Genomic DNA, 57,671 nt, shown 5'->3' with positions numbered 1-57,671 from the left:
CGACGGCTCGCCGTGGGACGGGCCCGTTCCGCGGACTGCCGTGACGGCGTCGCCGGCCTCCGCCCTCGTCTAGTGCCGGTGGTTCAGCGAGATCGCTTGAGGGGGAAATGAATGTCAGCCGGTGTCCGCGCTACGTCCGAAGGAAGGGCCTGGCCGTAGCGCGGTTCTGGTGTTCTCGACCTGGGACAGCAACCGGGCCGCCGCCCTGGAGTCCATCGCGGACAGGATCGGGGCGGCCTCGTCCAGGCATTCCAGTGACCGTTCCGCGTCACCGTCCATTTCGTACACCTCGGCCAGCAGGGTCAGCGCCTTCGCGTGCCACAGCGGCGAGCCGAGCCCGCTGAACAGCTTGCGCGCGGCGTCCACGTACTCCACGGCGGCCGGGCCGTCGCCCCTGGCCAGCTCGATCTCGGCGATCGCGTGGCAGGTCATCGCCTCGATCAGCCGTTCACCCACCTGCCGTGCCATGGCCAGTGCGTAGCCCAAAGTGGACCGGGCGTCGTCCAGCCTGCCTTCGCGCCGGCGGACCATGCCGAGGCCGTAGAGAGCGTGCGCCTCACCGATGCGGTCGCTGATCTCGCGAGCTATCCGCAGCACGTTGTGCAGCTCCTGGCGGGCCAGCGCGACCTCACCGGTGCCCAGGTGCAGCTCGGCCAAGCGGTTGAGCACCTGCGCCTCCCCGCGCAGATGCTGCGCCTGCCGGCAGATCTCCAGCGCCCGGGTGAGCATCGGCCGCGCCCGGTCCAGCTCGCCCTCGTCGATCAGGTACTTCGCCATGCCACGCAACAGGGCCGCCTCGCTGACCAGGTCACCGACCTCCCGCATCAGCTCGAGCGCCATCTCGCTCTTGGCCAGCATGCCTGCGAAGTTGCCGCGCATGCGGTCCACGGACGTCATATCCCGCAATACCAAGGCGCGCCCGTGGGTGTACCCCTCGGCCTCGAACCGCTCCAGCGCCGAGGTGAAGCACTTCTCGGCGGCGTCGAGGCGTTTCTGCAGCATGTGCAGGTTGCCGAACGAGTACAACATGGCCGCTTCGCCCACCCGGTTGCCCGCCTTCGTGGCCGAGTCGAGGGCCAGCTGTGTGGTCTCGCGCCAGTCGTCGAAGTAGCCCTTGACCTCGAACAGGCTCATCGACGTCAGAACCAGGTCCCAGCTCAGCTCGTGCATCCCCGCGGTGGCCGCCTGCCGCACGGCCGCCACGATGTTGCGGCGCTCGCTCTCCCACCACAAGCCCGGGTTGCCGGACGGGTCGACACCGGACCAGTCGACCGGCCGCCACCGCGGCGCTTTGCCATGTAAGAGCGTGTAGTCCCCGCCGTACTCGGCCCGGTGCGCCTGCTCGGCCAATGCCATCCAGGCGCCGAGCAACCGCTCCAGCGCCTGCCGCCGTTCGGCCTCGGGCTCGGCCTCGCCCAGCAGCTCCAACGCGTAGATCCGGACCAGGTCGTGGAAGCGGTAGCGGACGTGCTCGCCCGGATACTCGACGGTGTCCAGCAGCTGCGCGTCGACCAGCCGGGCCAGCACGTCCTCCGCGCCGAACAGGTCCATGTCCAGCAACGCCGCCGCCGTCCAGCCCGGGAAGTCCGGGGCGTAGTTCAGCGCGAACAGCCGGAACAACCGCTGGGCCTGACTGGGCAGGCTGCGGTAGGTCAGGCCGATGCTGGACCTGAGCTCCAGCCCGCGGTGGGAGAACTCGTCCAGCCGGTTGGCCTCGTCGCCCAGCCGCCGGACCAGGTCGGCGATCCGCCAGTGCGGCCGGGAGGCCAGCCGGGCCCCGGCGATCCGCAGCGCCAGCGGCAGCCCGCCGCACAGGTTGACCAGCTCGATCGCGTCCTCCTGCTCGGTGGCGACCCGGTCGCCGCCGACGATCCGGCCGAGCAGCTCCATCGACTTGTCCGTCTTGAACACGTCGACGTGGATGCGGGCCGCACCGGTCAGCCCGGTGAGCCGCATCCGGCTGGTGGCCAGCACCGCGCAGGTCGGGCTGCCCGGCAGCAGCGGGAACACCTGCTCCTCGTTGCGCACGTCGTCCAGCACCACGAGCAGCCGCCGGTTGGCGAGGATCGAGCGGTACAGCAAGGTGCGCTCGTGCGGGTCGTCCGGCATCGCCGCGCCGGTCACCCCAAGCGAGTGCAGGAACCGGGCCAGCACCTGCGGCGTGCGGTCCTCGTCGCCCATCCCGTGCAGGTCCGCGTAGAGGTGACCGTCGGGGAAGTCGTCGCTCAGCTCGTGCGCGGCCCGCAACGCCAGCGTGGACTTGCCGACCCCGCCGCGGCCGGAGATCGCCACGATGCGCAGGGCGTACGGCATGGCGTCCGGGTCCTCCCCGGACAGCAACCGCTTGATCTCGACGATGTGCCGTTCCCGGCCGATGAAGTCCGCTGTACTGCCCGGTAGCTGGCGAGGTGTCACCCGTTCGGCGACCTCGGCGGGCGCGTCCGCCGCAGCAAGCGACCCGGCGCTGACCCGTTGCGGGTCAAGGGCCGGGTCGCGGTTGAGAATGGCCGCCTCGAGGTCTCGTAACTCCTGCCCCGGCTCAATCCCGACCTCGTCGATGAGCGTGGCGCGGGCGTTGCGGGCGACCTCGAGTGCCTCCACCTGACGCCCGGACCGGTACAACGCCAGCATCAGGAACCGGTACAGCCGCTCGCTGAGCGGGTTCTCCTCGACCAGTGCGCGCAGATCGCCGCAGATCTTCTCGTGCTCACCGAGTTCGAGGTCGAGCCGGACCCGTTCCTCCACGGCGGCGAGCCGGGCCTCCTCCAGCCGGGCCGCACTGCGTTGCAGCACATCACTGCGCAACCCGTCCAGCGCACGGCCACGCCACAAGGCCAGCGCGCTGCGCAGCAGGTCGGCGGCCTCGGCCGTCATTCCCTCGCCCGCCTTGCCCCTGGCCTCCGCGACCAACCGGGTGAACTCCTCGATGTCGAGTTCCCCCGGCGGAAGGGCGAGCAGATACCCGGGCGGCGAGGTCTCTATCGTCCCGGGCTGGCCGACCTCGCGGAACAGTTTGCGCAGGCCGGAAACGCAGGCCTGAATCTGACTGCGGGCGGACGTCGGCGGATCGTCCTGCCAGATCGCGTCCACCAGATAGTCCATTGACACGACCTGATTCACGCGCAGCGCGAGGCTCGCGAGCAGCACGCGTTCTCGCGGCCCGCCCACCTTGTATTCCCTCTCACCGATGATCAACCCCGGTGGCCCCAGCAACTTCAAGCCCATGTCCCCACACCTGCCAGGCTCGATGTTCGACATCACAACCTTAGTAATCGGCGATCGTTCAGGAAACGTTTGGCCCTAAGGAAGTTTGCCATGCGTATTGTCAGCGTCCGCCTACTTTCCGTTCAAATCCGCACTTGCGCGCCGCCGAACCCGGCCATGACATGAGAACCGTTCAGGATCAGTCCGGACGAATGGCCTAATTCAGGCCGTCGGGCAGTGCGCCTTGCACACCGTGCGGCGCCGCACAATCCCATTCAACAAGCTGGCACTGCAGGATGTTGCAAGCCAAAGGTCCGCTTCCAGGCCATCATCCGGCGTGCTCGGCCCACCCTAAGCCCATCGGCGCCGTTGCGGTATCGCGGTACAAACGGGCGAGTCTGAAACCCATTGAGGCAGTCGATAGTTGAGTACTCAAGAACTGTGTCGCTGACCGGAAATCCACACCGCTCCCAGCATCCATAGTGGACAGTCGTCGGCACCGGCCGAATACTCATCGCAGGTAAAGTCACTGTTTGCTGAGCTTCGCCAATCCGGCCGGCTCTTTCCGGACCTTGTCAGCGGGATAGGGGGGCGTCCGCGGGCCATCGGGCCACGACCGGACGCACCAATGCTTCGGCCCGGCGGACCAACGCATAGGCCACCGCAGTTGATAACCGCAGGTCCTGGTGGTCGACTAGGCCGTTCAGCGATTCCGGGTACGCCCAATGCGCGGCGCGGCTCCACAAACGGCCGGACCGCCAACGCCCGGATCGCGATGGGCATCTGGTCGTCGGTGAACACCTCGGCCAGCCGCGTATTCGCCAGCCGGATGGCCAGTTCGTCCGCGTCGGACAAACATTGGTCCATCGCCGCCCCGAAAGTGGCCTGGGGGCGCTCGGCGAGTTCCTTGGCAATGTCGATGTCATCGAAAACGGCGAGCAGCCCGGGCACGTCGGAGGAGTCACCGTGCTCCTGCAGCGCCTCCAGAGCGGCGACCCACGCCTGCGCGCTGCCCCCGCCAGCCACGAACCGACCCGCGCGCAGGTCGGTCGTCCGCGTGGACGAGCCAGGCCTCGAGCGCCCACATCGAGTTCTAGTCGAGCAGATCATCGGCGAAACACGCGCCGAGGACCTCGGTGATCCGGGGCAGGTCGGTGCGGTCATCCTCGGGCGCCAGGACCGCCAGCACGCCGATCGCGCTGTTCCAGCACGCGATCACCTCATGTTGGTCCGGGAGCCGCAGGCCGTCCCGCGACGGCCCACGATCACTGGGCGGCCGCCGCCTTCTTGATGGCCTCGCGGATGCGGAAGTACGAGCCGCACCGGCAGACGTTCTCGATCTTGTCGATGTCCGCGTCCGTCGGGTTGGGGGTTCGCTTCAGCAGCGCGACCGCGGCCATGATCTGCCCTGGCTGGCAGTACCCGCACTGGGCGACGTCCTCATCCAGCCACGCCTGCTGCACCGGATGCAGTTTGTCGCCGTCGGCGAGCCCTTCGATCGTGGTCACGGTCTTGCCCGAGCAGTCGGCCATCCGCACCGTGCAGGGCTGGATCTCCTTGCCGTCCAGGTGCGACGTGCAGGCACGGCACACGCCGACCCCGCAGCCGTACTTGGGCCCGGTGATCCCGAGTTTGTCGCGCAGCACCCACAGCAGCGGCAGGTCCGCGGGCGCCTCGACGGTGACGGCCTTTCCGTTCACCGTGAAGGAGTAACGTGGCATGGCGGGTTTTCTCCTAGCGGGGCAACGGGGTGAAGTCCACGTCGAAATTGATGGGGAAGCTGCGCGTCTTGGTTCCGGTGGCGCGCGCGTAGGCGTTGGCCACCGCCGCGGCCGCGGCCGGCACGCCCAGCTCACCGGCGCCGCCCGGCTCGCCGTTCGCGGGCATGATAGTGATGTCCACTGTGGACGGTGTGTGCCGCTGCCTGGCGTAGTGGAACTGCGCGTAGCTGGCCTCCAGCGGCAGCCCCTTGTCAAGGTGCACGCCTGCCTGCAGGATCGTGGAGATCCCGTCGGTGAGCCCGCCGAGCAGCTGCGCCTGGAGGCCGCGGGGGTTGATCGGCCGCCCGACGTCCGCCGCGATCACCGCCTTGGTCACCCTGGGCTGCTTGGGGTCGCGGGCGTCGATCTCCACCAGGTAGGCCGCGCAGGACTTGTACTCCTCGTGCAGGCCAACGCCTTGCGCGCACCCGGACGGCATCGCACGGCCCCACTTCCCGCGTTTGGCAACGGTGTCCAGCACCGCGCGGGCGCGGGCAGACTTGAGCATCGACCGCCGCAACGACACCGGGTCCTTGCCGAACGCGTGCGCCAGCTCGTCGACCATGATCTCCTCGGCGGTCCGCACGGTCGCCGAGTACACCGAACGCCAGCTGCCGGTGTGCATCTTCAGCGGGATCTCGGTGAGCAGCTCGGTGATCAGCCCGAAGTTGTACGGGACCTTCTCGGTCAGCGCGAACACCGCCTGGCCGAACAGCGCGGGCGCGAGGTTGGCGAACGTGGCGGACAACGCCTCGCCCGCGCCGACCCGGAAGTCGGTCTCCACGCTGGCCACCCGGTGTTCGTAGGAGACCACCGCCCCGGCGAGGTGCGCGACGCGGAGCTTGTGGTGGGTGGCCGCCCGCAGCCGGCCGTGCCGGATGTCGTCCGCTCGTGTCCACATGAGACGAATCGGTTTGCCGGTCGCCTTGGAGATCTGCGCGGCTTCCAATGCGCCGTCGAAGAACAGCCGGCGCCCGAACGAGCCGCCGCCGCGGGTGACGTGCACGGTCACCTTGTCGTGCGGCAGGCGCAGCATGTCCGCGATGGTCTTCCCCGCGATGATCGGGTTCTTCAGTGAGGACCAGATCTCCGCGCGGTCCGGGCGCACGTCGGCGACGGCGGAGTCGGTCTCCATCGCCGCGTGCGGCACGAAGGCGAAGTCGAACTCGGCGTCGATGTGCGGGGTCAGCCCGGTCAGTGGAGTGAGCGGCGGTGTCGCGGCACGCAGCTGGCGTTTGACGTCCTCGTCCGACAGGTCGTCGACGCCGCCCTTGCCCCAGGTGACCTGGAGCGCGCTCGTCGCCGCCATGGCCTGCCCGAACGTCTCGGCCACCACTGCCACACCGCTGGGAATGCGGGCGACGGCGACCACCCCGGGCATCTTGCGGGCCGCGGTGTCGTCGACGTCGACGATCGTCCCGCCGATAGTCGGCGGACGCGCCACCACCGCGGGCAGGGCGCCCGGCACCTTGACGTCCAGTGCGTACTGGGCTTTGCCGGTGACGATGTCCCTGGCGTCCAGCCGGGTCGTCGGCTTGCCGACGATCTTCTGCGCGGACTCCGGTTTCGGCTTGGCGGACACGGCGGGCGCGACAACTTTGGCCGCGGCGGCGGACAGTGAGCCATAGCCGGCGGTGCGGCCGTCCGGCGCGAAGACCTTGCTGTCCTTGGTGGTCAGGGTGTCCGCCTTGACACCCCACTTCTGGGCGGCGGCGGTGACCAGCCGGGCACGGGCCTGCGCGGCGAGCGCCCGCACCGGCCCGTACAGCGAACGGACCGAGTTGGAACCACCGGTGGTCTGGTTGAACAGCAGGTCCGGCCGGGCGTCCGACAACGGAGTGTCCACATCGGACAGACGGGCGTCCAGCTCGTCGGCGACGATCATCGCCATCGCGGTGCTGATCCCCTGCCCGACCTCGGCCCTGGGCACCTCCAGCACCACCCGGCCCGCCGAGGTGACCTGCAGGGCCAGGCGCTCCGAGGTCGGCAACGCCAACGTGGTCAGCAGATCGCCCAGGTCCACATAGTCGGTGAGGTCGGGCAGCCCGGGCAGGGCGACGCCGGCCGGCGTGGCGTCCGAGACCAGGCCGAACCTGGCGACCAGGGTCAGCGTCGGCGCCCCGGCCAGCAGCGCGAGCACCTTGCGACGGGCGAAATTGTTGTCCGCTGCGGTTTTCTGCCCAGCGACGTCCATGTTATCTTGTTTCTCCGGGGACAATTAGCGTGCACAGTTGATTCGCCCGCGCCGAATACCGGCCGCGACGGCGGCCCGCGGTCCGCCGGTGACCATGCGACCCCGGCGGACCGAACAGTCATTCAGGCAGGCGCTCACGCTGTGGCAGGGCACGGGCAGGGGGCCATTGGCGCTGCTGGATCGCCAGCACGCTGGTGGACGCCAGAACGGAATGGCGGTTCAGTCACGGGGACTGTAGCCGCCGCGTGCATGCCCTGCAAGCGACGGGGGGATTGTTGGGGGCGTCCCCTAATCCCCTAACGGATTGCGCGGACATTCCCCGGGCGAGGCCCCTGGAAAAGCGGGGACGAAATGGTTGACGATCCCCTATCGGATCCCTAGCCTCACACCACCGCTTTTGGGTTTCCCCGTTTCCGGGGAACCACGCCGACGTCCACCCCAGGAAGGTCTCGATGCCCGCACAGCAGTCGCGGCGCAAGGTCACCACCATCTGGACCCGGGTTCTGCTCATCGCCCTCGTGCCGAGCGTCGCCGTGCTGGCGGTCGGCGCGGGCGTGGCGGTCTACCTGATGAACCAGGGATCCAAGATCAACGGCTTCGCCGACGACGTGTGGGGCGCGCTCCCGCCGATGTCCGCGTTCGTGGCGGGCATCCAGGAGGAGCGCAGGCTCACCATGGAGCGCGCCACCGGTCAGGGCGACAGCCAGGTCCGGCTGGAAGCCCAGCGCCGCCAGGTGGACGACGCGGTCCCGGATCTGGACCGCACCAGCGAAGCGCTGGCCGCCAACGGTTCCGACGATCTGCGCGCCACGTTGACCGCGCTCACTGAGGAACGGCACGGCCTGCAGAACCTGCGCAGATCGATCGACGGCAACGTGATCGACGCGTGGAAGGCCTACCAGGCCTACAACGACATCCTCGACCTGTGCGGTGCGACCATCCAGGGCATCGCCCGGTCGGCCGCCGACGCGGACGCCGGCTTCGAGCAGATGATCAGCTACGACCTGTTCAAGTCCGCCGAGGCGATGTCCCGCTCGCACGCGATGGCGGTCCGCGCGGTCGCGCAGGGATTGGACGGCACCCAGTTCCACGAGCTGGCGCACCAGCTGGGCATGTACCACGAGCAGGTCAAGTCGATCGTGCCGCGGATGACCCAGCAGGAGCGGGATTCCTATGCGGCGCTGAACAAGACGCCCGAATGGTCCACATTGGTCGCCAACGACAACTCGCTGATGAACCGGGGACCGGTCAAGGAGGCGGTGACGTTCGACGTTCCCACCTGGGAAGCCGCCGCGCGCCAGGTCGGTCAGAGCCTGATGTCGTTGTACCGCACGCATTCCCAGTACGCCGCGGACCTTGCCGCGGACAGCGCCCATACGGCGTTCATGCTCTCGATCCTCGGCGGCGGCGCGATCCTGCTGATCGCGGTGGCCGCGATGGCGGTCGCGTTGCACCTGTCCCGCAAGCTGGTGCGGCGGTTGCGGACCCTTCGCCGGCAGACCCTGGACCTGGCCCAGCACGGGCTGCCGCACGTGGTCGCGGAGATCCGCGAGGGCAAGCCGGTCGACCTGGAGCGTCAGGTCGCCTGGCTGGACCACGGCGGTGACGAGATCGGTCAGGTCGCCGACGCGTTCAACACCGCCTCCCGCGCGGTGATCACCACCGCCGTGCGGGAGGCGGAGACCAGGCAGGGCGTGCGTTCGGTGTTCCTGAACATCGCGCGGCGCAGCCAGACGATCGTGCACCGGCAGCTGAAGGTGCTGGGCTCGGCCGAGCGGTCGGCCGAGGATCCCGACCAGCTCCAGCTGCTGTTCAAGCTCGACCACCTGTCCACCAGGGCCAGGCGCAACGCCGAGAACCTGATCATCCTGGCGGACGGGCAACCGGGCCGGCAATGGCGCAATCCCGTGTCCCTGCGGGATATCGTCCGTGGCGCGATCGCCGAGACCGAGGAGTTCACCCGGGTGGTGACCACCGGCATCCCGGACGTGAGGATCGCCGGCGCGGCCGTGGCCGACCTCGTGCACCTGCTCGCCGAGCTGGTCGACAACAGCACGGAGTTCTCGCCGCCGGACGCCAAAGTGGAGGTTCGCGGCCAGACGGTCGGCCGCGGGGTCGTGCTGGAGATCGAGGACCAGGGCCATGGCCTGACCGACGAGCGGCGGGAGGCGTTGAACGCCATGCTGCACGACGCGCCGGACTTCGACGTGATGGCGGCGTCCACGCAGTCCCGGGTCGGGCTGTTCGTGGTGGCCCGGCTGGCCGCCCGCCGCGGGATCCGGATCACCCTGCGCGAGTCGGTGTACGGCGGCATCGACGCGATCGTGCTGATCCCGGTCGAGCTGGTCGCCGATCCGAACTCCACAATGGACACTCCGGTGCCACGAGGCCTGATCAAGGCGCCGGAAGAACCGCAGACGGCCAGGCACCGGACACCCGCCCCGCGCACCGAGACGAACCCGGGGCACAGAACGGACTCGATGGACGCCCGCCGCGAGCGGTACGGGTGGAGGTGGCCGAAGACATGACCGGCGAGGTGGACCGGACGGTCGTGCCGCGATGAAGTCCGAGGGGGAAACGTGGTACGACGACGATGCCGGTCCACTGGTGCCGTTGTACGCGGTGACCGGCGGCCGCACCCATTCCGGGCCGTACGACCTGGACCTGATCACCTTGGTGGTGGCGGTCGCCCCGGACCTGCACGCGCCACTGGTGAGCCCGGAGTACGCGGACGTGCTGTGGGCGTGCGCGTACCCGACGGCGGTCGCGGAGGTGGCCGCTGCGGCGAACCTGCCGCTGGGCGTGGCGAAGGTGCTGATCAGCGACCTCGCCGAACGGGACTTCGTCCAGGTCCGCTCGACCTGGCAGCCCGACGCGCCCGACCTGGAGATCCTGCGGCGGGTCCTGGCCGGAATCCGCAATCTATGAGCGGGTATTCCAGCGCGTGAGCACCTTCATCGCTCTCCGTATCATGGGCGCCGTGACCGTTGCCGAACCAGGGAAGCAGAGCCGGGTCGACCGCCGCCGGGAGCAGATCCTCGACGGTGCGACCCGCGTGTTCGCCGAGAAGGGCTACCACGAGGCCGGCATCGCCGACATCGCCACGGACCTGGGCATCGGGCACGGCACGTTCTACCGGTACTTCGCAGGTAAGAAGGACATCGTCGACCAGGCCGTCGAGTGGGCCACCCGGCAGATCGCCGACACCCTGCTGCAGGAGGACCCGTCGGCCAGCACGACCATCGCCGAGCACCGGGCCCAGATCGAACGCATCTACCTGCGCCTGTTCATGCTGCAGGACCAGCACCCACACCTCATCCGGTTCCTGTTCCGCCAGGCGACCGACCCGGCCACGCTCACCCAGGCCCACGACGGGTTCCTCGGGTACGCGGCCCGGTTCGTGCGCAGCGGCATGGACAAGGAGTACCTGCGGCCCGACATCGACGTGGACATCGCCAGCCAGGCCATGGTCGCGGTCATGTTCGACGTCATGCGCCGCTCGTCGACGGCGCCGGTCCCGGTCGAGATGCGCCAGCGCTGGATGTCCACCGGCGCCCGCATGATGCTCGAAGGCATGCAACAGCCCCAGGTCTAGGCTCGCCGGGTGCTTCAAGCCAGCGGGTTGAGAACCAGGTAACCGTCCAAACGCGACACACGGTCGGAGTCCGGGTCGGGAGGCAGGGCATGGCCCAGGTTGTCGGCGCGGACCTCCCCGATCCACTGGTCGTGCTGATACTCATGGTTGATCAACGCAACCAACAGATGCGTCGCGACAACATTGAGCTGAGCCGGAGCACCCACCCGCCCCGCGGCGATGTCGTTCATCCGCGCGTGCACCCGTTCGGCGACCGTGGCGCGGAACTGGCTGAGCCGCTTGATGGTGGGCAGCGCGCCCCGGAACCGCTCAGGCTGCGCGGAGTCCATCAACCCGTCCAGTTCCGGGTCGGGACTGGGCTCGGCCGCGGTGAGGTTGCGGATCATGAAGTGGGCGACATGCGCCTGGTGGCCGAGGTGCCAGCCGATCGCGCTGGAGTTCTCGTGCGGCCGCCAGGTCACCTCGTCCGGCGTGAGGTCCCGCCACAGCTCGTCGGTATAGGCGCGAGCATGGTCATACTCACGAAGCAGCTCCTGCACCTCGTACACAGATCACCTCTCGGGAGTCGGGGCGAGCGAGGTCCAGTGTGCAACCCCTGAACACGAGCCGATGTGACTGGAGGGGTGGGTGGTGCGCATGCGGGGCATGTCACGATGTCGGTCATGAATGACCACCACGTCGCCGCGCACTGTGCGCGCCTAGCGGCCGGGTGCCTGCTAAGGATGCGCGCCGGTAGTGGCCTGGCCGGCCGTGAGCTCGGGGATGCCGGTGACGCCGCGGCGCAGCGTGTTCTCGCCGAGGCGCTCACCGAGTGGCGCCCCGGTGACGCCGTGCTGTCCGAGGAGTCCACGGACGACCCGGTCCGGCTCACCGCCGACCGGGTCTGGATCGTGGACCCGCTCGACGGCACCCGGGAGTACACCGAGCTTGGCCGCACGGACTGGGCGGTGCACGTCGCGTTGTGGGAACGCGGTGAGTTGACCGCCGGCGCGGTCGCCCTGCCCGCCAACGGGATCGTATTGTCCACATCGGACATTCCACCCCCTGGACGGCCACTCGATGGCAAGCCCCGGATCGTGGTCAGCCGGACCCGCGCACCCGAGTTCGTCAGCCGCCTCGCCGAGGCACTGGACGCCGTGCTGCTGCCGATGGGGTCGGCCGGGGCGAAGGCCTCGGCGGTCGTACGCGGCGAGGCCGACGTGTATGTGCACGGCGGCGGGCAGTACGAGTGGGACTCCGCCGCGCCGGTCGCGGTGGCCCGCCGCTATGGGCTGCACACCAGCCGCCTCGACGGGACCCCGTTGGCGTACAACCAGCCCAACCCCTACCTGCCGGACCTCCTGGTGTGCCGTCAGGACCTCGCCGCCCTCGTCCTGGCCGCGCTCGCCTCGGGCTGACCTGCCCGTTTTCCGGGCCTGAGCTGGGCGAACCGAAATTGTCAGACCCCCTCGGTAACGTCTCCGCCAGTTGATGTCAGGTCTCGAAGGTTGAGGGGGACGACGTGGCTGCTGCCACTACTTACTTGGAGCTGTCCGAGGCGAGCGCGCACAAGTTCTACGAGGTGTGCGTGCAGGGGACGACCGTCACCATCACCTACGGACGGATCGGCGAGACCGGCGCGATCCGCACCACGACGTATCCCGACGCCGCCAAGGCGGAGCGGGAGGCGGAGAAGAAGATTGGTGAGAAGGCCCGCAAGGGCTACGCGCCCGCCGTGAAGGGCGCGCGTCAGCGGCGGCCCATCACGCGGCGCCAGATCACCAGCACCCGCTCCACCGCGTTGCAGGCGCCGGTGTTGTGGCGGTTCACCTCGGGCGCACCGGCGTTCGGCATCTTCATCGGCGCGGCCGAGGCGTGGGTGGGCAACGAGAACGGCGATGTCTTCACCCTCACCCACGACGGCACCGTCACCGGCCGGTTCGGCTTACCGGACGGGGTGAAGTGCATCGTGGCCGACGACTACTGGATCTACGCCGGTTGTGACGACGGCCGCGTGTACGACCTGGGCGGCAAGATTCCCCGGGTGGCGTACGAGATCGCCAGCGACGTGGACATCTACTGGCTGGACATCCACGACGGGGTGCTCGGTGTGTCCGATCGCGAGGGTGGGATCACGACCGTCGACCACGAGGACGAGTTCAAGTGGTCGCGCCGGAGCAGCGGCGATGGCGCGTGGATGGTGCGCTGCGCCGCGGAAGGCGTGTTCCACGGGCACTCGCGCGGCATCACGCACTACGCGTCGCGCAGCGGGGATCCGTTGTGGCACACCGACACCGTCGGGGGTGTGCTGTTCGGGTGGCAGGAGGCCACCGAGGTGTTCGCGGGCACGACCAAGGGCTGGGTGCACCGGCTGGCCAAGTCCACCGGCGCCGAGGTGGCGCGCTACCGCTGCGACGCCGCGGTGTTCTCGTGCGCCACCTCACCGGACGGCGAGTACGTGTTCGCCGGTGACAACCAGTCGTCCGTCTACTGTTTCGCGGCCAACGGCACCCGGCTGTGGAAGCTTGCCACCGGCTGCGGTTCCGCGTTCTCGATGCAGTACCGCGACGAGCGTCTCTACCTGGTCACCACCGACGGTTCGCTCGCGTGCATCGACGCGAGCCCCGCCGCCATCCACAACGCCGAACAAGGCGCCGTCCCCCAGCCTCGCGACATCAAGGCGGACGGTTGGCGCCGCGTCGAGGCCACCGCCTTCGTCGAGACCGTCTCCGCGCCCGGCACCGGCGTCATCGTCGAGTGTGTCCAGGAAGCCGGCCGGCTTCGCGTGCACGTGGTGTCCGACGGGTACGACCGCACACGCGCAGTGCAGTTCCCCAAGGACATCCGCGTACCCGGCGCCCGGTACGTGGTGGCCGAGGTCCACGATTCGGCCGGCGGCGGCTTCTACCGAGCCCGAGGGGAGATCAAACGCCTCGGCTAACCTATTCGACTCCACCGACAACCGCGAGCACAGTCTCCATAGCACCCACCAGGCGAGCCTCTCGGCTCGCCTGGTGGCCCCACACCGACCTGTTCGGCAGAGAGCCCGGGGTCGACACCCCACCCACACCCAAGCCACAACCGACCTCACCCGCGCCTACCGCCACGCCATGCCCCAGATCAACGAGTTCATGGCCAACTCCCCCACCCCCGCCACCACATCAACACCCACCCCGGCCTCATCACCAAACTCAACACCCTCCACTCCGCCGCCACCCCCGAACTAGGCCTCAACTAACCCACCACGGCGTGGGTCGTGTCTCAGCTGTCCCGGACGATGAGAGGCCGCGTCGACCGGAGACCGAACTCGGGCAACGCCGTGCGGTTCCCGGCGTCGCCGCCGAAACGGCGCGATATTGGTTGTCTTTGGGCTTTCGACGGTGGCCCGGCTATCGCGATCAGGACATCCGAAACACCGCCCACTGGCTCGCAACCTCCGTCCCAACAGCAGGACGTACGTGTGACGGTGCGCGTAGGTGGCGGCCGGGCTGGCCATCCACAATGGACGTTCTGCTTCCCGGCCGGAGGGGAGGCGGCGGCAAGCGTGGGGAAGCCCATTTCGGACGGTAGGTGACCACCGCCGCCTCAGACCTCGAGGGCCCAACGCACGTACCGCATCCGCGGCATGAAGCCGGCCTTCTCGAAGAGCCCGAACCCTCCCGAGGGGTTCGCGGAGTCGACGTTGAGGCTGGCGCGATCGTAGCCCTGGCCGGCGGCGGTGCGCAGGGCGTGGCAGATCAATGCTGTTGCGACACCTCGGTTGCGGTAACCCGGCCGGGTTCCGATCAACATGAAGTGCGCGTCGCGGATGCCTGTCGCTGCTGTGTCGGCGTCCCAGTGCATGGTCACCAGCATGCCCGCTGGGGTCCCGTTCGCCTTGTCGCGCAGCAGGAAGCTGACCGTGGGGCGGAACGTCTGGTTGGTGATCTTGTTCCGCCAGGAGTCCGCGGGCATCTGCGCCGCGCCCCAGTAGTCCTGGTACGCCTCGTTGCGGATCAACCGGAAGTCCTCGTCGTTGCGCTCCGACCACTGCTCGACCCGCAGCCCGTCGGGGATCACCACTTCACCCAGCGCGTCGCCGAGGGTGTGCTCCATGCGCTGGAAGTAGCGGACCGGCGCAAACCCTTGCGAGCGCAGGAGTCCCGCCACCCCGGCGATGTGCTCGGCCTTGTGCACGTCGACCACGAGCTTCCGCGACGGGTGATGCAGTGCGTGCACGACCTTCGCCGCGGCCACCCCCGCCTCCACAAGCGCGGCACCAATACCCCTGCCGCGGTACCCAGGATGCACCCCACCGTCCACAAAGACCCGATGTACCTCTGCCGCGGACGGCTTGTGGCGAACCTTCATGTACCCCACCATCACATCGCCGTCGAAAGCCGCCAGGCTCGCCCGTTCCAGGTCCGTGTAGGGATCGATCAACTCCTGATGGGTGTCCTCCGCCGTGTAGTTCTCGCCGATCTTGTCGACGGTCTCGATGGCGTTGAGGAGGTCCGCCGAGCCCTGCGCATCCCCGGTAGTCAGCGGTCGCCACGTGAGAGAGGTGGACATGCGGGCAACACTACGCACTCCTCAGCCTGGTGGGGCGGGTCAGGCCCACCAGGTCCTAGGGAACAACCGGCCACTGTGGACGTTCAAGCGCGCATGTGCCTAAGCCAGCCTGCGTTGCACGGCGGTGCTGGTACGGGCAACGTCCCCGGTGGCGAGCAGGTCGATCAATGCGCCCCGCAGCAGCGCCAAGATCTCCGTGCACTGCGCCCGACCGTTGTCGGTGTCCCGGACATCCGGCGGTTGGGCGGCGGTGAGCACGCCGAGCCAGTCCTCGACCGTGGCTCGCGCGAAGCCCGCCCACGCACCATCCGGTTCCACCAAGGAACGGGCGTAACCCTCCAGCCACAGGGTCAGCAGCGCACGGTGTTCGGGGGCCGACAGCCACTCCCACAGTCGCAATGCGACTTGCGGCAACCCTTGGTCGGCCTGGAAACCGGCCAGCAGCGTCAGTTCGCTGGTACGGGCACGCGCGAGCAAGGCCCGCACCAGGCCGTCCTTGCTGCCGAACAGGTACAGCAGCACCCGTGGGCTCGACCCGATCGCTTTCGCCAGCGGCCGCAGTGACAGTTCGGCCAGTCCGTGGGTGAGCGCGTACTCGTAGGCGGCCTCTAGGAGTTCGACCTCACGGGCGGATGGGGTTGCGGACGGCTGGTGCATGGGTGCAGTCTACTGAAACAGTCGTTTCAGTAAAGGAGCAGGCCATGTCCATCGCACTGAGCGAACCCCTGGCCAACGACGCGCCGCTGGTCGTCCGCCGCCTGGGGCAGCCGGGCGATCTGGGCTGGGTGGTGCAGGCGCACGGGGAGATCTACGAGGAGGAGTTCGGCTGGGACACGTCGTTCGAGGCCCTGGTGGCCAAGATCGTCGCCGACTACGCCACGGACCATGACGAGACCCGGGAGGCGGCGTGGATCGCGGAGGTCGGCGGTGACCGCGTCGGCTGCGTGTTCCTGGTCGCCGCGGGTGAGGACCTGGCCCAGCTGCGGATCCTGCTGGTGCACCCAAAGGCCCGCGGCCGGGGCGTCGGCGACCGGCTGGTGTCCACCTGCCTGGACTTCGCGCGCGACGCCGGGTATCGCCGCATCACGTTGTGGACCAACGATGTCCTGGCCGCGGCGAGGAAAATCTACCAGCGGCACGGGTTCGAGCTGGTCGACCAGGAGGACCACCACAGCTTCGGCCACGACCTGACCGGCCAGAACTGGTCGCGCGACCTCTAGCGTCACGCCGGTGGCGCGAGCACGACAACCGAGTTGTGGCCGCCCATGCCCAATGAGGACTTGACGGTGATGCCGTCGTCGATGGGCGTGAGTCCGCTGAGCAGGCGTGGATGCGCAGGCGCGACAGCGGGCGGCGCTGGGATCACGCCACGGTCGTAGGCCAGCGCGGTGACCGCGATCTCGATCGCGGAGGCCGCACCCTGGCAGTGCGCGGTCAGCGGTTTGACCGAGTAAACGTTGGTGTCGCCCGGGAACAAGTGGTCCAGCACAGCGGCCTCGGCATGGTCGCACTGCTGGGTCCCCGGTCCGTGGGCGTTGAGGTAGCGCACGGCGGAGGCGGGCACATTCGCGTTGGCCAGGGCGTCGTGGAAGCAGTCCGTGATGTGCGCGAGCTGCGGGTCGATCGAGGTCACGTGGTAGGCGTCGTGCGACATGGCGCCGCCGAGCATGTGCAGGTAGGGCCGGGCGGCTCGCGTGGACAGCACGAACGCCACCGACGCCTCGCCCATGACGAACCCCCTGCTGCCCTGCTGGAACGGTCGGCACGCGTCCAGCGGGTCGGTGTCGGTGACCGCGACGCCGAGCTCGACGAAATGCAGCACGTTCTCGAGGGTGAGCGACAGGTCCGTGGCGACGAAGACCACGTCGTCCACGATTCCCGCGTCCAGCCAGCCCTTGGCGGTGATCAGACCGGCATTGCCGGAGGCGCACATCGCGGAAACGTTCATCGCCGGGCCGTGGAACCCGTACTCCTGCATGAGCGTGGACATCGGCGTCGACGGCATCAACGCTAAGTATTCGTGGACCGACAACCGGCTACCGCGGGTCATGTAGAAATCACGCCACAGGTCGACCTCACCGAGAACGACCGCGTGCAACAAACCGACCCGGCGACCCGGCCGCCACCCACGGTCACCGGCGTCCTGGATGGCCTCCCGCGCGGCGGCGTGCATCGCGCGGGCGAACCGGCTCGGGCCGTCCTGCTGGGCGCCGCCGGGTGGCACCCGCGCCGCCCACACGGTCTCACCAGGCTCTTTCGCCAGACCGGAAGCCGTCGTGGCCGCGGGTTTCCCGCTCACCAGCCCGTCCCACAGCGGTTCGCGGCCCCACCCGTACCCGCTGACGGCGCCGATTCCGCAGATTCCCAAGCCGTGTCCGACCATCTTCCGCTCCCTCTCATCTCGAGGGCTGACACCACCAGTTACCCCGGAATCGCGATCGTCGATCCGCCGAAGACAGCGTTGTGAGCTGGATGAACCCGTACGCCTGCAACACCTATTGTATCCGCGCAAGGTCACCGCACCGCCCCCGTTATGTTCCGGGCCCGGGCAGCGGATATAACGTCACCGGCACACCGGTCTGCAACGGTGGGCTCTGCCCCAGCGATGTAGTAAGACTCCACAATGGTCACCCCGCGGCGGATGGGACGAGACATCGGGTCTATGGGCCAGCACGTGAACGAACTGCTAAGCGACGCCAAGGGCGACCACGAGTTGATCGTCGAGCTGGCGTTGTCGGCGGGCGCCGCTGTCGTGTGGTGGTTCGACTTCGCCACCCGGGACGTCATCTGGATGCCCGGGCTGGCCGAGATGCTCGGCATGACCGGCGAACCCGAGCAGCTGGTCACCGCCCGGCTGGCGGAGCTGGTCGCACCGCTGACCGTCGCCGCCGAGCGGGCTCCTGTGTGGCAGGGGTTCGAACTGGAGCAGCAGTGCGCGGCCCCGGACGGGAGCACCCGCTGGATCCGGTTCCGCGCCTGTGTCTCCAGCCGCCCGGACAGCCACAGCCTGGTCGGCATCGCGACCGACGTGACCGGCCGGCACACCCAGCAGCAGGAGCTGGCCGATCTGGCCGACCGGTACCGGCTGCTGGTCGAGCTGAGCCCGGAGGCGATCGTCGTGCACCAGGACGGCAGGCTGGTGTACGCGAACCCGGCGGCGGTCCGGTTCGTGCGCGCCGGCTCGGAGGCCGAGCTCATCGGGCGTTCGATCACCGAGTTCGTGCACCCCGCTTCGGTTCCGCAGATGCTGGCCCGGATCTCGCGGCTGACCGCGCCGGGCGCGACGACCGATCCGGCCGAGGCCGTTCTGCTCCGGTCCGACGGCGGCACGACCGACATCGAGTCGGTCTCGGTGCACACCACCTGGCACGGCCGGCCGGCGTTCCAGGTGATCATGCGGGACGTGACCGCCCAGAAGGCCGCGGCGGCCGCGCTGAACTACCAGGCCGCGCTGGTGGCCCATGTCAGCGACGCCCTCATCGCGACCACCGCGGACGGCGTGGTCACCAGCTGGAACCCGTCCGCGGAGGCGGTGTACGGCCACCTCGCGGCCGACGCGATCGGGCATCCCATCAGCGGTGTCGTCGGCGCGGCCCTGGATCCCGCCGCCATTCTCGAGGCCGGTGGCGTGGACCAGGCCGTGCACTACCGGTCCGACGGCAACGCGCTGGCCGTGCGCGTGTCGGTCGCGCCGATGGCCGACGGGTACGTGCTGATCTGCGCGGACGAAACCGCGCGCAGGCGCGCCGAGCAGCACTTCACCACGGTGGTCGCGGCTCTCGAGGAAGGCGTGATCGTCGTCGGCTCGACCGGCGAGGTCCAGTCGGTCAACCCCGCGGCCGAGCGCATCCTGCGCATCCGCACCGAAAACGTCGTCGGCCGGGCGCCCCGCGTGGCCGAACTGCGCGACGAGACCGGCAGGCCGATCCGGCCATCGGACTATCCGTGGCTCCGCACGCGGCAGAGCGGACGAGCACAGAACGGATGTGTCGTCTGCCTCGTCCACACCGACGGACGCACCATCTGGCTCTCGCTCAGCTGCCAAGCCCTCAGCGTGGAAGGCACCGCGCCGTGGCCCGTGGTCATCTCGTTCACCGACATCACCCAGCAGCGGATGATCGACGAGCGGCTGGCGTATGAGGCCACGCACGACGCGCTGACCGGCCTGTTCAACCGGACCGTGGCCATCGACCGGCTCGACCCGGCCACCCGCGGCCACCGTCCCGGTTCGACCGCCGTGCTGTTCATCGACCTGGACAAGTTCAAGGTCATCAACGACTCGCTCGGGCACAGCACCGGCGACCAGGTGCTGCGGGTCATCGGCGAGCGGCTGAGCCGCAGCGTGCGGCCCGGGGACGTGGTCGGCCGGCTCGGCGGTGACGAGTTCGCCGTCATCGCCTACGGGATCACCGATCCCGGCGACGCGGTGGCGATGGCGGAACACATCCGCGGCGCACTGAACGCGCCGATCGCCGTGGACAGCCGCAACCTGCACATCGACGCGAGCGTCGGCATCGTGATCGCCGAGCCGCACGACGAGCGCGACGGCGGCGAGCTGCTGCGCGACGCGGATCTCGCGATGTACCAAGCGAAAACGCAGGGGCGCGGCCGTTACGCGTTCTTCGATGTCGACCTGCGCGAGCACACCCAGCGCCGCCTGCAGCTGGAGCAGGACCTGCGCCAGGCGCCTGGGAACGCCGAGCTGTGGCTGGCCTACCAGCCCATCGTGGATCTCCGCACCGGCCGTACCACGGCCGTCGAAGGCCTGCTGCGCTGGACACATCCGCGCTATGGCGTGATCTCGCCCGGCGAGTTCATCCCCATCGCCGAGGACAGCGACCTGATCAACATCGTCGGCGCGCACATGCTGCGCACCGCCACCGCGGAGATCCGCGACCTGCGGGCCGGCCGGTTCCCCGATCTGCACCTCACGGTGAACCTGTCCGCGCGTCAGCTCGACGACCCGCACCTCGTGCCCGCCATCCGCGCGGCGATCGAGACCGCGGGGATCCCGCCCGGCGCGCTGTGCCTGGAGATCACCGAAAGCGCGCTCATGCGGGCGCCTGCCGTCGCCACCAGCACCCTCGCCGCGTTGCGCGATCTCGGCGCCGGCCTGGCCATCGACGACTTCGGCACCGGCTACTCGTCACTCGCCCAGCTGCTGACCCTGCCGCTGGACATCCTCAAGATCGACCAGTCGTTCACCGCCGGACTGGGGCGCTCCAAGGACGCGGAGGCCATCGTCACCAGCATCATCGCCATGGCCCACGCCGTCGACCTCACGGTGATCGCCGAGGGCGTCGAACAGCCGCACCAGCTCGACATCCTGCGGGACCTCGGCTGCGACCAGGCCCAGGGCTACCACCTCGGCCGCCCCACCCCCGCCGCCGACCTGGCTCACGGCAGCGGGTAGCCGGCCCGGAGGTCCCGGGCCTGTGCGTCGCCGCGACGTTCAGTCGGCCGGCTGGCCTGCCAGGTGCCGCACGTTCCCGGTCACGACAAGATCGTGCATCTCGTGTCCGTGGTGGTCCTTCATGTGTTCGACCAGGGCGTCGGCGCACTCGGTGGTGGCTTCGATCTCGACCCGCCACTGCTCACTCGAGTGCTTGCGGCCGTGCCAGCGGTGCACGCGCCGGATCGGACCCTCGATGTGCGCGCAGCAGGAGAACTCGGTGTCCGCGACCTCGGCCGCCATGGAGCAGGCAAGCTGTTTGCTGTCCGTCGTAAACGTCACGACGACGTCTTCGTAGTCCATGACTGTGATGGTAGTCACGATTCCCGCCCGCACCACCCCCGCTCACGAGCTGGCGGATCGGTCCCGCCGTGGCGGTGATCCGCTGCCCGATATCCTGCCGAAATGCTGGGGAACAACAAGACATTGGCCGAGCTGTGCGCCGACGCGGTGAAGGCCAGTGAGGAACGCGACAGTGAGGCGTTGGGGCGGCGCACAACGCGATCGCCCGGCGGGTGGGCCGCGCGGATGCCGCTGAGATGACCGCCGGGGTTGGTGTGTTGGCGCCGGTGCCGGCTGGGGGTCGGCGGGCCGTTGGCGCGGCTGGCGGGGGCGCTCGTTGAGCAGGGCGCCGATCCGGCCGCGGTGGTGGAAACGGTGGTGCTGCGGATCGCCGACGGGCTGGAGACGGCGGCCAAGCTGCCGCAGCTGTGGGAGGGCGATCCTCCCGGCCCCGAGCAGGTTGCGGAGGTGCTCGAGAAGGTCGGCCCGCAGATCGCCGAAGCCTGGTACACCGTCGACAGCTGGATTCCCGCCCTGCTCGTGCTTCTGCAGCGCGCGAACGTGCGGAAGTCGTTGCCGCACAGGCAAAGGATCACCGCTGCGGTGGCCGCAGCCCGGGAGCACATCGAGGACGTCGAGTGGGCGTACGGACTGCTGCAGGTGCTGGACGACGAGCCCCTTGTCGTGCTGCACCGCGACTCCGGCACCGGCTATGAGATCACCATCGGCGGCATCGGCGACAACTTCCAGCTCCACACCCTGCTGGCCGACACGCTCATCGGCGCTCACCTCCCCGGCACACCGCCAGAGCGGAGCTGGGTCGCGGCGGCGACCACCGGCGACCTGCAGCCCGCCAACGGGATCAAGGGCCAGTTCAACCTGGTCGACGCGTTCGGCGAGTGGATCTGGAACGAAGGCCGCCCCGCCGACATCCCCCTGCTCAACGACCGCCGCGTGGTCGTGCTCGACCCGCCGCCCTACGAACGCGGCTGGAACACCGGCCGGGTGTACCCCTTGATGCGCCCCACGATCACCCTCACCCGTGTTTTGTCCACTGAGGACGCCGCCGGGTGGCTGGAGCGGGTCAAGTCGCCCTGACACTCTCATCCGCGAGCACTGGCGGGTTCAGAACCCGCCCGCCTGCCACCGGGTGATCGCCCCGGTCGCGATGTACGCCTGGATGATCCGGTAACCGAAGAAGACCTCGTACCATTTCTTCATCGCACCCGCGATCGCGGCTTTCCCGACCTCAGGCGTGGGCGGCAACGCGGGGATCCTGCCATTTTTGACCAGCATTTCCAGCGCTTTGGGCAATACTGGGCCGGATGATGAATTTCTTGACCCAGTCGGTGTAGACGACGTCGCCGATGGTGGCGGCGACCTTCTTGCAGTCAGCCGTGCCCCCTGGCTCGGCGGGGCCCCGACGATCAGATTTTCTCAAGCGAGCCTGAAGAATTTCGCCGACCCGAGAACAACCGGACGGGCGAATTCGGCCCGGATGGCCACCCGGGTGACTGCCTGAAAGCAGGTCCGTTTCGCTCCGTTCCTGCCGGGCTGCCGTGTCTACCGTCGGGACGGAGGCTACAGAGGGGAATCACCATGCCTGACAACGAAACCGGGACCCGCCACGTCGTGACGGTGACCGTCGCCGCTGGAGGTCGCGCCGGACGGCGAAGCTCCGAAACTGGCCGCCGGGGTCGCGGCCGTACCAGTCGGCTACCAGCAGTCGTACCAGCTCTACCAACGAGTCCACGACTACGGCATCTCGCTGCCGGGGGTCGCGTCCACCATCGAACTGCCCGAGCGGTCGGTGAAGGGAACCAGGATCCTGGCGTTGCGGCTGCGCGGCGGCACCACCGCCAACCGGGCCCGGCGTACTGATCCTCGCCGGGGTGCACGCCCGTGAGCTGGCCAACCCGGACATCCTCGACAACTGGATGTTCCGCGTCGCCTACTCGATCTCGTCACAGACCCCGGTCTAAGCACTGGGCGCCAACCCCCGCGCCCGCGTCCTGGCGACCACAGCGTTGAAACGGCTGGTCGCCTTGGCCGAGGACGAGCACGATCCGTTGCTGGACAAAGACATCACTGACAAACTCGGTCAGGCGGCCGCCGGCATCGCCTCGGCGGTCCCGTCATCCCGCGACCTGATGGAGACCTTCACCAAGCTGACAACCGCGGCCACCGGCAACCGGTTGAGCTCCCTGCTCGCCTGATCTGTCCACTTAGGTGCATGCCGGTCCCCCGTATCCCGATACGGACCGGCACGCACCACCGTCTTCAAGCGGCGCTATGCTCGTCCTCCAGTGGAGTCCCTGGGGGGTAAACCATGAACGGACGACGCCTGACCGCGGCCGCGTTGTGTCTGGCGCTCACCGGAGGATGTTCGGTACCAGACACCTCCGCGCCCAGCGGAGGCATTCCGACGACAACGACGACGACGGTCACGTCGACATCGGCCAGAACATCGGTGACCGAGAAGCCTTTGCCGGACAAGTCGTATGACCCGTCGCGCGACGCCGCGGCGGATGTACGGACGGCGCTGGGCCAGGCGGCTGCCGACAAGCTGCCGGTGCTGCTCGATTTCGGGGCGGACTGGTGCCCCGACTGTGTTGTCCTGCAGAAGCTTTTCCAGGCCGACCAGGTCGCACCGGTCCTGAAGAAGTACCACGTGGTGTCGGTGGATGTGGGGCGGTTCGACCGGAACCTCGCTCTCGCGAAGAAGTACGTCAAGCTCGACAAGAGCGGTATACCCGCGGTGGTCGTGCTGAGCCCCGACGGCACCATTCGAGTGGCCACCAACGACGGCGCCTTCGCCAACGCGCGGGACATGCAGGCCACTGAGGTTCAGGCGTTCCTCACTCGTTGGGCCGCATGAAGCGGGTGCTCGTGCCCGCGCTCCTGTTGCTGCTCGCGGGGTGTGGGCAGCAGGTGCGGGATGCGGGCGGGCGGCTTGAGGAGAACGGGGTGGCCGTCACGGTGACGCTTCACCCTGGGCCGGATGGCGGCCGCGAGATCGTGGCTTCGTTCGTTCCGGTGGAGGCGGGGTTTCACCTGTACAGCAAGGATCTTCCGGCGGATGGAGTGCATGGGCTGGGGATCCCGACCGCGCTGGATGTGTCGGGGGACCTGCGGGCGGATGGGCCGCCGGTCACCGAGTCGCCGGTGCGGATGCTGCGGCTGGCCAACCTCGATGTCGAGCTGCCGGTGTATCCGGACGGTCCGGTGACTTTCACGTTGCCCGTCGAGCAGACCGGGTCGAGTCGGGCCGAGGTGGTTGTCAGCTATGCCGCGTGCAGCGAGGTGCGCTGCCTGATGCCGGTCACCGGCCGGAAGATCCCGCTGCCGTTCCGGTGAACGGGAATCAGCTGATACCTAGACGGTAGGCGCGTAGAGGACCTGCGGCTCACGTGGGTTGTAGATCTCGAACAGCACTTCGACCGTGCCGCGGCCGGGTAGGTACAGGACCGACGCGCAGCTGCGGTACGGGTTGGCCACGTATCCCAACGGCCGGCACGCTTTGTCCTGGTATTCGACGCCGATATCCCAGCCGCGATCCTCCAGGTGCCGGATCATCCGGGACACCACCGAAGCCGGATCCGCGCCGTGGTCAGCGACCACCTCGAAGCGGCGTTGACACGAACCTGGCCGGTCACATCCCGCATCTTCAGCCACAGCAACCACACCAGCGGGCAACGGCAGCAAAGAATCCCGGTCAGGGACCGGAGCGTTGCCCACAACTGGCAACATCACCACCGCAGCGCACGAAACGGTCAAAAGCGCCAACCCGAACCGCGAGCGGTGCAGCAGCGTACGTCGCTCAACCCAGAGCACAATCACGCACCCAACAGCCAGACAGGCCCGCAGCACGTCGTCCACAGTGGAAGGTGTCGCCCAACTCGCCCACAGACGCGTCACCAAAGACCAGCCAACCGTGCACACAATCAGGACAGCGCCCACCCGCGGCCCCCGGACGGACCCACCGGCGAGCAGCACCCAGCTCAACGGCACCGCCAGGACAATCGCCACCGGCAAAGCCAGTTCGGACGGCTCGAAAACCGGCCACGCCGGGATCGTCGCCAGAAACGCGCCCACCACAACCAGTGGCCGCCAGACGACAAAACCGGCACGGCGCACCACATCGCCCATCGACATCCAGTCACCCCCAGAATCTCCTACCCCATCAGGACGGACTGACCGATGGTTTCGGTTCCACTCCGATTGGTGCTGGCCGTCGGCGAGAAGTCGACCTAGGGTCTGACGGCATGGCTGCTTTCCGGAATGCGGGGCTCAGGCGGCGGGCCGGCGTCTTAGTGGCGTGCTGCGCGTTGACCGTGGGTGTGGTGGGCACGAGTGCGTATGCGGATCCGGGTCGCAACCCGGGCTTCTCCCCGGGGTCAGCGGGGGCTGGGGACCCGTACTTCCCGGATATGGGCAACGGTGGCTACCAGGTCGACCACTACGACATCCGGCTCTCGTTCGACCCCAAGACCCAGGCGATCGACGCGACCACGACGATCCTCGCCCAGGCCACGCAGGATCTTTCCCGCTTCGACCTGGACTTCCAGGGCCCGCTGACGATCAGCAGGCTCACGGTCAACGGGCAGGACGCCACGTTCACCCGCAGCGGCGCGCAGGAGCTGGTGATCACGCCGCCGCGCGGCCTGCGGAAGGGTCTGCCGTTCCTGGTCTCGGTGAGCTACGCGGGCGTCCCGCAGAAGATCGACGACCCGGCGCTGGGGCTGTCCGGCTGGGTCGCGACCAAGGACGGCGCGGTGGCGCTCAACCAGCCGATCGGCGCGGCGACGTACTACCCGGTGAACGACACTCCCACAGACAAGGCGACCTACTCGCAGACCATCACCGTGCCGAGCGGGCTCACGGTGCTGGCCAACGGCGAGCCCGGTCCCACCACCACCCGCGACGGCAAGTCGACCTTCCGCTGGTTGATGAACCGGCCGATGGCCAGCGAGCTGGCGATGATCGCGATCGGTGACCTCAACGTCACGCACGGCAAGACGAGTGACGGCCTGCCGAACATCACCGCGATCGGCAAGTCGATCGACACCAAACCCGGTCAGGGCGCGGTGTTCAACCAGACCACCGCGCAGATCGTGCAGTGGGAGTCGTCGATGTACGGGCCGTACCCGTTCGACTCGACCGGTGGCATCCTCGCCGATGTCGGCGTGCACTACGCCCTGGAGACGCAGAGCCGGCCGGTCTACGACCAGCGCACCAGCAACGTCTCCGGCGACCTGCTCGCCCACGAGCTGGGCCACCAGTGGTTCGGCGACAGCCTCACCCCGCAGCGCTGGTCGGACATCTGGCTCAACGAGGGCTTCGCCACCTACTCGGAGTGGCTGTACCAGGAGAAGTTCCAGGGCACCCCGGTGCAGAAGACCTTCGAGCAGACCTACGCCGACGAGGACAACTGGGACGGCAAGGTCGCCGACCCGGGGCGTGACCACATCTTCGACGACCTGGTCTACAACCGCGGCGCCATGACGTTGCAGGCGCTGCGCCTGAAGATCGGCGACCGCGACTTCTTCAAGATCCTCAAGCAGTGGCCGTCGACCCACCGCTACGGCAACGTCTCGACGCAGGACTTCATCAAGTTCGTCGAACGGACCACCAACCGCAACCTGGACTCGTTCTTCCAGACCTGGCTCTACCAGCCGGGCAAGCCGACGCTCTAACGGACACGCCCGGCCGTCGCTTCTGGCGGCCGGGCGTCTTCAGCGCGGCAGGACCTGAACCCCAGGACCGTTGGCGTACAACCGTTCCACGTCCACACGACGACGCCGCAACGCGATCGACTGGTTGATCGAGCCCTTGTCCGACAGTTCCCCGGCGTCGACGTTCGGCGGTTCGGTCAGCACGGCGAAACGCGCGATCCGGGTAGTGGCACTGTGCCCGGCAGGGACGCGCTCACGCAGCCAGTCGAGGATCTGCGCTTCGGTCGCGTCCTGTCCCAGTGCCACAACGCATCCGGACGGGTTCAGCCAGAGCAGGACGCCGATCTCGTCGTGTCCCTCGCCGCAGATGAGGGCATCCAGCACCACCGGGCTGGTACGGGCGAGCAGGTCGGCGCGGACCTGTCCACCTTGGACGAAGCTGCCGGTGATCAGCTTGAACTCCTCGGCCAGCCGGCCCGCGAACACCATGCCCCGCTCGGGTCTCGCCCGGTCGTGGAAGGCCAGCGCGTCCCCGCTGCGGTAGAAGCCCTCGCTGTCAAAGCATTCCGCGTTCGCCGTCGGATTGTCGAGATAGCCCGGCATGACGCAGTCGCCGCGGAACCTGGCTTCGTAGCGTTCCTCGTCCAACGGCACGAGCTTGACCTCGAGCCCGGGAACGGGCAGTCCGACGCCGACTTCCGTGGTGGGCCAGGAGATCGTCATGATCCCCGCGGTGGCCTCGGTACAGCCGTAACCGGTGGTGAACATGACCCGCTCGCCAATGGTCTGCTCGGCCAGCCGCTGGAACCGGTCGTACACCGGCTGCGGCAGACCGGCGCCGCCGTACAGGCACAGCTGCAGGTGCTCGAAGAACCGTTCCCGCAGAACAGGATCCTGCTCGATGGCGTCGCACAGCATGCCGAACGCGTACGGCACGTTGGCGAAGAACAACGGCTGGACTTCGGCGATATTGCGCAGAGTGGCGCCGAAGAGCTCGGGTGTCGGCCTGCCTTCGTCCAAGTAGAACGAACCGCCGTTCAGCATGGTGCCGATCAGCACGCTGGCGCCGGCGACATGGCTCCACGGCATCCAGTCCATTGTGCGCACTCGCCAGCCCGAGGCCTCACCGAGGACGTGGCTCGCGCCATCGAACAGGCTGCACCACATCAGGTTAGTCTGCACCACGATCTTCGGCAGACCGGTCGAACCCGAAGTCGCCATGTACCGCAACGGAGTCCGCGGATCCAGGGCCGCGATCCGGTCGGCGATGTCCGGCGGCGCCGGGTGACCGACCACATCGGACCAGTCGACCGCCCCGGGCCACGCGGCCGGATCCGTGCAGATCAACGTGATGGAGCCGGGCAGGACCGCGCGCATGGCGTCGGCGATCGGCGCGACCACCTCGGCGAACACGACCGTGGGCTTGACGATGTCGATCACGTTGCGCAGCCGCCCGTACTCCCCCGTCGGCGACTGCGCGTACTGGGCGCTCACCGGGCAGATCGGCACGCCTGCGGCCGCAGCGCCGAAGGTCAGCAACGCGTGCGGGACCGAGTTCCCGGTGACGATCAGTACCCGGTCCTCGCCCGGCCGCGAGGCGAACCACCCGGCGATCCGGCCCGCGGTCTCGTGCACTGACGCGTAGCTGTGCTGTGCCCACTCCCCCGTGTCGTCCCGGGCGGCGATCAATGTCTTGTCGCCCAACGCTTTCGCCTGGACAGCGAGCCGCCCGGCGAGCGTGTCCGGCGTACCAGAGGCCACCGGCGGCACGGACAGCACGAGCGATCCGTCCACACGGGACTCGACCCGCAAGTCGACCGGCGGGAACAACGCTGTCGCCCGGAAGGTCGCCATGGTCTACAACCCGGCCGCGGCGGCGGGATCCTCCGCCGAGTCCCACCCGGCGATCAGCGAGCCCGGCGCCCACGTGGAGTGCGTTCCGCTGCTGACCCGTTCCGGCAGCCGGATCCGGGCGACCGGCCCGGCGGCCAGGTCACTCGCCACGAACACCAGGCACTCGGACAGGTCCCGGTTCATGTCGGACGTGATGGTCACCAGGTAGCCGTCGTCCTCGGAAACCGACCCGGCCCGGGGCGCCATCGCGGCCTCGCTGCCGAACACGCCCTCGCCGAACGGGTAGCGCTCCTCGGTCCCGGTCAGCGAGTCGTGTTTGACCAGGCCGTCGAACAGGAACCAGCCCGCCGGGGAGGTCGCCGCGTAGCTGTAGCGGTGCGGCAGGCCGGCGTGCCGCTGGTTGATCATGCCGAACTCGCTGGTGACGCCGCTGAGCCGCTCCTCCTTGCACAGCCCGGTGGTCAGGTTCAGCCGCCAGCGGTGCAACCGAGGGCCGAGCTGGTCGTTGTCCAGGAACCGGAACATCCGCTGGTAGAGCGTGCCGCCGCCGGACGGCGGCTCGGGGTTGGTCTGGAAGAAGCCCTCCAGGACGATCTCGTCGCCCTGCTCGTAGGCGTTGGTCCAGTGCAGCACGTAGGTCGGGTCGGCCTCGAACCACCGGATGTCCGCGGTGGTGCCGTGCCGGGGGATGACCGCGAGCCGGCTCGGCATGTCCGGGTGGAACCGGGCCGCGTACTTGCCCTGTGCCAGCGCCTCGGGCGCCCAGAACAGCGGGAGGTCGTTGAGGATCGCGTAGTTCTCGGTGAACGCCATGTCGTGCGGCAGGCGCGGCCCTGGCAGTGGCACGTCGATGTAGGTGACGAGGTTGTCCTGGGCGTCGACCACGCCGTAGTGCATGTACGGCGCTTCGGTGCTGTAGTTGAAGAACATCAGCTCGCCGGTGCGCTCGTCGAACTTCGGGTGCGCGGAAACCCCTACGTCACTGGGGAACCGGCCGTGCCAGGTGGCCTTGCCGAGGGTCTCCAGGGTGGTCGGGCTGAGCCGGTACAGGTCGCCGCACTGGTAGAAGCTGGTCAGCGCGACCCCGTTGTGCAGCACGATGTCCGTGCTGGAGGCGTCCTTCATCCGGCCGCGCGCGCCCCAGCCGGTCTGGGTGGGCGAGTTGCGCGGGTCCTCGGCCAGGCCGGACCACAGCGCGTGCCCGGCCTCCTGTTCCGCGACGAACCCGTCGGTCCGGACGAATCTGTTGCGGTAGAACGCTTTCCCGCCCCGGAAGCCGACCGCGTGGACCATCCCGTCGCCGTCGAACGGGTGGTAGACCTCGACCGCCGGGTGCACCGGGTTCTCGGTGTTGCGCAGGTACACGCCGTCCAGGTCGGCCGGGATCTCGCCACTGACCTCCAGCTCCGAGGCCGCCCGCTCGACCTGCTGCGGGCGCCACGGCCCGGTGCGGTACGGGTGGTCGTCGTCCGGCGGCAGGGTCGTCAGCGCCCGGCCGAGCACCTCGATGTCCATCAAGCCCCCTTGACCACGAAGCTGGCGCACGTGGTCGTGCTGCCGCCGATGTTCAGCGTGGCCGCGGTGCGCGCCCCGGCCACCTGGTAGTTCCCGGCCGTGCCGGTGACCTGCTTGTACGCGTCGAGCACCATCCGCACGCCGGTCGCGCCGACCGGGTGGCCGCCGCCGATCAGCCCGCCGCCGGGGTTCACCGGGATCCGGCCGCCGATCTCCAGCTCCCCGTTCTCCACCGCCTTCCAGCTCTCGCCGGGGCCGGTGATGCCGAAGTGGTCGATGGCGGCGTACTCGCTCATCGAGAAGCAGTCATGCGTCTCGATCAGGTCGAGCTGGTCCACGTCCGCGACCCCGGCCCGGACGAACGCGTCCAGGACGGTCTGCCGGACGTGCGGCAGGACGTAGGGCTCGCCCGCCGAGCGGTCGAGTTTCTGCTGCATGGACAGGCCGACCGTGCGGTGTCCCCAGCCGGCCAGCACCGCCCTCGGGCGTGCGGCGATGTCCGGGTGCGCGGCCAGGTAGCGGTCGCTGACCAGCATGACCCCGGCCGCCCCGTCGGTCATCGCGCTGCAGTCCGTCCGCCGGATGCGGCCTTCCACCGGCGGGTTGGCGGTGTCGTCGTCGGTGAAGCTCTCCGGGGTGAACTTCCAGCCGCGGGTCTGGGCGTTCGGGTTGCTCCTGGCGTTGCGCACGTTCAGCTCGGCGATCGCGCGCACGTACCGGTCGTCCAGGCCGTAGCGGCGGTCGTACTCGTCGGCGAGCAGGTCGAACATGTGCGGCCACATGAACGTCGCCGTCTGGCCCTCCTGGCCGATCCAGGCGGCGGCGCCGAGGTACTTGGCGCCCAGCTCGCCGTCCACCGTCTTCTCGATCTCGGCGCCGAGCACCAGGGCGACGTCGTAGCGGCCGGACTCCAGGTCGGCCATCGCGCCGAGGATCGCCATCGACCCGGACGCGCACGCGGCCTCGTGCCGGACCGCCGGGACGCCCCAGAGGGCCGGTTCGACCGTGGCGGGCATCGCCCCGAGCTGGCCCTGCCCGGTGAACAGCTGGCCGAAGGCGTTGCCGACGTGGATGACACCGATGTGGGCCGCGGGGATCCGCGCGTGCTCCAGGGTGTGCTGGACGGTCTCGGTGAACACGTCGGCGATGGTCAGGCCCTCACGCACGGTGTTGCGTGCGAAGTCGGTCTGGTACCCGCCGGCGACGGAGCTGGACGTAGTCGTCACGACAAGCCTCCCGGGCCGGGATGTTGACCACTTATTACTACAACAAACAGAGTTGGGGGTCAATCGCCGGACGAGCGGACTTCCCAGGTTGGCCACGCTTTCCCGGCGCCCTGACCGGCTCGGTTCTTGTCAACGTATCGCCGAGAAGCTACAACTAACAGAGTGACCACGGCATCGGTGTATGTGCTCGACTACGTCCGCACCCCACGCGGCAAAGGCTCGGCCAAGGGCTCGATGCACCACCTCAGCCCGCTCGACGCCCTCGTGCTGCTGGAGAACGCGCTGGTGACGCGGACCGGCATCGATCCGTCCCAAGTGGACGACGTGACCATCGGCAACAGCGCGCAGGTCGGCGACCAGGGCGCGAACCTCGCCCGCACGTCGGTCCTGCTGGCCGGCTGGGGCCCGGACGTCCCCGGCGTCACGCTGAACCGGTTCTGCGCGTCCGGCGTGGACGCGGTGGCCCAGACCGCGGCCCGGATCCGCGCCGGGGACATCGACCTCGCGGTCGCGGGCGGGGTGGAGAGCGTCTCGCGGGTGCCGATGTTCGCCGACGGTGGTCCACTGTGGACCAACAAGGACGTGGTCTGGCGAATCGGCTCGGTGCACATGGGCATCGCCGCGGACCTGAACGTCACCATCGAGGGCTTCGGGCGCGAGGAACTGGACGCCTACGGGGTCGAGACGCAGACCAAGGCGGCCGCCGCCTGGGATGCCGGGTTCTACGAGAACAGTGTCATCCCCGTGCCGCTGCCGTACGGCGGTGAGTTCACCCGCGACGAGCTGATCCGGCCGCAGACCACCATGGAGTCGCAGGCCGCGCTGCCGCCCGCGTTCGCCGAGCTGGGCGCGTCCGGCCAGGACGACATCGCGCTCAGCGCGCACCCCGAGGCCGGCGAGATCAAGCACCTGCACACCGTGGGCACCTCTCCCGCCCTCGCCGACGCGGCCGCGTTGCTGCTGCTCGGCACGGCCGAGACGAGCCAGCGGCTGGGCCTGCCGGTCCGCGCCCGGATCGTGGCGAGCGCGACCACCAGCACCGACCCGGTGATCATGCTGACCGCCGGGCAGGACGCCGTGGAGCGGGTGATCGCGAAGGCCGGGCTGACGCCGTCGGACATCGACGTGTTCGAGTTCGCCGAGGCGTTCGGCGCGTTGTGCCTGCGGTTCCGCCGTGACCTGGATGCCGGGCCGGACCGGATGAACCCCAACGGCGGCACCATCGCCATGGGGCACGCGTTCGGCGCCACCGGCGCGATCCTGGTCGGCCAGTGCGTTGACGAGCTGGAACGGCGTGGTGGCCGCTACGGCGTGGCCGCGGTCAGCGGGGCGGCCGGTCTCGGCGTGGCCGTCCTGGTCGAGCGGGTGACCCCGTGACGAGGCTGGCGGGCCGGGCCGGGATCGTCACCGGCGGCGGCAAGGGGCTCGGCCGGGCGTTCGCGCTCGGCCTGGCGGCCGCCGGAGCCCATGTCGTGGTCAACAACCGGGACCGGACCGGCGAAGGCGCGGCTCAACGGGTGGTCGACGAGATCCTCGCGGCCGGTGGTTCGGCGGTGGCCGAGACCGGCGACGTCGCCGATCCCGACGCGGCTCAGTCCATGCTGGACACCGCGCTGAACACGTTCGGGCGCCTGGATTTCCTGGTGACGAGCGCCGCCGTGGCCGATCCGGCGATGTTCCACAAGTCCACCCCGGAACGGTTCGACGCGGTGATCGCCGCCAACCTCGGCGGCAGCGCGCACATCGCCATGCTGTGCAGCAAACACATGCGCGAGGCCGGGTTCGGCCGGATCGTGTTCGTCTCCTCGACGGCAGGCCTGCACGGCGAACCCACCGCTTCCGCATACTCGGCAAGCAAAGGCGCGCTCATCGCGCTGGGCCGGGCGATCGCGGTCGAAGGCGAACGCCGGAACGTGCTCACCAACATCGTCCTGCCCTACGCGACCACCCAGATGACCGCCGCGGGCATGCCCAGCGACCTGCAGGGCTCGCTGCCGCCCGAGGCCGTCGGCCCGCTCGTGACCGCTCTCGTCGACCCGGAGTCGACGGTGAACGGGCAGGTGCTGGTCAGCGCCGGCGGCGGGTTGCGGGTGGCCAGCGCGGTCGAGTGGGGCACGGTCGCGTTGCCCAGCGGCCCGGTCACGCCCGGCGAGCTGACCGACCTGATCGCGCGCAGCCGCGAAGCCGGGCCGCGCGAGTTCCCCGAGGCGCAGGCCGCCTTCCAGAACTTCGCCGCCGAACTGCCGCGCAACTCGGTCGGCAAGGTCCCGCGCGACCGATTCTGAGAGGACACCCGGTGCGGCGTGCGGTTCTCGTTCGTCCGGGCATAATCGCAACCGGATCCCACACCTGCGGTCAGTTGAGGACATTGATGGACCCGAACACGTCCGGCGGCGTCACCCTCCTGGAGGCGGGCGGCCCCAACGCGATCGCCGTCAGCAACGGCATCGTCGGCGACGAGTGGACGCTCTGGATCGTGCAGCTGGCGTTGAACGAGGGACTCACCCAGTACAACGAGTGGCTCAACGCCGGGCCGATCTCCAGCTCGACGCTCACCGCGCGGCTGGCGCGGCTGGTCAAGGCGGACATCATGCAGCGGGTCCGGTACGACTCGCGCCCGCCGCGCCAGTACTACCGGCTCACCCCGCGCGGCCGGCAGATGTGGCCGATCCTGCTGACCATGTGGGCGTGGGAGCAGAACTGGGTGAACGACCCGGAGGAGCACCTGCCGCGGATGCGGCACGGCAAGTGCGGGGAGATCTTCAGCCCGCTGCTGTCCTGCGAGGCCTGCGACGAGGTCACCGAACCCCGTGACGTGCAGGGCAGGTTCGGACCGAGCGGCGGCTGGGAACGCAGCATCCCCACCGGCGTGACCCGGCGGCGGGCGCACTCCGGCAGCCGGCCGACCGAGCTGGTCACCCAGACCATGGCGCTGATCGGCAACCGCTGGTCCACCGCACTGCTGGGCGCGGCCTTCATGGGCGCCACCAGGTTCGGCGAGTTCGAGCAGCGGATGGGCGCCCCGCCCACGATCGTGGCCGAGCGGCTGCGCACCTTCTGCGACATCGGCGTGCTGGTCGCCGCGCCGAACCCGCAGCGCCCGGACTGGGTCATCTACCACCTGACGGAGAAGGGCCGCGCGTTCTTCCCGGTGCTGGCCACGGTGATCGAGTGGGGCCACCGCTGGTTCCAGGCGCCCGAAGGCCCGGCGATGCGCCTGACGCACACCAAGTGCCGCCGCGCCTTCCACCCGCGGCTGATCTGCAGCCAGTGCGGCGAACGCCTGCGCGGCGCGTCCGTCCAGGTCGAACGCGACACGGACGAACAAGCGTCGGCGGGTTGATCAGGCCTGGTAGGGCGCGAACACGTACGGCGTGACGATCCCGGGGTCCGCCGCCACGACGACCGGGATCGCGCGCAGCACGAGTCCGGCGACGACGTACTGGCCGCCGGTGGTCATCACTTCGGCGCCGACCGGGTCGTGCAGGTCGAGGGACATGGTCAGTTCGGGTTTGCCGGTCATCCGCAGCTGCCAGTGCGGGCGTCCGGCATAACGCGGCAACGTGGGGTCCATCGTCCAGATGATCGACAGGCTCAGCCTGCGGCGGCCGTCGGTGACCACGTGCCAGCGCCATTCCGTTGCCACGACGGTTGCCTTGCGGATGGTGCCCGCGCGGACGGTGAGATCCTCAGCCGCCAGTTCGAGGTGGTGGTCACTGTCCACTGTGTACCCGGTGAGGCCGAGGCTGTCGGCCATGAAGCACAACGTCTCCGAGTACAGCTTCCGGTACAGCTCGGGCAATGGACCGGTCATCAGGTCGGTCTGGGCCGGGTCGGTTCCCATACCCATCACGGTGAACACGAAGTCCGGGCTGAGCATGCCGCTGGCGTCGAACACCTCGTCGATCACGATCGCGTCCAGTTCCAGCGCCGCGCTCGCCAGGGTGAGCGCGAGCCGTTCACCGACGAAACCCGGGCTGACCCCGGCGCCGTAGAGGCTTGTGCCACCGGCATGACAGGCATCCAGGAACATCTCGGCGCGCTCGGGGCCGTGCGCCCACGGGTAGTGCTGGCCCGCCGTGGTGATCACGTTCTTGCCTGAGCGCAGCAACCGGCAGATGTCGTTGTCGTGCAACTCGTACGGCAGTTGCAGGCGCGCGGTGTGGATCACCACGTCCGCGTCGAGCCTGAGGATGTCCTCGATGTCGTTGGTGGCGAGCACGCCGGTGTCCGGGCGGCGGGCGATCGACCCGGCGTCCCGGCCCAGTTTCCGGTCGCTGTAGACGTACAGCCCGGCCAGCTCGCAGTCCGGCGAGTCCAGAACCGCCCGCAGGCACGTCTTTCCAATCGACCCGGTGGCCCACTGCACGATCCGGTAGGTCATTTCCCGCGCCGCCCGGTGGAAAGATCGCCGGAGTTCAGGACTTTGGCCATGCCTTGTTCCCAGCGCACCGGGTCGAGCGCGTACCGGGCCCTGGCCTCGACGGCCATCCGGTCGGTGTCGATGGTTCGCTCGCCGCGGGCCATGGCGCGCAAGCCGATCGACGCGATGTCCCTCGGGTTCTCCTTGGTTCCCTGGACATGGTCGGCCATCCGGGTGTCCACCGAGCCGACGATCAACGCGGTCACGGTGGTGTGCTGGGGTTCCAGCTCGGCGCGTGCGATGGTGGACAGGAACAAGGCCGCCGACTTGGCCGGTGAGTACCCACCCATGAACGCGGTCGGGAACGCACCGGCCACCGACAGTACATTGACGATCGCGCCGCCGCCGTTCGCGCCGAGCACCGGGGCGAACGCGCGGATCATGTTCAGGGTGCCGAAGTAGTTGACTTCCATCTCCTGGCGGGCGACCTCGGGATGTTCGGTGAGCACCAGCCGTTCGCGGCCGTGCAGACCGGCGTTGTTCACCAGCACAGTCACATCCGGGCACCCTGCGGCCGCGGTGGCGACCTGGGCCTCGTCGGTGATGTCCAGCTCGACCGGGATCGCGCCCGCCCCGGTCAGCTCCGCCGGGATGTCCGCGACCTTGCGAGCGGCGCAGTAGACGCGTTGCGCTCCAAGGGAAAGCAGTTCCTGGACGAACGCCTCGCCGATGCCCCGGTTGCCCCCGGTCACCAGCGCGACGCATCCTTCGACCGCCGTCATCGTCACTCCCTTCCCGAACGCCAGTTGTCGTAGTACACCGGGTCGTCCGGGAACTTGGCTCCGTGCAACAACTGCGCCGGGTCCTGCCGCCCGGCGAGCCGGCGTTCGGGCCATGGTCCCAGATCGTGTGCCCAGTCGAACCATAGCCTGCGCCTGGCTCCAGCCGTGCCTTCGACACTACAACTAACAGCGTTGAGAACCTAGGTTCATTCTGGTTGGGCAACGAAAAGGCGTCGGGGCGTTGACCCGGATCGAACCGTGTTGTATGAATCTCAACACTGCTAACTGAAGTACGGCGACGCCGCCGGACCGCCGGCGACGGGCGCGTTTTGTGTCCCAGGCCTGTCCCGGACCGGGAGGTGAGCCAGTGCTGGAAGTCCGCGAACTACTGCTTCGGTTCGGCGGGGTCACCGCGCTCAACCAGGCCGGCCTGACCGTGGCCGACAACGAGATCTGCGGCCTGATCGGGCCGAACGGGGCGGGCAAGACGTCGTTGTTCAACTGCGTCACCCGGGTCTACCGGCCGGACTCCGGCTCGATCCGGTTCGACGGCACGGATCTGCTCGCGCTGCGGCGGCACCGGATCGTCCACAGTGGCGTCGCCCGGACGTTCCAGAACCTCGCCCTGTTCGGCTCGCTGACGGTCATGGACAACACGGTCGTCGGCGGTCACTCCCGTGACACACCCCGGTTGCTGGGCGCGATGATCAGCTGGCCGGGCGGCCGGGCGGCACGGCGCCGCCTGGAGTCCGAGGCGTGGTGGCTGCTCGAGGAACTCGACCTCACCGACGTCGCCCACCGCCCCGCGCAGGGCCTTCCGTTCGGCACGCTCAAGCGCGTCGAACTGGCCCGTGCGTTGATGAGCCGCCCGTCGCTGCTGCTGCTCGACGAACCCGCGGGCGGCCTCACCCACTCGGAGGTGCACGACCTCGGCGAGCTGATCGTGCGGCTGCGCCGCCAGTTCGGGTTCAGCGTGTTGCTCGTCGAACACCACATGGGCCTGGTGATGGGGATCTCCGACCACGTCGTGGCGATGGACTTCGGCAAGGTGATCGCCGACGGCACCCCGGACGAGGTCCAGCGCTGCCCCGAGGTCGTCGCCTCCTACCTGGGGCGGGCGGCATGACCGCGCTGCTGGGCGTGCGCGGCCTGCGCGCGGGATATGGCTCCGCGGCGGTGCTGCACGGGATCGATCTCGAGGTGGCGCCCGGCGAGGTCGTGGTGGTGCTCGGCGCGAACGGCGCGGGCAAGACCACCTTGCTGCGCGCCATTTCCGGCCTCATCCCGCACACCGGCGAGATAACGGTGGACGGCCGGTTGTGCCGGGACGCGACCCCGGACGCGATGCTGCGGCTGGGCGTCAGCCTGGTGCCGCAGGGGCGCGGCACGCTCACCGACCTGTCCGTGCAGGACAATCTGCGCGTCGGGGCCACCACTCGCCGGGACAGCAAGGACATCGACACCTGGTACTCGGTGTTCCCGGTGCTGGGGCAGCGCCGCGACCAGCTCGCCGGCACGCTTTCCGGCGGTGAACAGCAAATGCTCGCCATCGCGCGGGCGATGATGGCCCGTCCCAGGCTGTTGCTGTGCGACGAGATCAGCCTCGGCCTCGCCCCGGTCATCGTCCAGGGCCTGTTCGACGTGTTGCGGGGCCTCAACACCGAGGACGGCACGGCGTTGCTGCTCGTCGAGCAGAACGCCGAGCTGGCGCTGGACATCGCCGCCCGCGTGTACCTGCTGGAAGTCGGCACGGTCGCGGCCGGCGGGCCGGCGGGCGAGTTCAGCGACAACGACGCCGTCCGCCGCGCATACCTGGGCTACTGACCGAAAGGAGGCGGTGTGGGCATCTTCCTCGACCGGTTGTTCGCCGGGGCCACCGCGGGATCGCTCTACGTGCTCATCGCGCTGGCCCTGGTCGTGGTGTTCCGCAGCTCGTCGACGATCAACTTCGCGCAGGGCGAGTTCGCGCTGTTCACCAGCTACCTGGCCTGGTGGTGCACCACCAAGGGAGTGCCGCTGATCGCCGCGCTCGCGGTGGCCATCGTGGCCGGGTTCGGCATGGGCGTTGCCACCGAACGGTTGCTGATCCGGCCGGTGCGCAGGCGCAGCGAGACCGCGGTGCTGATCGTCGCGTTAGGACTGTTCACCGCGCTCAACGGTGCCGACGGCTGGATCTGGGGCCCCGACGACAAAGTCTTCCCCCACCTGCTGCCCAACGGCGTGAACGACTACATCGCCATCGGCGGCGGCAGGCTGCACTACGACTCCATCGGCATCATCGCCCTGATGATCATCGTGGTCTTCGGCCTCACCATGCTGTTCAAGCACACCTCCCTCGGCCTGCGGATGCGCGCGGTGGCCACCAACCCCGAATCGGCGGCGCTGTCCGGCGTCCGGGTCGGGTTCGTACTGAGCGTCAGCTGGGGCATCTCCTCGGCGCTGGGCGCGTTCGCCGGAGTCCTCGCCGTCCCGGCCCTCCCGCCCAACCAACTGAACCTGGCGTCGTTCTTCCCGATCCTGATCTTCGCCTCCGCAGCTGCTCTGCTGGGTGGCCTGGACAGCGTGAAGGGCGCGGTCATCGGCGGCCTCAGCGTCGGCATCGGCCTGTCGATGATCAACGGCTACGCCACCTTCCTCGGCGGCGAACTCCAGCTCACCCTCGCCTTCGTGATCATCGTCCTGGTCCTGGTCGTGAAACCCACCGGAATCTTCGGTGCCCGCCGAATCGAGCGAGTATGACCGCCGCGCCCGTGAACGACACGACTCCGGCCATCGCCCCCCAGCCGGTCAAGGAACGCAGGTCCCAGCGGCTGCCGTGGGTGGTGCGGCGGAACTCGTTGCCGCACTTGGTGATGGTCGTCGTCGGGCTCGCGATCGTCGGCGCGGTGGTCGTCTGGGGTGGTGGGCTCGGGCAGTTTGATCAGGGGCAGCTCACGCGGGTGGCGATCTACGCGATCGCGATCGTGGGGCTCAACATCGTCACGGGGTACGCCGGGCTGGTGTCGGTGGGGCACTCGGCGTTCTTCGGGTTGGGTGCCTACACAACGGGTGTGCTCGTCGTGCGGTATGGATGGCAGGCGGAGTACACGATTCCGGTCGCCCTCGTGCTGTGTTTCGTGGTGGGGTTGATTGTCGGGTTGCCCGCGATCCGGATCCGCGGGCTGTACCTGGCGATGGTGACCCTCGCGTTCGGCGTCGCGTTTCCTGAGGTGGTCAACCGGTTCGAGGACCTCACCGGCGGCGCGCAGGGGCTCACCATCCGGTTGCGCACGCTGCGGCCGCCGGACTGGAGCGGGTTCACCCTCGCCGAACGCGGCCAGTGGCTGTACTGGACGGCGGTCGTGCTGCTGCTCGTGATCATGTTGGTAGTACACAACATCGTGCGCAGCCGCTACGGCCTCGCGCTGGTGGCCACGCGGGACAACGAGCTGGCCGCGGCGGCGTCCGGGGTGAACGTCGCCATGGTCAAGACGATGTCGTTCGGGGTGTCCGGGGCGATCACCGGGGTCGGCGGCTGTCTGTTCGCGATCTACCTCGCCAGCCTGGTCGCGCACGACTCGTTCACGCTGCTCAACGCCGTGGCTTTGTTGATCGGGCTGGTGATCGGCGGCCAGGCGACCAGGTCCGGGCCCATCGTCGGTGCCCTCGCGGTGGTCTACATCCCTTACTACACCTCGGATATCGGTCAGGGACAGGCGGCGGCGGTGCTGTTCGGCGTCGTGCTGATCGCCATCGTGTTCATCGCCCCGGAAGGCGTGATCGGTGGCCTCGGCCGGCTCGTGCGCCGCGTGCTCGTCGTCATCCCCGCCGTGCCCAAACCGTTCAACAAGAAGGATTAGCCAGGAAAAGAGGGCATCCCGTGTTCACTCCTCGTCTCAGGCCGGCCGTCGCGCTGCCTGCCGCCGCCATCGCGGCCATGCTCGCCGCCGCGGGATGCTCGACCGCGGACAACGCGGCAACCACCACCAACGAGTCCCCGGCCGCGGCCAGCGGCGGGTTCAAGGCCGACACCGCCGCCTGCGACGACCCGGCCGCGGCCACCAAGAAGATCGAAGGCACCTGGAAGGTCGGCTACAGCGCACCACTGTCCGGCCCGGTCGCCGGTGTCGTGACCTACGCGCTGGACGGCTACAAAGCCCGCATCGCCGCCGAGAACGCCGCGGGCGGGGTCAACGGCGTCAAGATCGACGTCAGCTTCAAGGACGACGCCTACACGCCGGACAAGGCGAAGGCCAACGCCACCCAGTTCCTGCAGAGCGACAAGGTCGACTCGCTGATCACGTTCGGCTCCGGCCCGGTCGGCGCGATCGCCGACGACCAGAACGCCGCCTGTGTGCCGCTGCTGTACCCGAGCTCGTCGGTGCAGCAGTACCGGGACATCAGCCAGTTCCCGTGGACCATCCAGTACCTGCCCGCCGGTGACGCCGAGGCCCGCTACGACGTGAGCGTGATCCTCAAGCGGTTCCCGGACGGTGCCAAGGTCGGCATCGCCGAGAACCAGACCGCCTCTGGCAAGGGCTACTCCAACGCGTTCCAGAGCGCGGCCAAGGGCAGCAAGCTGCAGATCACCTCGATCGCGCCGACCACCGACCCGAACACCACCGCCACCACGCTCAAGGCGGCCGGGGTGGACGTGGTCTACATCGCGGGGATCACCAACGACTGCGGCCCGGTCGTGCAAGCGATGGCGCGGGTCGGGTTCACCCCGAAGATGGTGCTGAACCCGAGCAACTGCGCCGACGGCACCGCGTATGTCGCTGCCGGCCAGGCCGCCGACGGCGGTGTCCTGCCGTCGTACCTCAAGGACCCGAGCGACCCGGCGCTGGCTAACGACGAGGGCGTGCGGAAGTACCTGTCGCAGGTGACCACGGACGACAGGAACAACACGATCACCGTGGCCGGCTGGGTCCAGGCCGACCTGACCATCAACACCCTCAAGCAGGCCGTGGCCTCGCCCAGCGGGCTCACCCACGCGAGCGTCATCGAGGCGGCCCGCAACATGACCTACGCGTCGCCGATGCTGATCAACGGCATCAAGTGGGTCAGCACCCCCACCGAGCTCGTCGGCTTCGACGCGTTCCAGACCCTGGTGTGGAGCGCGGCGGACAAGCGGTTCAAGCCCGACGGCGACCTGATCACCATCACCGGCAAGTAACTCAGGAGTCACAGCATGCCTGCCCGCCGTATGCACCCGCCGGAGCGGATCGCCGAGTACACCGGCAAAGGCTGGTGGACCGACGAAACGGTCCAGCAGCTGTTCGCCGATCGCGTCCGGGAGTTCGGCGACGAACTGGCGATCGTCGACCCGCCCAACAAGGCCGACCTGGTCGACTTGCCCGCGCGTCGGGCGACCTGGCGGGAGGTGGACGACGAGGTCGACCGGCTGGCGGCGGTGTTGCTGGCCAACGGCATCGGCGAGGGCGACGTGCTGGCCGTCCAGCTGCCCAACACCATCGAGCTGGCCGTGGCCTACCTGGCGGCGTGGCGGGTCCGGGCGATCGTCTCGCCGCTACCGGTCCAGTACCGGCGGCACGAAGTGGTGGAACTGGGCACGGCCGGGGAGATCGGCGCGTTCCTGACCGCTGACCGGGTGGGCAAACGAGAGGTGGCGGCCGAAGTGCTGGGCATGCGCGACGACATCCCGTCGCTGCGCACGGTCCTGTACTTCGGCCCGTCCGACATCCCCGGCGCGGTCCCGCTCCGGCCAGCGATGTCCGAAGTGGATACCTTGGCTGTGCGGGAGTACGAGGCCGCGCATCCGGTGGACCCCAACGACTGCATCACCATCTGCTGGACTTCCGGGACCGAGCGCGGGCCGAAGGGCGTGCCACGGGCGCACTACGAGTGGCTGGTGATGAGCCACGACACCGTGTTCGCGCCGGGCCTGGACCACTCGTCGCGGATCCTCAACCCGTTTCCCATGGTCAACATGGCCGGGATCAACGGGATGTTCCTGCCGTGGCTGCGGGTGGGGTGCGTGCTGGTCCAGCATCATCCGTTCGACCTGGCCGTGTTCCTCGCCCAGGTGCGCGACGAGGGCATCACGTACACGGTGTCCCCGCCCGCGGTGCTGGCTTTGTTGCTGCAAAGGGAAGATCTGCTCGCGCGGACCGACCTGTCGACGCTGAAACAGATCGGCAGCGGGTCGGTTCCGTTGCAGGAGTGGATGGTCCGTGGCTGGCACGAGCGCTACGGGGTCACGATCATCAACTTCTTCGGCTCCAACGAGGGAATCTCGTTGGTCACCGACGTGCACAAGATGACCGATCCGGCGCAGCGGGCCAGGTTCTTCCCGCGGTACGGCGGCGGTCGCGAGTGGACGTTCCCGGCCGCGGCCAAGACCACGGTCAAGCTCATCGACCCGGACACCGGCGATGAGGTCACCGAACCGGGCAAGCCCGGCGAGCTGTACCTCAAGGGTCCCAGCCTGTTCGCCGGTTATCTGCCCGCGTCTCGGGCCGCAAGCCCATTCGATGAGGACGGCTTCCTCAAGACCGGTGATGCGTTCGTGATCGACGGCGAGAACGGCGAGTTCCTGCGTTATGTCGACCGGGCCAAGGACCTGATCATCCGCGGCGGCATGAACATCGCGCCGGCCGAACTGGAGACGATGATCGCGAGCCACCCCGCGGTCGCCGAGGTCGCCGTGGTCGGGTACCCGGATGACGTGCTGGGCGAACGGGTCTGCGCGGTGGTCGCACCCCGGCCGGGGATGACCATCACCCTGTCCGAGGTGATCGAGCACCTGAGCCGCCAGGAGATCGCGTCGTACAAACTGCCGGAACGCCTTGAGGTCCGCACCGAACTGCCGCGCAACCCGGTCGGCAAGATCCTCAAACGAGACCTGCGGCTCGCCATGCGTGAGCCCGCCGATGGTGTATGACACCGTCGGCGCTGCTCGCTCGCGCGATGGCCCGGAGCGGCGGCGCTGGGCTAATGATCCTTTGTGGACACGCGGCGGGGTGGGCGTGGGATCAGGACGCTGGTGCGGGCCGCGTAGGCGACGTAGTCCGCGCCACGGGTCTTGGCCAGCCGCCGTTCGAGCATGCGCAGGCCGGTCGTCATGATCAGCATTCGGGTCATCACGATCGGCGCGAACACGGTGAGCACACCGAACCAGGTGCCGCACGCGATCAGCCAGAACGAGAACATCACGCACAGGTCGCCGAAGTAGTTGGGGTGCCGGGTCCACGACCACAGGCCGCGGTCCATGATCTTGCCCGCGTTGGCCGGGTCGGCGCGGAACCGAGACAGCTGAATGTCCCCCACCGCCTCGAAAAACAGCCCAACGGCGGCCAAACCCACGCCGATCCAGGTCACGGAGTTGACCGGCGCGTCCTCGAACATGGCCACGGTGATCGGGATCGCCACGACCCACATGACCCAGCCCTGCGCCCAGAAGATGGTGCGGACCACGTACGGCAGCAGCGCACCGGTCCGGCGGCGCATCAGGGCGGTGTACCGGGGGTCCTCGGGTTTGCCGTGGTTGCGCCAATGCACGTATCCGGCGAGCCGCAGACCCCAGATGGCCGGGACGAGCAGCGCGACCAGCCGGCGGCCGGAGTCGCCGTCACCGATCGACAGCAGGTACGAGGTGATCGCCACGACGACGAAACCCAGGCCCCAGAACGTGTCGATGATCGACCAGTTCCTCGCCCGCAACGAGATCAGCAGCACCACGCCCATCAGCACGCAGATCGCGACGGCCGCGACCACCAGTGCGAGCACCATCGGCCACCACGCCACGGTCCACCTCCAGAGCTACGGCAACTCTGTTAGTTGTAGTTCGAACGGACATACTCCACAAGGGGAGACACCGATTTTCTCGGCAGGCAGCCGGTAGGCTTGCCGCTCTAACACTGCTTAGTGTAGTAACGAGGGACCATCGACACCCGGCTCTCGGGAGACCGCCATGACCACATCGGACACCTGGGCCCGGCTGCGCCAGGTCATCGTCGCCACCAACGAGATCGACGCGGACACCAAGGCGCTGCGCTCGGCTTTCCGGCTCGGCGAAGGCTTCCACGATCCCGAGCTGGCCGAGGTGGCGATGGCCGACCACACGTTCACCCTGCCCGACCTGTCCTACCTCCAGCTCGTCACGTCCCTCGACCCCACTGACGCCCTGGGCCGTTGGACGGCACGCATCGGCGGCCGGGGCGGCTACGCGCTGTCCATCCAGCATCCCGATCCCGCCGGAGTGAAGGCGCGGGCGCAGGAACTGGGTGTGCGGGTGATCTTCGACCGCGAGGTCCTCGGCCACCCGATCGTCCAGCTGCACCCGAAGGACACGGTGATCCTGCTCGAAGCCGACGGAATCGCCGACCCCGATGTGTGGTTCTGGGACGGCATGGGCGAACAGTCCCAGCCCTCCCCCGACGCCTCGGTCGACGCCGTGGTCGCCGTCCAGGTCCCGGTCGCCGATCCGCGGCGGATGGGCGAACTGTGGCATACCCTCCTGGGTCTCACACCGGGCGCGGACCCGGCCGTGGTCGACATGGGCGGACCCCGGCTGCGGTTCGTCACCGGCGAGGACAGCCACCACTGGACCATCACGCTGCGCCGCGCCGAGGACGCCGGTGAGCTGCGCCCGGATGTCATCCCCGGCATCACGTTCGAGTTCGTCGACGCATGACGCGGCTGGAAGTCTCCCTCGGGTTGTGGCAGGACCGGCCCGCCGACGAGGTCATCCAGACCGCCAAGATCGCCGACTCGCTCGGGTTCGGCGCGGTGTGGATCGGCGAGATGGCCACCTGGGACGCGTTCGCCCTCGGTGCCCACATCGGTTCCCAGCTAAGCCAGGCCAGCCTCGTGCTCGGGCCGTTCGCCGTCGCGGTCCGGGATCCGGCGATGATCGCGATGGGTGCCGCCTCCGTCGCCGCCATCACCGGACGCGAGGTCTCCGTGGCCCTCGGAACGTCTTCGCCAGTGGTGGTCGAGCAATGGCACGGCCGCGACCGCGGTCGTTCCGGTCAGGCGCTCGCCGAGTCCGCGCAGGCGACCCGGCTGCTGCTGGACGGCGCGAAAGCCGACGTTCCCGGCGAAGTCGTGCGCACCAACGGATACCGGCTGCGACTGCCCGCGCCCCACAGCGAACTGGTGATCGCCGCCTTCGGGCGCCGGGCGATCCGGGTGGCAGCACAACATGCGGACCGGATGGTGTTGAACCTGCTCGACCCGCCCGCGGTCCGCGATCTCGTCACCACCTTGCGCGCCGAGGCCGCGACACTCGGCGTGCCTTGTCCCCGGGTCGCGGTGTGGGTCACGTGCGCGGTCGACCCGGGTTCGGCGGCCATCGACCAGCTGCGCCGCGGTGTCGTCGGTTACCTTGCCGCGCCTGGGTATTCGGACATGTTCCGGCGAGCGGGTTTCGCCGATCTGGTCGACTACGCCCAGACCCGACCGCATCCGAGCGACCTCCTCGCACGCGTGCCCCCAGATCTCTGCGGGGTAGTCGGCCTGATCGGCAGCGCCGACGAAGTTGCCGCACGGATCAAGGAGTACGCCGCGGCGGGCGCGGACGACGTCGTCCTCGTCCCCTCGGCAACCGACGACGACCCGGCCGGACAGAACACCCTACGAGCCATCCGCGTGTCCCCCGTTCGCGGCCCCCATGTCCCACATTCGTAGCCCCCGAAATCTCCCTCCACCGGGGATTTCGGGGTCGGTGAATGTGGGACACGGGGGCGGTGAACGTGGGACACGCGGGTCGTCGCGGTCCGTCGCGCGTTTGCACCGGTTGGTCGCTGAGCGTTACCACGGGGAGTGTCGTTCGAGGGGTCGGACGCCGCGGCGGGGGACCGCGCCGATGCTTTCGGCACGGTGCTCAGGACGGAGCGGCAGCGGCGAGGGGTGAGCCTGCGGGAGCTGGCCCGGCTCGTCCACTACAGCCATGGCTACCTGTCGAAGGTCGAGCGCGGTGTGATGCCGCCGAACTCGTCCTGCGGGATCCGCTCACCACCGGATCCGCGGCCGGAATGGCACGCGGACCGGCGATTCTGCGTGGACTGCTCGAGGTGATCGAGCGGGATGCGACGATGATCCACCACTATCGGCAGATCCGGCCGCGGCGGCTGCCGAGCCGGGCCTTCGACTCGAAGGACCTGGACGGGCTGGTCCGGCAATGCGCCCGCTACCACCTGGACGTTGAGCTGTTCGACTACACGCTCGACCTCCCGGTGCCGGTGATCGCCGCGCGGGTGGTCGACCGTATGGGCGGCACACCGGCGATGACGGTCGGTTCCAAGGCCTCCTTCGATGTCGCGGACGCCGCTGTCGGCGCGGTCCTGGAGGCGGTGACGTTTCGCGGGCCGGTCCGGGCCCGCGCGAAGACGGCGCGCACGGTGGCTGAGAAGTTGATGGCGGATCGGGGGCGGATCACATCCGGAACGCGCGTTCCTGTGGATCCGGCCGGAGATGCGGGACCGCCTCGGCTATCTCGACGAGGCGCGGGACGGCGTCGGGCTTCCGGCGGGAGCCGCCGAGGATCTTGTGCGGGCGGTCCACGCCGTGTGCGGCGACATCCTCGTCCGCGATGTGACCACACCGGACATTCGCGAACTCGGTGCCGTGGTGGTGAAGGTGATCGTACCCGGACTCCAGCCGATGCACCTGTCCGAAGTGGACAGGCGGTGGACCGACCGGCTGCTGACCTTCAGTGATCCGGCGGAAGGCCTCAACCCGCTCCCCCATCCGTTCCTCTGGGAGGCGACCGTGAACATCGTCGAGGCTGCCGGGTACGAGGACTTCCACGCGCTCAGCTCGCTGGCGGGATGGCAGGTGGACCGGCTGCATCTGTCCGATTCCAGGACGTGGCCGGCCGCGTGGAAGTCGATCTCCGTCCGCGCACCCGACCTCCTGCCCTGTGTCCCTTTGCCCACGCCGGAACCGCTGTCCGCGACCCTCACGGATATTTTGTCCCGCAGACGGTCCCGACGGGAACCAGGAACCGGTGTGATCACCGAGGCTCAGCTCGGCACGCTGCTCGGCTGGGGCCTGGGGCATCACCAGCAAACTCCCTGCCGCGCTGGCAGAAGAACTCACCACCGCAGTGTGGTCCTTGGAACACACCACGGGCCAGGACTGGCACCGCCTCATCCAACTCGCGGTGCACGGCTGAGCTGAGCAGTCCACTTGGACGCACCCCCCACAACCGGATCGCAACATCACCGCCGTACCAACGGCGACATGCGTAAACACCTGAAGAAGTGGCTGCGGGGCATCGCCTTCAGCCTGGTCGGCCTGCTCGGCCTGGTCACCTTCGCGGTGCCGGCCCAGCAGGCGTCCGCGTCCCCTGTCGGGTACATCTGTGTGCGGCTGTGGGAGCCGTTGCTGCACAGGTGGGTGTGGCACTGCTGGCAGATCCCGGTGTACATCGACTGGGACTGGAAGTGGAAGTGCCCGCAGTGCGGCCTCGCGATCAACTGGCGGGAGCAGCTCGGCGACCCCGACCCGCTCAGCCGGGTCAACGAGTCGATCAACGACGGCCTGCTGGACCTGGGCAAAGCGGCCTTCGCCCAGGACCCCGCCGAACAGGCCAAGCTGCGCGGCGCCGCCCTCGAGTCGTTCACCACCGCCGCCCGCACCCTCGGCCGCAGCAGCCTCGGCGTGGGCGAGGTCGGCGTGGTCAACGAGGAGAAGAACACCTTCGAGGCACGACAGGTCGACTTCCTCAGCGCGGCCGGCCAGGACGTGGCCGACGGGGTCGCGCTGCTGCAGAAATCCTTCGGCAGCTCCGGCGACGACGCCGCCAAGCTCCGCGAAGCGGCCGTGGGCCAGTTCGATCTGGCCTACAAGCAACTGGCCACCGGCACGGTCGCGAAGGGCTAGTGGGTTCGGGCCTGGTGCGAGGACGCCCAGGCCCGACACACACGGTCTACTGCCACCAGTTGAGCGGCGTGGTGTCGTCGGCGGGGTCGTAGACGTTCACGTAGTACCACTCGCCGCCGGGGACGGTGGCCGCATAGTCGTTGAAAGCGGCCTCGACGGCCTCGAACCCGGCGGCGTAGGGGATCGTGAACACGGCCATCGACGAGGTGTTGTCCTTGGTGTAGCCGCGGCCGTCGAGGCGGCCGCCGAGCCGCTCGACCGCCTGGACCAGGCGGTCGAACTGGCCGGTGGCGGAGGTCGGGCCGGCGGCGTGCACCGCGATGTTGCCCGCGCGGGTCAGCACGTCGAACCGACCGTCGGGGCGGACCCGGACGACGTCCCCCGCCGCGGCCCCCATCGCCATCCCAGGCGACGCGGTCAGCGTCCACTCGTCCGGCGCCGTCCGGTCCGCGGGCACGTTCTCGAAGACCGGACGGCCCGACGGCGCCGTGCCCGCCAGCAGGCGGACCGTGCCACCGCTAGTCGTTTCGTCCGTATGGGGCACCACAACTCCCTCTGTCCGCGCACGACCGGCCGGGCAGCGGGGCTCCCCGGTTGCCCGCGCTCAGGTTACAGGCCGCACCTTCCAGGCATACGTTCTGTGGTGACAGGTTGCCACCTCTCGACGTGGGCACGTTGCGGTGGCCGAGGTGCATGTTGGCCGGGTTCTGCGTGGTCTGCCCGCACCGCCAGCAGGTGTACGTGCCACCAGCGTCGTCGGCTTCGGCGAGCAGTTGGTCACGGACCGCGCCCTGGCCCGCCCGGGAGCCGCCGGTCGGCCCGCCGGTGCTCATCGCGATCTCCTTGGCGGTCGCGCCCTCGGCGTCGGCGAGCACCCGCCCGTTGCCGCCCATCGGCTGTTTGGTGGCCGGCCGGGCCTTGGACACGGCCGACTTGACCGTAGAGGCGACCTTGCCCGCGGCGGACGCGACCTTGCCGGCCCCGGCCCGGACGGTGTTGCTGACCGCCGAACCAACCTTGCTGGCAGCGGCCTTGACCGTCTGTGTGGCGGCGCTCGCCCCCGCCTTCACCGCCTGGCCAACCGCGGTCTCGCCGAGAGCACGCAGACCCGCACCTGCGGCGGCACCGATACCGGCACCAGCGGCGCCCGTCACGGCCCCGATACCGACGTTGGTGGCCAGCCCGCCCCACGAGAACTGCTGCTTGCCTTCGGCGACGTCCACGCCGTACCCGGCGGCGGCACCCGCGGCACCCGCAGCCGCACCGGCGAGGATCACGCATCCGACACCCGTGCTGCACACCGCGCCGACCGCGATGGCCACGCCGATGCCGACAGCGACGTTGGCGATCAGGCCCTTGTGCTCGTCGACCCAGTCAACCGCCTTGGACGCCTTGTCCTTCACCCAGTTCCACGCGCCCGACAGGCTCCACAGGCCCTGCGGGTCGGTGAACATGACCGGGTTGTTGGCGCCGTACGAGTACGCGTTCGCGGTCTGCGCCGAGGTCGCGTCGTTCGCCGGGTCGGTCGAGATGAACCGGCCGACGTCAGCGTCGTAGTACCGAGCGCCCAGGACGTTCAACCCGGTTGTCGGATCCTTGGGTTTACCCAGGAAGCCGTGGTCGGTGAGCGGTGGCGCGGACAGCGGCCGGATCTCGCCGTACGGGTTGTAGTACGTCCGCAGCGGAATCGCGGTACCCGCCGCGAAGGTGATCTGCGCCGAACCCTGGGTGTCGTTGAACTGCCAGGTCAGCAGGCCCAGGCCGGTCCCGAGCCGGACCGCCACGGTCACCCCGGCCTCGTCGTAGAACCGGGTACCGGTCGGCAGCACGCCGAGCAGGGCGTTGATCTCCTGGCCGTCGATGTACAGGGTCGCGTTGCCCAGCGGGTCGATCCGCGCCATCCGGGTGCCGTCCGGCGCGTACACGAACCCGGTCTTCTCGATCAGGTTCGCGGTGTGCGACACGAGCTGGTGCGCGGCGTCCCAGTCGAACTGCTCGCCACCGACCGGCAGCAGCGCCGGTTTCGCGGCCAAGGCGCCGTTCGCGTCGTACTGGAACGACTGGCTGCCGACGGTGGTCGCGGCGTGCGGGTGTGCTTTGTCGTTGTACGAGTACTTGGTGGTCTGGTTGAACGACCGCGACGAGGTGATGTTCCCGTCCGCCGAGTAGGTCCAGCCCTGGTTGAACCCGGCCGGCCCGTCCGCGGTCGTGGTCGAGTCCTTGTCGCCGCAGTCGGTTCGCTTGGTGGTCCACGCGTGTCCCAAGCGGGCCAGGCCGTCGTAGGTGTAGCAGGTCGCGACCGGGTCGGACAACGTATTGTCCACAATGGACGTCGTATTGCCTGCCGGGTCCCAGTGGTAGGTGTCGTCCTGCTTGGCGTGCATGTCGCCGGACAGCGGATCCTTCGCCAGCGTCTGCAGCTGGGACAGGCGCTGGGTGTCCGGTTCGTACGCGTAGACCCGGCGCAGCGGCGAGATCGGGTTGGCGTAGTCACGGGAGGCGATCTTGCCGTCGGCGGCGTACCCGGTGGCCTGGATGTACGACAGGTTCGTCACGTTGCCGGTGAGCGGATCGGTCACCGCGCCGCCGAGCGAGGTGGCGTTGCCCAGCGTGTCGTAGCCGGTGGTGATCGTCTCCGGCGGCGCACCGATCACACCGTCCTTATAGGACAGTGAAATCTCGTGATCGGCGCTGTCGTAGGCGTAGTTGACCGTGTAGGTCGTGTCCTTCAGCAGACCACCGAGACCGCCGGGGAACGTCCACGCCCGGCCGGTCACGCGGCCGCGCGGGTCGTAGCCGAGGTTGGCCTGGGTGTAGTTCTTCCCACCGGAGATCGTGGTCTGGCTCGCCAGCCGGCCGATGCCGTTCGGCACGGTGGACTGGTCGTAGGTCCAGGTCGCGATCTTGGTGCCGGTGCCGGACGCGCCTGCCCACCGGGTCACCGGCCGGTCGAGCTTGTCGTAGTCGGTGGACAACGTCGGTGTCGTGCCCGTTGCCTTGGCGTCCCAGGACGCGGTCTGGTTGCCGTTGGCGTCGTACTTGACCCGCGACTTGCCCGCGTCCGGGTCGGTGGTCTCGATGCGCCGCTTGAGCAGGTCGTAGGTGTAGGACGTCTTGTGCTGGCCGGGGTCGGTGATCGTGGCGATCTCACCGGCGGGCGTGTAGGTGTACGTGGTGGCGACGAGGTCCGCCCCGGCGCCTTCCTCCCGGCGTACCAACCGGTCGCGCAGGTCTGTCCACTGTGTAGTGACCGCTCCGCCCGGCGGTGGCGTCTGCCGGATGTGGTCACCGAAGTACGACGTGGTCGCGGCCCAGAGTTCCTTGCCCTTGGCCACATGTGCGGCCTTGACCGTGCGGCCGAGCTCGTCGTAGGTGTTGCGGGTCTCGACGACCGAGTCACCCGGCACGGCCAGCAGGTCGCTGCCCGCCGCACCCGCCGCCACGACCGGCAGCGACGTCGCGGCGATGTGCCCCGCGTCGTCGTAGCGGGTTTCGGTGACGATGGTCTTCGGTGCCGCGGTGGTCGACGCGGGCGAGACCTCCTGCGTCTGCCGGTCCCGGCCGAGCGAGTCCAGGAAGGACCACGTGGTGACGTACGTCGAACCGGACTGCAGCTCCTTGGTGGTGACCTTGGGCGCCTTGGCGTGCGCGGGGTCCAGGAAGTACTCGAACACCTTGGCCGGTGGGTCGTTCGGCGCCTGCTCGGGCGTGCGGACCGACGCGGTCCGGCCCAGCGGGTCATACGTCACGGTGGTGGTGGCGCCGTTCGCGTCGCGGACGCTCACCGGTTGCTGACGGTCCGGGTCCAGCGTGGTGACCTCGGCGTGGCCCAACGCGTTGGTCTCGGTGACGGTCGACGGAACACCGGTCGCCGGGGCGTACGTCGTGGTCGCGGTGTTGCCGTTGCCGTCGGTCTCGGTGATGGTCCTGCCGTAGGCGTCGAACCCGGCCGACGTGGTGACCGTGTCGGCGACGGTGTCCGCCGCGGAAGCCGTGACGGCGTCGACGACCTTGGTCGGGTCGCCCTTCGTGATCGGTGCGCCGAGCGTGGTGGCGCCGTCGTAGAAGGTGTCCTTGCCGCTGATCAACGAGGTCGGCGCGGCGCAGTCGCCCGCGTACGTGCGGACCCGGTTCGGCAGGGTCAGGATCCACCGGTCGAGCGTCGCGCCGTCGCGGGCGTAGGACGTCTTGGTGCACCGGGTGTCCCCGCCGACCGCGCTGTCCACGACCGCGGTGGCTTGGCCGTAGGTGTCGTACGTGGTGTCCAGCTTGGTGGTCCGGGTGGACCGCTGACCGCCCGGATCGGCGATCACGGTCAGCCGGGTCAGCCCGGAGTTCTCCACGACGAGGTTGGCGTCGTCGTCCGGGTTGGTCTTGCCCGGGTCCAGCGGTGTGGTGTGCGCGGAGGTGTAGGCGTGCAGCTCGCCGCCGAGCTCGAAGGTCGGGTTTCCGGCGCCGTCCAACGCGAACTGCTGGGTCTCTCTGGTCTTTCCCCGCAGCCACGCGGTGTCCTTGAGCGACGTGCCCGCAGAGTCCACAACGGACACTGACTTGGTGCCACCACCGGCCGTGCGGTCGCCGTCCATACCGCGGAAGAACAAGCTGCGGGTCAGCTCCGAGGTCCGCCCGGCGACCGGCTTCGCAACGTCGACCGTGCCGTAACCGCGCCAGTCGCTCCAGGTCTTGCGCTTGGTCGGGGTGACGTCATCGTCGTCGTAGTGCCACGCGGGATCGCCGTTGTACCGGTAGTCGGTCACCTGCGACGGCGAGCCACCGGCGCGGTCGACGACGGTCACCTTGGACACCAGGTACTTCTGCCACCAGCCGAACCCGGAGCTGTCGCCGTTGGTCCGCCAGGCCGGGAAGCAGTCCTGGGTGTTGCTGTCCGCCTTGCCTTCGGGGAAGTTGTCCCGCGAGCACGGGTGTTGCTGGCGGTAGTCCACGTCGACGCGGCGGCCGAGTTCGTCGGTCGCGGTGGTGATCCGCAGCTTCTTCAGCTCCGGCACGCCCGCCGAGGTGTCGAAGTCGACCCGGTTGGCCAGTTCCTGCCCGGCGAACTCCACCGACGGCAGCGATGCCTCGCCGTCGCCGCCCGCGCCGGTCTGCTGGAACCGCTCCAGCCACAACGACGCGGAGGTGCCGTCGGACGGTTTCGGGAACGAGTAGGTGAACCCGACCCGATCGACGTCCACATAGGACGATCCGGAGGCCCGCTGGGCGCTCACCGAGCGCAGCAGGTCGCCGGTGAAGAACGTCGGCGACTTCTGTTCGTCACCAGTGCACCGGTCGGTGCACAGCTGGTCCAGCGGCACGTCCGGGTACGAGGACGCGTGGTCGGCGTCCATCTTCGGACAGGCCCCGCCGGACCCGCCGTTGGCCTCGGTGCAGCGCGGCTCGCGGGTGAAGTGCAGGCGCGCCGGGGCGGTGACGTCCTCCGAACCCGCGCGCTGCGAGTACACGATGTCCCGGACGTGCCCGCCGCGGACGTACTGGGTGGACTTGTCGGCCTGCCCGTTGCGGGCGTACTTGTTGGTCTCCTGGTCGTAGAAGTACGTGGTCGAGTTGCCGTGCACGTCGACGACGGAGTCGAGGTTCCACCGCCAGGCCTGGTCGCACCAGGAGTTCTCGACGTTCGACTGGTGACAGGGCTCGCCGTCGTCGTCGCCGAACACCGGCACGGTGAACACCGAGTTGGTCTTGGTGCCCGTCTTCGGTTGCGCACCAAGGCCGAACGTGTAGCGGGTGCCCTGCGGGTTGGTGACGATCCAGTACTCGTTGTCGTTGTCGCCGTTGCCGGGCGCGTCCCGGCGGCGTTCGACCCGCCAGCCCGGGTCCTGCTTGGCGCGCCACATGTCGCCGCCCGCGGCCTTGTCCTTGACCAGCTCGGACGACGTGCCCTCCAGCGACAGCATCAGCTCGTCGCCGGCCCAGCACAGGTCGGCGGTGTCGCCACCGTCGTCGACGCAGCCGTTGTACCGGCGCTCGATGAACGGCGTCGCCAGCTCCCAGCCCAGGCCGGTCCACGACGGCTGCGCGTTCTCCGACGCGGTCAGCCCGTCCACCGCCTGCGACGAGTAGCCGAGGTTCAGATCCGGTGCGGTGCCGGCGATCGCGGGCACCTTGGGCATCGGGGTGCTCCACGAGAAGTCGCCGGACTGCAGGTTCACCGACCACCGGCTGGACGACGCCAGTTTCGTGGCCGTGAACGACCCCGTGTCACCGTTAGGGGCGGCCGCGACCACGTAGACCGTGCCGTTGTCCGCAGGCACATCCGCCGTCAACGCGTGCTTTGCCAGGTCAACCCGGGTCTGCACGGGACGACCGGTGGCGCACTTGGCATCAGCGGGCGTGTCCAGGGCACATGCGGGTTTGGCGACCAGCCTCAAACGCGATTCGAAGTCGCCGCCGAACGCGTTGGCGAACCCGGACACATCCACCCGGACGCCGACCGTGCCGCCGGGGCGGTCCGGGGACAGCCGGAACGCCGTGCCCTGACCGCCAAGCCGCCGCGCGGCCTGGTTGTCGAACGCGGTGACATCCACATGCGACGCCACCGCGGCCTTCGCGCGCGGCTGCGTGATGGTGACGACGGTGGCGCCGACCCGGGCCTGTCCCTGGTCTTTCGGGACATCCACCCCGGCAGAACCGGCCGCGGGCCAGACCACCTTGGCGGCGGCCGCCTGTGGCAGACCCGTTCCCGTGGCGCCCGGTCTCGACGGCACCACCTGCCGCGGTACCTCGACCACGGAGTCCTGCGCGGACACCACCAGGTTCGGACCCGGTGGCGCCGTCTGCGCGGCCGCCGTGTTCACCCCCGCGACGACCAACGACAGCGACAGAAAACCCGTAAGAACGCGCGTGACGACAGCCATCCCCAGCCCCCAAGTCCGGTCGGATGCGCACGGCTAACGTGCGTAACCCCGTTTTTTCCTAACGAACGGGGTCACACCTCGTCAACCGTCCGGCCGAAGTGGCCCGGTCCATTCGGCCGATCCACGGGGACTGGCGGGGGCTACGGGGTCATGGTGAGGGCGCTGAGGCGGGTGGCGTTGGCGGTGAGGTCGTCGGGTTGTTCCTGGGCGGAGCGTTCGGCCTTCACCCGGGCGAGGTAAGTGTCCACTTCGGACTGTCGCGTGTGGTCGTCCCACTCCAGGAGCGGGGCCATGATCGCGGCTGCCTCGGGGGCGGCGGTCACGCCTCGATCCCGTTCCTCAATGGAGATCCGGGTCCGGCGGGTGAGCACATCCTCGAGGTGCAACGCTCCCTCGTGCGTCACGGCGTAGGCGACCTCGGCCCGCAGGTACTCGCTGGCGCCGGGGATCGGTTCGCCGAGCGTGGAGTCCTCTCGGATGAGGGCCAGCAGGTCGTGGATGGCCGTGCCGTACCGGTGCAGCAGGTGATCGATCCGGTCCAGGGTCAGGCCGGAGGCCTTGGCCAGGGCCAAGGCGTCGACATCGTGGTAGCCGTCCGCGCCGACGAGCGGGAGCTGGTCGGTCCGTGATGGCGGAGCTGTGTTGCCCACGGCGACATCGACGGCGTCCGCGGCCATGACCCGGTAGGTGGTGTACTTGCCTCCAGCCACGATCACCAAGCCTGGCACGGGATTGGCCACCGCGTGTTCGCGGGACAGTTTGGTGGTCTGAGCCGCTTTCGCCGCCAGCAAGGGCCGCAGACCCGCGTACACGCCTTCGATGTCGTCGTGCGTGATCGGCTTACGCAGCACGGCGTTCACGTGGTCGAGCACATAGTCCACATCGGCCTTGCTTGCCGCCGGGTGGTCGCGGTCGAGGTCCCATTCGGTGTCGGTGGTGCCGACGATCCAGTGCCGGGCCCATGGGATCACGAACAGCACGGACTTCTCCGTCCGCAGGATCAACCCGGTGTCGAGGTCGATCTTTTCCTTGGGCACCACCAGGTGGATGCCCTTGGACGCCCGGACGGTGAACGGCGCCGGGATCCCGGCGGCCTTGGAGACGTCGTCGCTCCACACCCCGGTCGCGGAGATCACGACCTTGGCGTGCACCTCGATTTCGTTACCGCTCTCCAGATCCAGCACACGAGCGCCCACAACCTTGTGGCCGTCACGCAAAAGCGAGGTCATCCGCGTGCGGGTGAGGACCGCGGCGCCGTGCTCGGCGGCCGTTCGCGCGATCATCATGGTGTGCCGGGCGTCGTCCACTTGCCCGTCGTAGTACTGGATCGCGCCGATCAAGGCGTCGTCGGCCAGACCTGGCGCCACTTCGAACGCGCGGCGGCGGCTGAGATGCCGGTGCCGGGGCAATGCCCGGGCCCCGCCGAGGGTGTCGTAGAGCATCACCCCGGCACCGATGTAGCCGCGCTCCCACACCCGGTGCCGCAGCGGCACCAGGAACCTCACCGGGCGGACCAGGTGGGGAGCCAGCTTGGTCAGCAGCAGCCCGCGTTCCCGCAGCGCCTCCCGCACCAGCTTGAAGTCGAGCTGCTCCAGGTAGCGCAGGCCACCGTGGATCAGTTTGCTGGACCGGCTCGACGTCCCGGCGGCGAAGTCACGCGCCTCGACCAGCGCGACGGACAACCCGCGAGAGGCCGCGTCGAGCGCGATCCCGGCGCCGGTCACACCGCCACCGACGACCAGCACATCGACGTTCTTCAAGTCCCGCAACGCATCCGCGCGATACCGCGGGGACAGGGGTACGGAAGGCACTGTGGTTCCTCTCTCAGTTCACGTCGACCCAGTCGAGCGTGCGGCCGACGGCTTTCTGCCAGCCCGCATAGCCCTTGGCCCGCTGCTCGTCGGTCCACTCCGGCTGCCAGCGGCGGTCTTCGTTCCAGTTCTGCTCGAGCTCGTCGGTGGACTTCCAGAAGCCCACCGCCAGACCGGCGGCATAGGCGGCGCCCAGTGCGGTGGTCTCCGCGACGACCGGCTTGGACACCGGCACGCCGAGCACGTCCGCCTGCATCTGCATGCACAGCTGGTTCGCGGTCACGCCACCGTCCACACGCAACACATCGAGCGTGACACCGGAGTCGTTCTGCATGGCCTCAACGACATCGCGGCTCTGGTAGCAGATCGCCTCCAGGGTGGCCCGGGCGACGTGCGCGTTGGTGGTCGCGCGGGTCAGCCCGACGATCGCGCCGCGGGCGTCCGAACGCCAGTACGGCGCGAAAAGCCCGGAGAACGCTGGCACGAAATAGATCCCGCCGTTGTCGGACACCTGCGCGGCCAGCGTTTCGCTCTGCGCCGCACCGCTGATGATGCCGAGCTGGTCGCGCAGCCACTGCACGGCCGACCCGGTGACCGCGATCGACCCTTCCAGCGCGTAGACCGGCTTGTCGTCGCCGAACTGGTAGCACAGCGTGGTGAGCAGGCCGTGCTTCGACCTGACCAGCTCGTGCCCGGTGTTGAGCAGCAGGAAGTTCCCTGTGCCGTA

At 69.0% G+C, this 57,671-nt stretch carries 50 protein-coding genes and 1 pseudogene (2 of these 51 only partly in view); 29 read left to right on the top strand and 22 right to left on the bottom strand.

Annotated elements, in window-relative coordinates:
* Positions 1-73 carry the final stretch of a hypothetical protein gene (locus AB0J95_RS43690; RefSeq protein WP_364771511.1) on the top strand. Its footprint begins 143 nt before the window's first position, so 73 of the gene's 216 nt are visible here — the last part of the coding sequence; its start codon lies beyond the left edge, outside the window; the stop codon is at positions 71-73.
* Between the two features lie 41 nt (positions 74-114).
* On the opposite strand, the gene AB0J95_RS43685 is transcribed toward AB0J95_RS43690, so the two are convergent.
* From AB0J95_RS43685 to AB0J95_RS43665, 5 genes are all read right to left on the bottom strand, one after another.
* Entirely contained in the window at positions 115-3,168 is a 3,054-nt protein-coding gene (locus AB0J95_RS43685) for a BTAD domain-containing putative transcriptional regulator (RefSeq protein ID WP_364771509.1), read from the bottom strand.
* Between the two features lie 468 nt (positions 3,169-3,636).
* Positions 3,637-4,230 carry a hypothetical protein gene (locus AB0J95_RS43680; RefSeq protein ID WP_364771507.1) on the bottom strand — a complete coding sequence of 198 codons (594 nt, stop codon included), beginning with the start codon at positions 4,228-4,230 and terminating at the stop codon, positions 3,637-3,639.
* A 67-nt stretch (positions 4,231-4,297) separates the two neighbouring features.
* Positions 4,298-4,423: a hypothetical protein gene (locus tag AB0J95_RS43675; protein ID WP_364771505.1), complete on the bottom strand. Its 126-nt coding sequence runs from the start codon at positions 4,421-4,423 to the stop codon at positions 4,298-4,300.
* A 46-nt stretch (positions 4,424-4,469) separates the two neighbouring features.
* On the bottom strand, positions 4,470-4,925 hold the full coding sequence (locus AB0J95_RS43670) for a (2Fe-2S)-binding protein (protein ID WP_364771503.1): 456 nt from the start codon (positions 4,923-4,925) through the stop codon (positions 4,470-4,472).
* 13 nt (positions 4,926-4,938) lie between these two features.
* Positions 4,939-7,158 (bottom strand): molybdopterin cofactor-binding domain-containing protein, encoded by a 2,220-nt coding sequence (locus tag AB0J95_RS43665; protein WP_364771501.1) that lies wholly within the window; start codon positions 7,156-7,158, stop codon positions 4,939-4,941.
* A 452-nt stretch (positions 7,159-7,610) separates the two neighbouring features.
* Here AB0J95_RS43665 and AB0J95_RS43660 point away from each other — a divergent pair, with 452 nt between their 5' ends.
* From AB0J95_RS43660 to AB0J95_RS43650, 3 genes are read left to right on the top strand one after another with little or no spacing between them, the layout of a single operon-like run.
* Positions 7,611-9,686: a nitrate- and nitrite sensing domain-containing protein gene (locus AB0J95_RS43660; protein WP_364771499.1), complete on the top strand. Its 2,076-nt coding sequence runs from the start codon at positions 7,611-7,613 to the stop codon at positions 9,684-9,686.
* 31 nt (positions 9,687-9,717) lie between these two features.
* On the top strand, positions 9,718-10,086 hold the full coding sequence (locus AB0J95_RS43655) for a DUF742 domain-containing protein (RefSeq protein WP_364771497.1): 369 nt from the start codon (positions 9,718-9,720) through the stop codon (positions 10,084-10,086).
* A gap of 52 nt (positions 10,087-10,138) precedes the next feature.
* Positions 10,139-10,753: a TetR/AcrR family transcriptional regulator gene (locus tag AB0J95_RS43650; protein WP_364771496.1), complete on the top strand. Its 615-nt coding sequence runs from the start codon at positions 10,139-10,141 to the stop codon at positions 10,751-10,753.
* A 14-nt stretch (positions 10,754-10,767) separates the two neighbouring features.
* Here the strand turns inward: AB0J95_RS43650 and AB0J95_RS43645 are convergent, their stop codons facing one another.
* Positions 10,768-11,301, bottom strand: coding sequence for a DinB family protein (locus AB0J95_RS43645; RefSeq protein WP_364771494.1), 534 nt, complete (start codon positions 11,299-11,301; stop codon positions 10,768-10,770).
* Positions 11,302-11,415: 114 nt separating this feature from the next.
* On the opposite strand from AB0J95_RS43645, the gene AB0J95_RS43640 reads away from it, so the two are divergent.
* The gene (locus tag AB0J95_RS43640; RefSeq protein WP_364771492.1) at positions 11,416-12,150 is read left to right on the top strand and encodes a 3'(2'),5'-bisphosphate nucleotidase CysQ; all 735 of its coding nucleotides are present in this window, start codon (positions 11,416-11,418) and stop codon (positions 12,148-12,150) included.
* A 104-nt stretch (positions 12,151-12,254) separates the two neighbouring features.
* Positions 12,255-13,673: a WGR domain-containing protein gene (locus tag AB0J95_RS43635; protein ID WP_364771490.1), complete on the top strand. Its 1,419-nt coding sequence runs from the start codon at positions 12,255-12,257 to the stop codon at positions 13,671-13,673.
* A gap of 644 nt (positions 13,674-14,317) precedes the next feature.
* On the opposite strand, the gene AB0J95_RS43630 is transcribed toward AB0J95_RS43635, so the two are convergent.
* A complete protein-coding gene (locus AB0J95_RS43630; RefSeq protein WP_364771488.1) occupies positions 14,318-15,283 on the bottom strand; it encodes a GNAT family N-acetyltransferase in 966 nt (321 codons plus the stop codon).
* 99 nt (positions 15,284-15,382) lie between these two features.
* On the bottom strand, positions 15,383-15,940 hold the full coding sequence (locus tag AB0J95_RS43625; protein ID WP_364771486.1) for a TetR/AcrR family transcriptional regulator: 558 nt from the start codon (positions 15,938-15,940) through the stop codon (positions 15,383-15,385).
* 44 nt (positions 15,941-15,984) lie between these two features.
* Between AB0J95_RS43625 and AB0J95_RS43620 the strand changes: the two genes are divergently transcribed.
* Positions 15,985-16,503, top strand: a complete 519-nt coding sequence (locus AB0J95_RS43620) for a GNAT family N-acetyltransferase (protein WP_364771484.1) — start codon at positions 15,985-15,987, stop codon at positions 16,501-16,503.
* Positions 16,504-16,505: 2 nt separating this feature from the next.
* Here AB0J95_RS43620 and AB0J95_RS43615 read toward each other — a convergent pair whose 3' ends face one another.
* Positions 16,506-17,666, bottom strand: a complete 1,161-nt coding sequence (locus AB0J95_RS43615) for a beta-ketoacyl synthase N-terminal-like domain-containing protein (protein WP_364771482.1) — start codon at positions 17,664-17,666, stop codon at positions 16,506-16,508.
* Positions 17,667-17,957: 291 nt separating this feature from the next.
* On the opposite strand from AB0J95_RS43615, the gene AB0J95_RS43610 reads away from it, so the two are divergent.
* Positions 17,958-20,696: an EAL domain-containing protein gene (locus AB0J95_RS43610; RefSeq protein ID WP_364771480.1), complete on the top strand. Its 2,739-nt coding sequence runs from the start codon at positions 17,958-17,960 to the stop codon at positions 20,694-20,696.
* A gap of 39 nt (positions 20,697-20,735) precedes the next feature.
* Here the strand turns inward: AB0J95_RS43610 and cutA are convergent, their stop codons facing one another.
* Positions 20,736-21,038 carry a divalent cation tolerance protein CutA gene (cutA, locus tag AB0J95_RS43605; RefSeq protein ID WP_364771478.1) on the bottom strand — a complete coding sequence of 101 codons (303 nt, stop codon included), beginning with the start codon at positions 21,036-21,038 and terminating at the stop codon, positions 20,736-20,738.
* Positions 21,039-21,140: 102 nt separating this feature from the next.
* On the opposite strand from cutA, the gene AB0J95_RS43600 reads away from it, so the two are divergent.
* Complete coding sequence (locus tag AB0J95_RS43600; protein ID WP_364771476.1) at positions 21,141-21,278, top strand: hypothetical protein; 138 nt, start codon at positions 21,141-21,143, stop codon at positions 21,276-21,278.
* A gap of 51 nt (positions 21,279-21,329) precedes the next feature.
* Positions 21,330-22,115 (top strand): hypothetical protein, encoded by a 786-nt coding sequence (locus AB0J95_RS43595; protein WP_364771474.1) that lies wholly within the window; start codon positions 21,330-21,332, stop codon positions 22,113-22,115.
* 27 nt (positions 22,116-22,142) lie between these two features.
* On the opposite strand, the gene AB0J95_RS43590 is transcribed toward AB0J95_RS43595, so the two are convergent.
* Positions 22,143-22,313 (bottom strand): hypothetical protein, encoded by a 171-nt coding sequence (locus AB0J95_RS43590; RefSeq protein WP_364771472.1) that lies wholly within the window; start codon positions 22,311-22,313, stop codon positions 22,143-22,145.
* 731 nt (positions 22,314-23,044) lie between these two features.
* On the opposite strand from AB0J95_RS43590, the gene AB0J95_RS43585 reads away from it, so the two are divergent.
* The 3 genes from AB0J95_RS43585 (at position 23,045) to AB0J95_RS43575 (ending at position 24,374) form a co-directional block, all read left to right on the top strand.
* Positions 23,045-23,233, top strand: coding sequence for a hypothetical protein (locus AB0J95_RS43585; RefSeq protein WP_364771470.1), 189 nt, complete (start codon positions 23,045-23,047; stop codon positions 23,231-23,233).
* Positions 23,234-23,346: 113 nt separating this feature from the next.
* Positions 23,347-23,895 carry a thioredoxin family protein gene (locus AB0J95_RS43580; protein ID WP_364771468.1) on the top strand — a complete coding sequence of 183 codons (549 nt, stop codon included), beginning with the start codon at positions 23,347-23,349 and terminating at the stop codon, positions 23,893-23,895.
* A complete protein-coding gene (locus AB0J95_RS43575) occupies positions 23,892-24,374 on the top strand; it encodes a hypothetical protein (RefSeq protein WP_364771466.1) in 483 nt (160 codons plus the stop codon). Before AB0J95_RS43580 ends, AB0J95_RS43575 begins: the two co-directional genes overlap by 4 nt.
* 18 nt (positions 24,375-24,392) lie before the next feature.
* Here AB0J95_RS43575 and AB0J95_RS43570 read toward each other — a convergent pair whose 3' ends face one another.
* Positions 24,393-25,172, bottom strand: a complete 780-nt coding sequence (locus AB0J95_RS43570; protein ID WP_364771464.1) for a hypothetical protein — start codon at positions 25,170-25,172, stop codon at positions 24,393-24,395.
* Between the two features lie 110 nt (positions 25,173-25,282).
* Here AB0J95_RS43570 and AB0J95_RS43565 point away from each other — a divergent pair, with 110 nt between their 5' ends.
* Entirely contained in the window at positions 25,283-26,713 is a 1,431-nt protein-coding gene (locus AB0J95_RS43565; RefSeq protein ID WP_364771462.1) for a M1 family metallopeptidase, read from the top strand.
* Between the two features lie 39 nt (positions 26,714-26,752).
* Here the strand turns inward: AB0J95_RS43565 and AB0J95_RS43560 are convergent, their stop codons facing one another.
* The 3 genes from AB0J95_RS43560 to AB0J95_RS43550 are packed head-to-tail and all read right to left on the bottom strand — an operon-like array spanning position 26,753 to position 31,287.
* A complete protein-coding gene (locus AB0J95_RS43560; protein ID WP_364771460.1) occupies positions 26,753-28,546 on the bottom strand; it encodes an AMP-binding protein in 1,794 nt (597 codons plus the stop codon).
* 3 nt (positions 28,547-28,549) lie between these two features.
* Positions 28,550-30,061, bottom strand: coding sequence for a carotenoid oxygenase family protein (locus tag AB0J95_RS43555; RefSeq protein ID WP_364771458.1), 1,512 nt, complete (start codon positions 30,059-30,061; stop codon positions 28,550-28,552).
* Positions 30,061-31,287, bottom strand: a complete 1,227-nt coding sequence (locus AB0J95_RS43550) for an acetyl-CoA acetyltransferase (protein ID WP_364771456.1) — start codon at positions 31,285-31,287, stop codon at positions 30,061-30,063. Before AB0J95_RS43550 ends, AB0J95_RS43555 begins: the two co-directional genes overlap by 1 nt.
* A gap of 162 nt (positions 31,288-31,449) precedes the next feature.
* Between AB0J95_RS43550 and AB0J95_RS43545 the strand changes: the two genes are divergently transcribed.
* From AB0J95_RS43545 to AB0J95_RS43535, 3 genes are all read left to right on the top strand, one after another.
* A complete protein-coding gene (locus AB0J95_RS43545; RefSeq protein WP_364771454.1) occupies positions 31,450-32,664 on the top strand; it encodes an acetyl-CoA C-acyltransferase in 1,215 nt (404 codons plus the stop codon).
* Positions 32,661-33,572 (top strand): SDR family NAD(P)-dependent oxidoreductase, encoded by a 912-nt coding sequence (locus AB0J95_RS43540; RefSeq protein ID WP_364771452.1) that lies wholly within the window; start codon positions 32,661-32,663, stop codon positions 33,570-33,572. Before AB0J95_RS43545 ends, AB0J95_RS43540 begins: the two co-directional genes overlap by 4 nt.
* A gap of 86 nt (positions 33,573-33,658) precedes the next feature.
* Complete coding sequence (locus AB0J95_RS43535; RefSeq protein WP_364771450.1) at positions 33,659-34,630, top strand: helix-turn-helix domain-containing protein; 972 nt, start codon at positions 33,659-33,661, stop codon at positions 34,628-34,630.
* On the opposite strand, the gene AB0J95_RS43530 is transcribed toward AB0J95_RS43535, so the two are convergent.
* Both AB0J95_RS43530 and AB0J95_RS43525 read right to left on the bottom strand, forming a co-directional pair.
* The gene (locus tag AB0J95_RS43530; protein WP_364771448.1) at positions 34,631-35,671 is read right to left on the bottom strand and encodes a hypothetical protein; all 1,041 of its coding nucleotides are present in this window, start codon (positions 35,669-35,671) and stop codon (positions 34,631-34,633) included.
* Positions 35,668-36,432, bottom strand: a complete 765-nt coding sequence (locus AB0J95_RS43525; protein WP_364771446.1) for an SDR family oxidoreductase — start codon at positions 36,430-36,432, stop codon at positions 35,668-35,670. The genes AB0J95_RS43530 and AB0J95_RS43525 overlap by 4 nt, the downstream gene beginning before the upstream one ends.
* Before the next feature lie 367 nt (positions 36,433-36,799).
* On the opposite strand from AB0J95_RS43525, the gene AB0J95_RS43520 reads away from it, so the two are divergent.
* The 6 genes from AB0J95_RS43520 to AB0J95_RS43495 are packed head-to-tail and all read left to right on the top strand — an operon-like array spanning position 36,800 to position 43,315.
* On the top strand, positions 36,800-37,558 hold the full coding sequence (locus AB0J95_RS43520; protein ID WP_364771444.1) for an ABC transporter ATP-binding protein: 759 nt from the start codon (positions 36,800-36,802) through the stop codon (positions 37,556-37,558).
* Entirely contained in the window at positions 37,555-38,256 is a 702-nt protein-coding gene (locus tag AB0J95_RS43515) for an ABC transporter ATP-binding protein (protein ID WP_364771442.1), read from the top strand. Before AB0J95_RS43520 ends, AB0J95_RS43515 begins: the two co-directional genes overlap by 4 nt.
* A gap of 15 nt (positions 38,257-38,271) precedes the next feature.
* Complete coding sequence (locus tag AB0J95_RS43510) at positions 38,272-39,171, top strand: branched-chain amino acid ABC transporter permease (RefSeq protein ID WP_364771440.1); 900 nt, start codon at positions 38,272-38,274, stop codon at positions 39,169-39,171.
* On the top strand, positions 39,168-40,271 hold the full coding sequence (locus AB0J95_RS43505) for a branched-chain amino acid ABC transporter permease (protein WP_364771438.1): 1,104 nt from the start codon (positions 39,168-39,170) through the stop codon (positions 40,269-40,271). Before AB0J95_RS43510 ends, AB0J95_RS43505 begins: the two co-directional genes overlap by 4 nt.
* A 20-nt stretch (positions 40,272-40,291) precedes the next feature.
* Positions 40,292-41,587 carry an ABC transporter substrate-binding protein gene (locus AB0J95_RS43500; protein WP_364771436.1) on the top strand — a complete coding sequence of 432 codons (1,296 nt, stop codon included), beginning with the start codon at positions 40,292-40,294 and terminating at the stop codon, positions 41,585-41,587.
* Between the two features lie 15 nt (positions 41,588-41,602).
* Entirely contained in the window at positions 41,603-43,315 is a 1,713-nt protein-coding gene (locus tag AB0J95_RS43495) for a class I adenylate-forming enzyme family protein (protein ID WP_364771434.1), read from the top strand.
* 50 nt (positions 43,316-43,365) lie between these two features.
* Here the strand turns inward: AB0J95_RS43495 and AB0J95_RS43490 are convergent, their stop codons facing one another.
* A complete protein-coding gene (locus AB0J95_RS43490; RefSeq protein WP_364771432.1) occupies positions 43,366-44,178 on the bottom strand; it encodes a DUF1295 domain-containing protein in 813 nt (270 codons plus the stop codon).
* A gap of 166 nt (positions 44,179-44,344) precedes the next feature.
* Here AB0J95_RS43490 and AB0J95_RS43485 point away from each other — a divergent pair, with 166 nt between their 5' ends.
* The 6 genes and pseudogenes from AB0J95_RS43485 (at position 44,345) to AB0J95_RS43460 (ending at position 48,261) form a co-directional block, all read left to right on the top strand.
* Positions 44,345-45,067, top strand: coding sequence for a hypothetical protein (locus AB0J95_RS43485; RefSeq protein ID WP_364771430.1), 723 nt, complete (start codon positions 44,345-44,347; stop codon positions 45,065-45,067).
* Complete coding sequence (locus AB0J95_RS43480) at positions 45,064-46,062, top strand: LLM class F420-dependent oxidoreductase (protein WP_364771428.1); 999 nt, start codon at positions 45,064-45,066, stop codon at positions 46,060-46,062. The genes AB0J95_RS43485 and AB0J95_RS43480 overlap by 4 nt, the downstream gene beginning before the upstream one ends.
* A 135-nt stretch (positions 46,063-46,197) precedes the next feature.
* Positions 46,198-46,452 (top strand): helix-turn-helix transcriptional regulator, encoded by a 255-nt coding sequence (locus tag AB0J95_RS43475; protein WP_364771426.1) that lies wholly within the window; start codon positions 46,198-46,200, stop codon positions 46,450-46,452.
* Positions 46,410-46,721 (top strand): annotated as a pseudogene (locus AB0J95_RS43470) (YcaO-like family protein); the annotation flags it as partial. The gene AB0J95_RS43475 and the pseudogene AB0J95_RS43470, both read left to right, overlap by 43 nt.
* Before the next feature lie 76 nt (positions 46,722-46,797).
* Positions 46,798-47,556 (top strand): YcaO-like family protein, encoded by a 759-nt coding sequence (locus AB0J95_RS43465; protein ID WP_364771547.1) that lies wholly within the window; start codon positions 46,798-46,800, stop codon positions 47,554-47,556.
* 63 nt (positions 47,557-47,619) lie between these two features.
* Entirely contained in the window at positions 47,620-48,261 is a 642-nt protein-coding gene (locus tag AB0J95_RS43460; protein WP_364771424.1) for a hypothetical protein, read from the top strand.
* A gap of 46 nt (positions 48,262-48,307) precedes the next feature.
* On the opposite strand, the gene AB0J95_RS43455 is transcribed toward AB0J95_RS43460, so the two are convergent.
* From AB0J95_RS43455 to glpK, 4 genes are all read right to left on the bottom strand, one after another.
* Positions 48,308-48,805, bottom strand: a complete 498-nt coding sequence (locus AB0J95_RS43455) for a DUF4265 domain-containing protein (RefSeq protein ID WP_364771422.1) — start codon at positions 48,803-48,805, stop codon at positions 48,308-48,310.
* Positions 48,780-55,133 (bottom strand): RHS repeat-associated core domain-containing protein, encoded by a 6,354-nt coding sequence (locus tag AB0J95_RS43450; protein ID WP_364771420.1) that lies wholly within the window; start codon positions 55,131-55,133, stop codon positions 48,780-48,782. The genes AB0J95_RS43455 and AB0J95_RS43450 overlap by 26 nt, the downstream gene beginning before the upstream one ends.
* A gap of 140 nt (positions 55,134-55,273) precedes the next feature.
* Positions 55,274-56,944 (bottom strand): glycerol-3-phosphate dehydrogenase, encoded by a 1,671-nt coding sequence (gene glpD, locus AB0J95_RS43445; RefSeq protein WP_364771418.1) that lies wholly within the window; start codon positions 56,942-56,944, stop codon positions 55,274-55,276.
* Between the two features lie 13 nt (positions 56,945-56,957).
* On the bottom strand, positions 56,958-57,671 hold the end of the coding sequence (glpK, locus tag AB0J95_RS43440; RefSeq protein WP_364771416.1) for a glycerol kinase GlpK. The gene runs 789 nt beyond the window's last position; 714 of the gene's 1,503 nt are visible here — the last part of the coding sequence; its start codon lies off the right edge, out of view — the gene reads right to left on this strand; it ends in the stop codon at positions 56,958-56,960.

It is taken from the genome of Actinocrispum sp. NPDC049592 (assembly GCF_040675465.1).
GTDB lineage: Bacteria > Actinomycetota > Actinomycetes > Mycobacteriales > Pseudonocardiaceae > Kibdelosporangium.
Note: the sequence above shows the minus strand (reverse complement) of the source record. Positions and strands in the feature narration are given on the sequence as shown.

Excerpts from the sequence above, each read along its gene's own strand:
- AB0J95_RS43670 (WP_364771503.1), bottom strand. The coding sequence starts at position 4,925 with ATGCCACGTTACTCCTTCACGGTGAACGGAAAGGCCGTCACCGTCGAG.
- AB0J95_RS43665 (WP_364771501.1), bottom strand. The coding sequence starts at position 7,158 with ATGGACGTCGCTGGGCAGAAAACCGCAGCGGACAACAATTTCGCCCGT.
- AB0J95_RS43660 (WP_364771499.1), top strand. The coding sequence starts at position 7,611 with ATGCCCGCACAGCAGTCGCGGCGCAAGGTCACCACCATCTGGACCCGG.
- AB0J95_RS43655 (WP_364771497.1), top strand. The coding sequence starts at position 9,718 with ATGAAGTCCGAGGGGGAAACGTGGTACGACGACGATGCCGGTCCACTG.
- AB0J95_RS43640 (WP_364771492.1), top strand. The coding sequence starts at position 11,416 with ATGAATGACCACCACGTCGCCGCGCACTGTGCGCGCCTAGCGGCCGGG.
- AB0J95_RS43630 (WP_364771488.1), bottom strand. The coding sequence starts at position 15,283 with ATGTCCACCTCTCTCACGTGGCGACCGCTGACTACCGGGGATGCGCAG.
- AB0J95_RS43625 (WP_364771486.1), bottom strand. The coding sequence starts at position 15,940 with ATGCACCAGCCGTCCGCAACCCCATCCGCCCGTGAGGTCGAACTCCTA.
- AB0J95_RS43620 (WP_364771484.1), top strand. The coding sequence starts at position 15,985 with ATGTCCATCGCACTGAGCGAACCCCTGGCCAACGACGCGCCGCTGGTC.
- AB0J95_RS43615 (WP_364771482.1), bottom strand. The coding sequence starts at position 17,666 with ATGGTCGGACACGGCTTGGGAATCTGCGGAATCGGCGCCGTCAGCGGG.
- cutA (WP_364771478.1), bottom strand. The coding sequence starts at position 21,038 with ATGGACTACGAAGACGTCGTCGTGACGTTTACGACGGACAGCAAACAG.
- AB0J95_RS43600 (WP_364771476.1), top strand. The coding sequence starts at position 21,141 with ATGCTGGGGAACAACAAGACATTGGCCGAGCTGTGCGCCGACGCGGTG.
- AB0J95_RS43590 (WP_364771472.1), bottom strand. The coding sequence starts at position 22,313 with ATGCTGGTCAAAAATGGCAGGATCCCCGCGTTGCCGCCCACGCCTGAG.
- AB0J95_RS43580 (WP_364771468.1), top strand. The coding sequence starts at position 23,347 with ATGAACGGACGACGCCTGACCGCGGCCGCGTTGTGTCTGGCGCTCACC.
- AB0J95_RS43575 (WP_364771466.1), top strand. The coding sequence starts at position 23,892 with ATGAAGCGGGTGCTCGTGCCCGCGCTCCTGTTGCTGCTCGCGGGGTGT.
- AB0J95_RS43570 (WP_364771464.1), bottom strand. The coding sequence starts at position 25,172 with ATGTCGATGGGCGATGTGGTGCGCCGTGCCGGTTTTGTCGTCTGGCGG.
- AB0J95_RS43565 (WP_364771462.1), top strand. The coding sequence starts at position 25,283 with ATGGCTGCTTTCCGGAATGCGGGGCTCAGGCGGCGGGCCGGCGTCTTA.
- AB0J95_RS43560 (WP_364771460.1), bottom strand. The coding sequence starts at position 28,546 with ATGGCGACCTTCCGGGCGACAGCGTTGTTCCCGCCGGTCGACTTGCGG.
- AB0J95_RS43555 (WP_364771458.1), bottom strand. The coding sequence starts at position 30,061 with ATGGACATCGAGGTGCTCGGCCGGGCGCTGACGACCCTGCCGCCGGAC.
- AB0J95_RS43535 (WP_364771450.1), top strand. The coding sequence starts at position 33,659 with ATGGACCCGAACACGTCCGGCGGCGTCACCCTCCTGGAGGCGGGCGGC.
- AB0J95_RS43530 (WP_364771448.1), bottom strand. The coding sequence starts at position 35,671 with ATGACCTACCGGATCGTGCAGTGGGCCACCGGGTCGATTGGAAAGACG.
- AB0J95_RS43525 (WP_364771446.1), bottom strand. The coding sequence starts at position 36,432 with ATGACGGCGGTCGAAGGATGCGTCGCGCTGGTGACCGGGGGCAACCGG.
- AB0J95_RS43515 (WP_364771442.1), top strand. The coding sequence starts at position 37,555 with ATGACCGCGCTGCTGGGCGTGCGCGGCCTGCGCGCGGGATATGGCTCC.
- AB0J95_RS43505 (WP_364771438.1), top strand. The coding sequence starts at position 39,168 with ATGACCGCCGCGCCCGTGAACGACACGACTCCGGCCATCGCCCCCCAG.
- AB0J95_RS43495 (WP_364771434.1), top strand. The coding sequence starts at position 41,603 with ATGCCTGCCCGCCGTATGCACCCGCCGGAGCGGATCGCCGAGTACACC.
- AB0J95_RS43485 (WP_364771430.1), top strand. The coding sequence starts at position 44,345 with ATGACCACATCGGACACCTGGGCCCGGCTGCGCCAGGTCATCGTCGCC.
- AB0J95_RS43480 (WP_364771428.1), top strand. The coding sequence starts at position 45,064 with ATGACGCGGCTGGAAGTCTCCCTCGGGTTGTGGCAGGACCGGCCCGCC.
- AB0J95_RS43460 (WP_364771424.1), top strand. The coding sequence starts at position 47,620 with ATGCGTAAACACCTGAAGAAGTGGCTGCGGGGCATCGCCTTCAGCCTG.
- AB0J95_RS43450 (WP_364771420.1), bottom strand. The coding sequence starts at position 55,133 with ATGGCTGTCGTCACGCGCGTTCTTACGGGTTTTCTGTCGCTGTCGTTG.